This is a genomic window from Halorientalis litorea (genome assembly GCF_023028225.1).
Classification (GTDB): domain Archaea; phylum Halobacteriota; class Halobacteria; order Halobacteriales; family Haloarculaceae; genus Halorientalis; species Halorientalis litorea.
Genome location: NZ_CP095482.1, coordinates 109088 through 162466, shown reverse-complemented (window position 1 = coordinate 162466; position 53379 = coordinate 109088). Strand labels below are relative to the sequence as shown.

The 53379-nt window shown below is 66.0% G+C and carries 64 protein-coding genes and 2 tRNA genes (1 of these 66 running past the window's edge); 28 read left to right on the top strand and 38 right to left on the bottom strand.

What is annotated here, in order from left to right; all coding sequences use genetic code 11:
* Nucleotides 1–42 carry the 5' end (the start) of a YqcI/YcgG family protein gene (locus MUG95_RS00915; RefSeq protein ID WP_247009194.1) on the bottom strand. The gene continues 762 nt to the left of window position 1, outside the view, so only the first 42 of its 804 coding nucleotides appear in the window; its start codon is at nucleotides 40–42; its stop codon lies off the left edge, out of view.
* 189 nt (nucleotides 43–231) lie between these two features.
* On the opposite strand from MUG95_RS00915, the gene MUG95_RS00910 reads away from it, so the two are divergent.
* From MUG95_RS00910 to MUG95_RS00890, 5 genes are all read left to right on the top strand, one after another.
* On the top strand, nucleotides 232–1068 hold the full coding sequence (locus MUG95_RS00910) for an ABC transporter ATP-binding protein (RefSeq protein WP_247009193.1): 837 nt from the start codon (nucleotides 232–234) through the stop codon (nucleotides 1066–1068).
* Between the two features lie 94 nt (nucleotides 1069–1162).
* The gene (locus MUG95_RS00905; protein ID WP_247009192.1) at nucleotides 1163–2272 is read left to right on the top strand and encodes a FecCD family ABC transporter permease; all 1110 of its coding nucleotides are present in this window, start codon (nucleotides 1163–1165) and stop codon (nucleotides 2270–2272) included.
* A gap of 54 nt (nucleotides 2273–2326) precedes the next feature.
* The gene (locus MUG95_RS00900) at nucleotides 2327–3451 is read left to right on the top strand and encodes an ABC transporter substrate-binding protein (RefSeq protein ID WP_247009191.1); all 1125 of its coding nucleotides are present in this window, start codon (nucleotides 2327–2329) and stop codon (nucleotides 3449–3451) included.
* A gap of 46 nt (nucleotides 3452–3497) precedes the next feature.
* On the top strand, nucleotides 3498–4655 hold the full coding sequence (locus tag MUG95_RS00895) for a thiolase family protein (RefSeq protein WP_247009190.1): 1158 nt from the start codon (nucleotides 3498–3500) through the stop codon (nucleotides 4653–4655).
* Nucleotides 4655–5020, top strand: a complete 366-nt coding sequence (locus MUG95_RS00890) for a Zn-ribbon domain-containing OB-fold protein (protein ID WP_372608208.1) — start codon at nucleotides 4655–4657, stop codon at nucleotides 5018–5020. Before MUG95_RS00895 ends, MUG95_RS00890 begins: the two co-directional genes overlap by 1 nt.
* Before the next feature lie 82 nt (nucleotides 5021–5102).
* Here MUG95_RS00890 and MUG95_RS00885 read toward each other — a convergent pair whose 3' ends face one another.
* From MUG95_RS00885 to MUG95_RS00875, 3 genes are all read right to left on the bottom strand, one after another.
* Nucleotides 5103–5555, bottom strand: a complete 453-nt coding sequence (locus tag MUG95_RS00885) for an HTH domain-containing protein (protein WP_247009188.1) — start codon at nucleotides 5553–5555, stop codon at nucleotides 5103–5105.
* A gap of 94 nt (nucleotides 5556–5649) precedes the next feature.
* Nucleotides 5650–6129 (bottom strand): HTH domain-containing protein, encoded by a 480-nt coding sequence (locus MUG95_RS00880; RefSeq protein ID WP_247009187.1) that lies wholly within the window; start codon nucleotides 6127–6129, stop codon nucleotides 5650–5652.
* An 88-nt stretch (nucleotides 6130–6217) separates the two neighbouring features.
* Complete coding sequence (locus tag MUG95_RS00875) at nucleotides 6218–6778, bottom strand: DUF7547 family protein (RefSeq protein ID WP_247009186.1); 561 nt, start codon at nucleotides 6776–6778, stop codon at nucleotides 6218–6220.
* Between the two features lie 97 nt (nucleotides 6779–6875).
* Between MUG95_RS00875 and MUG95_RS00870 the strand changes: the two genes are divergently transcribed.
* A complete protein-coding gene (locus tag MUG95_RS00870) occupies nucleotides 6876–7037 on the top strand; it encodes a hypothetical protein (protein ID WP_247009185.1) in 162 nt (53 codons plus the stop codon).
* A 3-nt stretch (nucleotides 7038–7040) separates the two neighbouring features.
* Here the strand turns inward: MUG95_RS00870 and dpsA are convergent, their stop codons facing one another.
* Together dpsA and MUG95_RS00860 are read right to left on the bottom strand one after the other, a co-directional pair.
* Nucleotides 7041–7586 carry a DNA starvation/stationary phase protection protein DpsA gene (dpsA, locus tag MUG95_RS00865; RefSeq protein ID WP_247009184.1) on the bottom strand — a complete coding sequence of 182 codons (546 nt, stop codon included), beginning with the start codon at nucleotides 7584–7586 and terminating at the stop codon, nucleotides 7041–7043.
* 116 nt (nucleotides 7587–7702) lie between these two features.
* Nucleotides 7703–8080 (bottom strand): DUF8048 family protein, encoded by a 378-nt coding sequence (locus MUG95_RS00860; protein ID WP_247009183.1) that lies wholly within the window; start codon nucleotides 8078–8080, stop codon nucleotides 7703–7705.
* A gap of 84 nt (nucleotides 8081–8164) precedes the next feature.
* Here MUG95_RS00860 and MUG95_RS00855 point away from each other — a divergent pair, with 84 nt between their 5' ends.
* The 3 genes from MUG95_RS00855 to MUG95_RS00845 are packed head-to-tail and all read left to right on the top strand — an operon-like array spanning nucleotide 8165 to nucleotide 11969.
* A complete protein-coding gene (locus MUG95_RS00855) occupies nucleotides 8165–8770 on the top strand; it encodes a protein sorting system archaetidylserine decarboxylase (protein WP_247009182.1) in 606 nt (201 codons plus the stop codon).
* 26 nt (nucleotides 8771–8796) lie between these two features.
* Nucleotides 8797–10905 carry an acetate--CoA ligase alpha subunit gene (gene acs / locus MUG95_RS00850; RefSeq protein WP_247009181.1) on the top strand — a complete coding sequence of 703 codons (2109 nt, stop codon included), beginning with the start codon at nucleotides 8797–8799 and terminating at the stop codon, nucleotides 10903–10905.
* Nucleotides 10902–11969, top strand: a complete 1068-nt coding sequence (locus MUG95_RS00845) for a phosphotransacetylase family protein (protein ID WP_247009180.1) — start codon at nucleotides 10902–10904, stop codon at nucleotides 11967–11969. Before acs ends, MUG95_RS00845 begins: the two co-directional genes overlap by 4 nt.
* Nucleotides 11970–12136: 167 nt before the next feature.
* Here MUG95_RS00845 and bioD read toward each other — a convergent pair whose 3' ends face one another.
* The 8 genes from bioD to MUG95_RS00805 all read right to left on the bottom strand — a co-directional run bounded on the left by bioD (nucleotide 12137) and on the right by MUG95_RS00805 (nucleotide 18112).
* Nucleotides 12137–12805 carry a dethiobiotin synthase gene (gene bioD, locus MUG95_RS00840; RefSeq protein ID WP_247009179.1) on the bottom strand — a complete coding sequence of 223 codons (669 nt, stop codon included), beginning with the start codon at nucleotides 12803–12805 and terminating at the stop codon, nucleotides 12137–12139.
* Nucleotides 12802–14055: an aminotransferase class I/II-fold pyridoxal phosphate-dependent enzyme gene (locus tag MUG95_RS00835; RefSeq protein ID WP_247009178.1), complete on the bottom strand. Its 1254-nt coding sequence runs from the start codon at nucleotides 14053–14055 to the stop codon at nucleotides 12802–12804. The genes bioD and MUG95_RS00835 overlap by 4 nt, the downstream gene beginning before the upstream one ends.
* Nucleotides 14056–15102, bottom strand: a complete 1047-nt coding sequence (bioU, locus tag MUG95_RS00830; protein ID WP_247009177.1) for a (S)-8-amino-7-oxononanoate synthase BioU — start codon at nucleotides 15100–15102, stop codon at nucleotides 14056–14058.
* Between the two features lie 17 nt (nucleotides 15103–15119).
* Entirely contained in the window at nucleotides 15120–16247 is a 1128-nt protein-coding gene (gene bioB, locus MUG95_RS00825) for a biotin synthase BioB (RefSeq protein WP_247009176.1), read from the bottom strand.
* Between the two features lie 93 nt (nucleotides 16248–16340).
* The gene (locus tag MUG95_RS00820; protein WP_247009175.1) at nucleotides 16341–17081 is read right to left on the bottom strand and encodes a sensor domain-containing protein; all 741 of its coding nucleotides are present in this window, start codon (nucleotides 17079–17081) and stop codon (nucleotides 16341–16343) included.
* 85 nt (nucleotides 17082–17166) lie between these two features.
* A complete protein-coding gene (locus MUG95_RS00815; protein ID WP_247009174.1) occupies nucleotides 17167–17436 on the bottom strand; it encodes a DUF7521 family protein in 270 nt (89 codons plus the stop codon).
* On the bottom strand, nucleotides 17433–17762 hold the full coding sequence (locus MUG95_RS00810; RefSeq protein WP_247009173.1) for a DUF7521 family protein: 330 nt from the start codon (nucleotides 17760–17762) through the stop codon (nucleotides 17433–17435). The genes MUG95_RS00815 and MUG95_RS00810 overlap by 4 nt, the downstream gene beginning before the upstream one ends.
* Nucleotides 17759–18112, bottom strand: coding sequence for a winged helix-turn-helix domain-containing protein (locus tag MUG95_RS00805; RefSeq protein WP_247009172.1), 354 nt, complete (start codon nucleotides 18110–18112; stop codon nucleotides 17759–17761). Before MUG95_RS00805 ends, MUG95_RS00810 begins: the two co-directional genes overlap by 4 nt.
* A gap of 164 nt (nucleotides 18113–18276) precedes the next feature.
* On the opposite strand from MUG95_RS00805, the gene MUG95_RS00800 reads away from it, so the two are divergent.
* The gene (locus MUG95_RS00800; RefSeq protein WP_247009171.1) at nucleotides 18277–19035 is read left to right on the top strand and encodes a sensor domain-containing protein; all 759 of its coding nucleotides are present in this window, start codon (nucleotides 18277–18279) and stop codon (nucleotides 19033–19035) included.
* 39 nt (nucleotides 19036–19074) lie between these two features.
* Here the strand turns inward: MUG95_RS00800 and trxA are convergent, their stop codons facing one another.
* Nucleotides 19075–19476, bottom strand: coding sequence for a thioredoxin (gene trxA / locus MUG95_RS00795; RefSeq protein WP_247009170.1), 402 nt, complete (start codon nucleotides 19474–19476; stop codon nucleotides 19075–19077).
* Between the two features lie 127 nt (nucleotides 19477–19603).
* Between trxA and MUG95_RS00790 the strand changes: the two genes are divergently transcribed.
* Entirely contained in the window at nucleotides 19604–20038 is a 435-nt protein-coding gene (locus MUG95_RS00790; protein WP_247009169.1) for a DCC1-like thiol-disulfide oxidoreductase family protein, read from the top strand.
* 1 nt (nucleotide 20039) lies between these two features.
* Here MUG95_RS00790 and MUG95_RS00785 read toward each other — a convergent pair whose 3' ends face one another.
* Nucleotides 20040–20336: a HalOD1 output domain-containing protein gene (locus MUG95_RS00785; protein WP_247009168.1), complete on the bottom strand. Its 297-nt coding sequence runs from the start codon at nucleotides 20334–20336 to the stop codon at nucleotides 20040–20042.
* Between the two features lie 186 nt (nucleotides 20337–20522).
* Between MUG95_RS00785 and MUG95_RS00780 the strand changes: the two genes are divergently transcribed.
* Both MUG95_RS00780 and MUG95_RS00775 read left to right on the top strand, forming a co-directional pair.
* Entirely contained in the window at nucleotides 20523–21029 is a 507-nt protein-coding gene (locus tag MUG95_RS00780; protein ID WP_247009167.1) for an LUD domain-containing protein, read from the top strand.
* Nucleotides 21026–23212: an LUD domain-containing protein gene (locus tag MUG95_RS00775; protein ID WP_247009166.1), complete on the top strand. Its 2187-nt coding sequence runs from the start codon at nucleotides 21026–21028 to the stop codon at nucleotides 23210–23212. The genes MUG95_RS00780 and MUG95_RS00775 overlap by 4 nt, the downstream gene beginning before the upstream one ends.
* A 2-nt stretch (nucleotides 23213–23214) precedes the next feature.
* Here MUG95_RS00775 and MUG95_RS00770 read toward each other — a convergent pair whose 3' ends face one another.
* Nucleotides 23215–23730, bottom strand: a complete 516-nt coding sequence (locus MUG95_RS00770; RefSeq protein ID WP_247009165.1) for a metalloprotease family protein — start codon at nucleotides 23728–23730, stop codon at nucleotides 23215–23217.
* Between the two features lie 143 nt (nucleotides 23731–23873).
* On the opposite strand from MUG95_RS00770, the gene MUG95_RS00765 reads away from it, so the two are divergent.
* Nucleotides 23874–24167 (top strand): PRC-barrel domain-containing protein, encoded by a 294-nt coding sequence (locus MUG95_RS00765; RefSeq protein ID WP_247009164.1) that lies wholly within the window; start codon nucleotides 23874–23876, stop codon nucleotides 24165–24167.
* A gap of 16 nt (nucleotides 24168–24183) precedes the next feature.
* Here the strand turns inward: MUG95_RS00765 and MUG95_RS00760 are convergent, their stop codons facing one another.
* Nucleotides 24184–25641, bottom strand: coding sequence for a DHH family phosphoesterase (locus MUG95_RS00760; RefSeq protein ID WP_247009163.1), 1458 nt, complete (start codon nucleotides 25639–25641; stop codon nucleotides 24184–24186).
* Between the two features lie 69 nt (nucleotides 25642–25710).
* The gene (locus tag MUG95_RS00755) at nucleotides 25711–27042 is read right to left on the bottom strand and encodes a twin-arginine translocation signal domain-containing protein (RefSeq protein WP_247009162.1); all 1332 of its coding nucleotides are present in this window, start codon (nucleotides 27040–27042) and stop codon (nucleotides 25711–25713) included.
* A gap of 151 nt (nucleotides 27043–27193) precedes the next feature.
* On the opposite strand from MUG95_RS00755, the gene MUG95_RS00750 reads away from it, so the two are divergent.
* Nucleotides 27194–27267, top strand: a tRNA-Lys gene (locus MUG95_RS00750).
* Between the two features lie 188 nt (nucleotides 27268–27455).
* Nucleotides 27456–28127 carry a ferredoxin Fer gene (gene fer / locus MUG95_RS00745; protein ID WP_247009161.1) on the top strand — a complete coding sequence of 224 codons (672 nt, stop codon included), beginning with the start codon at nucleotides 27456–27458 and terminating at the stop codon, nucleotides 28125–28127.
* On the opposite strand, the gene guaB is transcribed toward fer, so the two are convergent.
* Entirely contained in the window at nucleotides 28128–29609 is a 1482-nt protein-coding gene (guaB, locus tag MUG95_RS00740; protein WP_247009160.1) for an IMP dehydrogenase, read from the bottom strand.
* A 411-nt stretch (nucleotides 29610–30020) separates the two neighbouring features.
* On the opposite strand from guaB, the gene MUG95_RS00735 reads away from it, so the two are divergent.
* The 3 genes from MUG95_RS00735 (at nucleotide 30021) to MUG95_RS00725 (ending at nucleotide 31399) form a co-directional block, all read left to right on the top strand.
* Entirely contained in the window at nucleotides 30021–30899 is an 879-nt protein-coding gene (locus MUG95_RS00735; RefSeq protein WP_247009159.1) for a DUF5794 domain-containing protein, read from the top strand.
* Between the two features lie 45 nt (nucleotides 30900–30944).
* Nucleotides 30945–31172, top strand: coding sequence for a DUF5795 family protein (locus MUG95_RS00730; RefSeq protein WP_247009158.1), 228 nt, complete (start codon nucleotides 30945–30947; stop codon nucleotides 31170–31172).
* A 45-nt stretch (nucleotides 31173–31217) separates the two neighbouring features.
* Nucleotides 31218–31399 (top strand) — tRNA-Trp (locus MUG95_RS00725).
* 95 nt (nucleotides 31400–31494) lie between these two features.
* Here MUG95_RS00725 and MUG95_RS00720 read toward each other — a convergent pair.
* Both MUG95_RS00720 and MUG95_RS00715 read right to left on the bottom strand, forming a co-directional pair.
* Nucleotides 31495–31725, bottom strand: coding sequence for a hypothetical protein (locus MUG95_RS00720; protein WP_247009157.1), 231 nt, complete (start codon nucleotides 31723–31725; stop codon nucleotides 31495–31497).
* Nucleotides 31726–31904: 179 nt separating this feature from the next.
* Entirely contained in the window at nucleotides 31905–32390 is a 486-nt protein-coding gene (locus MUG95_RS00715; protein WP_247009156.1) for a hypothetical protein, read from the bottom strand.
* A gap of 98 nt (nucleotides 32391–32488) precedes the next feature.
* On the opposite strand from MUG95_RS00715, the gene MUG95_RS00710 reads away from it, so the two are divergent.
* The 5 genes from MUG95_RS00710 to MUG95_RS00690 all read left to right on the top strand — a co-directional run bounded on the left by MUG95_RS00710 (nucleotide 32489) and on the right by MUG95_RS00690 (nucleotide 37402).
* On the top strand, nucleotides 32489–32782 hold the full coding sequence (locus MUG95_RS00710; RefSeq protein WP_247009155.1) for a hypothetical protein: 294 nt from the start codon (nucleotides 32489–32491) through the stop codon (nucleotides 32780–32782).
* 60 nt (nucleotides 32783–32842) lie between these two features.
* On the top strand, nucleotides 32843–33676 hold the full coding sequence (locus MUG95_RS00705; protein WP_247009154.1) for a rhomboid family protein: 834 nt from the start codon (nucleotides 32843–32845) through the stop codon (nucleotides 33674–33676).
* Between the two features lie 221 nt (nucleotides 33677–33897).
* Nucleotides 33898–35544, top strand: a complete 1647-nt coding sequence (locus MUG95_RS00700) for an FAD-binding oxidoreductase (RefSeq protein WP_247009153.1) — start codon at nucleotides 33898–33900, stop codon at nucleotides 35542–35544.
* Complete coding sequence (locus MUG95_RS00695; RefSeq protein ID WP_247009152.1) at nucleotides 35541–36071, top strand: hypothetical protein; 531 nt, start codon at nucleotides 35541–35543, stop codon at nucleotides 36069–36071. Before MUG95_RS00700 ends, MUG95_RS00695 begins: the two co-directional genes overlap by 4 nt.
* Before the next feature lie 53 nt (nucleotides 36072–36124).
* The gene (locus tag MUG95_RS00690; protein ID WP_247009151.1) at nucleotides 36125–37402 is read left to right on the top strand and encodes a DNA polymerase Y family protein; all 1278 of its coding nucleotides are present in this window, start codon (nucleotides 36125–36127) and stop codon (nucleotides 37400–37402) included.
* On the opposite strand, the gene MUG95_RS00685 is transcribed toward MUG95_RS00690, so the two are convergent.
* Nucleotides 37403–37753, bottom strand: coding sequence for a hypothetical protein (locus MUG95_RS00685; protein WP_247009150.1), 351 nt, complete (start codon nucleotides 37751–37753; stop codon nucleotides 37403–37405).
* 115 nt (nucleotides 37754–37868) lie between these two features.
* Between MUG95_RS00685 and MUG95_RS00680 the strand changes: the two genes are divergently transcribed.
* Nucleotides 37869–39524, top strand: coding sequence for a helicase HerA domain-containing protein (locus tag MUG95_RS00680; RefSeq protein ID WP_247009149.1), 1656 nt, complete (start codon nucleotides 37869–37871; stop codon nucleotides 39522–39524).
* 31 nt (nucleotides 39525–39555) lie between these two features.
* Here MUG95_RS00680 and tpiA read toward each other — a convergent pair whose 3' ends face one another.
* From tpiA to hisC, 5 genes are read right to left on the bottom strand one after another with little or no spacing between them, the layout of a single operon-like run.
* Nucleotides 39556–40203, bottom strand: a complete 648-nt coding sequence (gene tpiA / locus MUG95_RS00675; protein ID WP_247009148.1) for a triose-phosphate isomerase — start codon at nucleotides 40201–40203, stop codon at nucleotides 39556–39558.
* A 45-nt stretch (nucleotides 40204–40248) separates the two neighbouring features.
* On the bottom strand, nucleotides 40249–40794 hold the full coding sequence (locus MUG95_RS00670) for a multiprotein bridging factor aMBF1 (protein ID WP_247009147.1): 546 nt from the start codon (nucleotides 40792–40794) through the stop codon (nucleotides 40249–40251).
* A 47-nt stretch (nucleotides 40795–40841) separates the two neighbouring features.
* Nucleotides 40842–41450 carry a CDP-alcohol phosphatidyltransferase family protein gene (locus tag MUG95_RS00665; RefSeq protein ID WP_247009146.1) on the bottom strand — a complete coding sequence of 203 codons (609 nt, stop codon included), beginning with the start codon at nucleotides 41448–41450 and terminating at the stop codon, nucleotides 40842–40844.
* The gene (locus MUG95_RS00660) at nucleotides 41447–41953 is read right to left on the bottom strand and encodes an adenylate kinase family protein (protein WP_247009145.1); all 507 of its coding nucleotides are present in this window, start codon (nucleotides 41951–41953) and stop codon (nucleotides 41447–41449) included. Before MUG95_RS00660 ends, MUG95_RS00665 begins: the two co-directional genes overlap by 4 nt.
* Nucleotides 41950–43023, bottom strand: coding sequence for a histidinol-phosphate transaminase (gene hisC / locus MUG95_RS00655; RefSeq protein WP_247009144.1), 1074 nt, complete (start codon nucleotides 43021–43023; stop codon nucleotides 41950–41952). Before hisC ends, MUG95_RS00660 begins: the two co-directional genes overlap by 4 nt.
* 96 nt (nucleotides 43024–43119) lie before the next feature.
* Here hisC and MUG95_RS00650 point away from each other — a divergent pair, with 96 nt between their 5' ends.
* Nucleotides 43120–43575, top strand: coding sequence for a transporter (locus MUG95_RS00650; protein WP_247009143.1), 456 nt, complete (start codon nucleotides 43120–43122; stop codon nucleotides 43573–43575).
* Here the strand turns inward: MUG95_RS00650 and MUG95_RS00645 are convergent.
* Genes MUG95_RS00645 through MUG95_RS00635 form a run of 3 tightly spaced genes read right to left on the bottom strand, consistent with a single transcriptional unit; the run spans nucleotide 43572 to nucleotide 46562 of the window.
* Nucleotides 43572–45197 carry a GMC family oxidoreductase gene (locus tag MUG95_RS00645; protein WP_247009142.1) on the bottom strand — a complete coding sequence of 542 codons (1626 nt, stop codon included), beginning with the start codon at nucleotides 45195–45197 and terminating at the stop codon, nucleotides 43572–43574. The genes MUG95_RS00650 and MUG95_RS00645 overlap by 4 nt on opposite strands.
* Nucleotides 45194–45730 (bottom strand): gluconate 2-dehydrogenase subunit 3 family protein, encoded by a 537-nt coding sequence (locus MUG95_RS00640; RefSeq protein WP_247009141.1) that lies wholly within the window; start codon nucleotides 45728–45730, stop codon nucleotides 45194–45196. Before MUG95_RS00640 ends, MUG95_RS00645 begins: the two co-directional genes overlap by 4 nt.
* 58 nt (nucleotides 45731–45788) lie before the next feature.
* On the bottom strand, nucleotides 45789–46562 hold the full coding sequence (locus tag MUG95_RS00635; RefSeq protein ID WP_247009140.1) for a fumarylacetoacetate hydrolase family protein: 774 nt from the start codon (nucleotides 46560–46562) through the stop codon (nucleotides 45789–45791).
* A 144-nt stretch (nucleotides 46563–46706) separates the two neighbouring features.
* Between MUG95_RS00635 and MUG95_RS00630 the strand changes: the two genes are divergently transcribed.
* Both MUG95_RS00630 and MUG95_RS00625 read left to right on the top strand, forming a co-directional pair.
* Nucleotides 46707–47429, top strand: coding sequence for a metal-dependent hydrolase (locus tag MUG95_RS00630; RefSeq protein ID WP_247009139.1), 723 nt, complete (start codon nucleotides 46707–46709; stop codon nucleotides 47427–47429).
* A 314-nt stretch (nucleotides 47430–47743) separates the two neighbouring features.
* A complete protein-coding gene (locus MUG95_RS00625; RefSeq protein ID WP_247009138.1) occupies nucleotides 47744–48199 on the top strand; it encodes a DUF5799 family protein in 456 nt (151 codons plus the stop codon).
* Nucleotides 48200–48238: 39 nt separating this feature from the next.
* Here MUG95_RS00625 and MUG95_RS00620 read toward each other — a convergent pair whose 3' ends face one another.
* The 7 genes from MUG95_RS00620 to ilvN form a co-directional block, all read right to left on the bottom strand.
* Complete coding sequence (locus MUG95_RS00620; RefSeq protein ID WP_247009137.1) at nucleotides 48239–48391, bottom strand: DUF7557 family protein; 153 nt, start codon at nucleotides 48389–48391, stop codon at nucleotides 48239–48241.
* A gap of 63 nt (nucleotides 48392–48454) precedes the next feature.
* Entirely contained in the window at nucleotides 48455–49435 is a 981-nt protein-coding gene (locus MUG95_RS00615; RefSeq protein WP_247009136.1) for an isocitrate/isopropylmalate family dehydrogenase, read from the bottom strand.
* Nucleotides 49436–49588: 153 nt separating this feature from the next.
* Nucleotides 49589–50206 (bottom strand): 3-isopropylmalate dehydratase small subunit, encoded by a 618-nt coding sequence (leuD, locus tag MUG95_RS00610; protein WP_247009135.1) that lies wholly within the window; start codon nucleotides 50204–50206, stop codon nucleotides 49589–49591.
* On the bottom strand, nucleotides 50203–51624 hold the full coding sequence (gene leuC, locus MUG95_RS00605; protein ID WP_247009134.1) for a 3-isopropylmalate dehydratase large subunit: 1422 nt from the start codon (nucleotides 51622–51624) through the stop codon (nucleotides 50203–50205). Before leuC ends, leuD begins: the two co-directional genes overlap by 4 nt.
* Nucleotides 51621–51743: a DUF7989 family protein gene (locus MUG95_RS16825; protein ID WP_256463860.1), complete on the bottom strand. Its 123-nt coding sequence runs from the start codon at nucleotides 51741–51743 to the stop codon at nucleotides 51621–51623. The genes leuC and MUG95_RS16825 overlap by 4 nt, the downstream gene beginning before the upstream one ends.
* Entirely contained in the window at nucleotides 51740–52735 is a 996-nt protein-coding gene (gene ilvC / locus MUG95_RS00600; RefSeq protein ID WP_247009133.1) for a ketol-acid reductoisomerase, read from the bottom strand. Before ilvC ends, MUG95_RS16825 begins: the two co-directional genes overlap by 4 nt.
* On the bottom strand, nucleotides 52728–53378 hold the full coding sequence (gene ilvN, locus MUG95_RS00595; RefSeq protein WP_247009132.1) for an acetolactate synthase small subunit: 651 nt from the start codon (nucleotides 53376–53378) through the stop codon (nucleotides 52728–52730). Before ilvN ends, ilvC begins: the two co-directional genes overlap by 8 nt.
* Between the last annotated feature and the right edge of the window lies 1 nt (nucleotide 53379).

Here is a 53379-nt window from a genome sequence, read left to right as displayed (position 1 = left end):
CGTCGACTGGTCGTACAGGACCTGCAATCGGTCCTCGTTCATATCAACCGTGAAGGGACAGCGCGGCTTGAACGTTGAGGTTTCGACCGGAGCCGGGGCGTCGCTCGGCCTCTCCCACGGAGCCATTCGCCGGGGCGGCGCGCGGTCCGAAGGATTGAATTAGGGTTGCCTAAAACAAGGCGGTATGAACGGGCGGCGAGTGTGCCGACGACGTGTCGGGGTGTCGGCACCGTGAGGTCCGACAGCCCGGCGCGCCGGGACCGTCGGGACGCCGAGACGGCCCACGCCGAGAGCCACGTCCACGTCGAGGACGTGACGGTCAGTTACTCGGCCGCGGCCGACCCGGTGGTCGAGTGCGGCCGCTTCGACCTCCCGCGGGGCGAGATTACGGCCCTCGTCGGGCCGAACGGGAGCGGCAAGAGTACCCTGCTCAGGACAATCGCCCGGCACCTCGGCCCGGACGCGGGCCGCATCGTCCTCGACGGGCGCGAGGTGGGGACCTACGACGCCCGGGCGTTCGCGCGCGAACTGGGTCATCTTTCACAGGAGAACGAGTGTCCCGACGGGCTGACCGTCGAGGACTTGGTGTACCACGGCCGATATCCACACCGCGGCTACTTCGATTCCGTCACCGAGGAAGACAGTGCGGCCGTCGAGCGGGCCATCGACATGGCCGGTGTCGACCACATCAGAGATAGCGAAGTGGGGAGTCTGAGCGGCGGACAGAAGCAACTCGTCTGGATAGCGATGGCACTCGCACAGGAGACGGACGTGCTGTTGCTCGACGAACCGACGACGTTCCTCGACGTGCGTCACCAACTGCGGGTCCTCGACGTGGTGCGCACGCTGAACGAGGACGACGACGTGACCGTCGGCGTCGTCCTCCACGACATCGAACAGGCGGCCCGCTTCGCCGACTACGTCGTCGCGCTCCAGGACGGGTCGGTGTACGACTGGGGACCGCCGGACGCGGTCGTCACAGAGGACCTCCTCGCGGACGTGTTCGGTGTCGACGCGGCCGTCTCCACCGGCGACGAGATGCGAGTCGTCCCCAAACGACCGCTGTGACCGGCGAGCGGGCCAGTTCGGGGTCGAACGGCGACGCCGAACCCGGACCGGCGAACCGAAACACGTATCCGATATTTTAGGCCAACCTAAAACAATGGCACGCTCGTCGGATGTCGCGTCGCGGCCCGAGTCGGTGACGCGGTTCGAGTGGCTCTCCGGCTCGCTCGTCGCGTTCTGTCTCGCTTGTCTGCTGGTCACTGTCGTCGCCGGGCTCGTACAGGTCAGGTTCGGGTCCTACGAGATGACGCGGATGGAGGTACTCCGTGCGGTGTTCGACGCCGACGTACTCTTCGACCCGGCCGTGTGGTCCGCGTTCCTCCTCGGCGGGGACCTCCCGTCGCTCGACACGCGGACGCTCGTCGTCTGGACCGTTCGGATGCCGCGTGTCATCGTCGGCGTCGTCGCCGGGGCGGCACTCGCTATCTCCGGAGCCATCTTCCAAGCCGTCACCCGAAACGAACTGGCCAGCCCATTCATTCTCGGTGTGAGTCGCGGAGCAGGGTTCGCCGTCCTCGCCACGCTCGTCGTCTTTAGCGGCCTCACGCCGTTCCTCCCGTTTCTCGCCGCGCTCGGCGGAGCCGTCGCCTTCCTGATAACGTACCTCATCGCGTGGAAAGACGGCACGAGTCCGGTTCGGCTCGTCCTCGCGGGCGTCATCGTCAACATGGTGTTTCATTCCCTCCAGCGGGGCGTGTACTTCCTCGCGGACGACATCGGCGTCGTCCAGTCGGCCATCGCGTGGCTGACTGGCTCGCTGACCGGTGTCGGGTGGGAACAGGTCCGCATCGCGACGCCCGCCGCCGCCCTCGCAATCGTGTTGGCCCTCGTCGGCGCGCGGCAACTGAACGTCCTGTTGCTCGGCGAGACGACGGCCCGCTCGCTCGGGATGCGGGTGGAGCGGACCAGACTGCTGCTGTCGGGCGTCGGCATCCTCGCGGCCAGTGCCGCCATCGCCGTCGCGGGCATCGTCAGTTTCTTCGGCCTCGTCGTCCCCCACATCGTGCGCAACGTCGTCGGCACCGACTACCGGCGGCTGATGGTGGGGTGCCTGTTCGCCGGTCCGGCACTGATGGTCGCCGCGGACGTTGGCGCGCGCCTCGCGTTGCGGCCCGCACAGATTCCGGTCGGCATCGTCACGGGACTGCTCGGCGGTCCGTACTTCCTCTATCTGATGCGCAAACAGCAGTCGATGGGCGAACTGTGACCCCGTCACTGAGATTCGGAACGGTTTTATATTTTTAGGCTGGCCTAAAAATTGATGAGCGACGGAACACACACGAGACGGACGGTACTGAAGACGAGTGCGGCAGTCGCCGGACTGGGTGCGGTCGCTGGCTGTTCGGAGGGGTCCGAATCCGACGAGCCTACGACTGACGACGGCACAAACAGCTACTCGGTGACGATGGCACCGGTCGGCTCCGTCGAGTTCGACGACACCCCCCAGACGTGGGTCGCGAACAACGGGAGTTGGGCGGACATGGGTGCCGCGCTCGGCGTCGAACCGCCGGAGGGTCTGTACCTGACCTCGCGCTATCACACCCAGTACTACGACGAGATACCGGGCGTCAGCGTCGACAAGAGCGACATGGTGTCGCTGTGGGAGGGTGGTCTCGACCTCGAACAGTTCCTCGCGCTGGGCGAGGAGAGCGACGTGTTCGTGATGGACCCGAACTTCATCCCCAACCGGAGCGACAACTGGGACGCGGGGAAAATAGAGCAGGTCCGCGAGGCAGGGACGCCCTTCTTCGGCAACAGCATCTTCTCCCGTGGGTACGAGTGGCACGACTACGAGTACTACACGCTGTACGAGGCGTTCGAGAAACTGGCCGCCGTCTTCCAGCGCGAGGAGCGGTACGAAGCGTTCGCGGACCTCCACGAGACGTTTCAGTCGAACGTCGAGGCGGTTCGCCCGCCGGAGAGTGACCGCCCGTCAGTCGCGGTGCTGTGGCCGCAACCGGCGAACGAACCCGAGCAGTTCTCACCGTACCTCGTCGGCGACGGGACCAGTTTCAAGCAGTGGCGTGACCTCGGCGTACGGGACGCGCTGGCGCGAACGAACGTCCGCGACTTCCACGAGAACCGCGGGCGAATCGACTACGAGACGCTGCTGGATGTCGACCCCGACGTACTCATGATTCGTGGTCACGAGGCGAAGACGGCCGGAGAGTTCGAGGACACCGTCGTCTCGTTCATGGAGAGCGACGACACTGCGAGCGACCTGACGGCGGTCCAGAACGGCGACGTCTACCGCGGCGGCCCGCTGTATCAGGGGCCTATCACGAACCTCGTCGTCACGGAACGCGCGGCACGCCAACTGTACGGTGCCGAGGGGGACCTGTTCGAGCGACAGCGGGTCGCGGACATCGTCGCCGGGGACGTTTGACTGCCGCCACAGCCAGTTTTACGGTACCGCCCGTGGGACTCTGGGTATGGACAGGGACGTGGCAATCATCGGCGGGTCGATGACGAAGTTCGGCCAGCGCGACGCGTGGATACGCGAACTGCTCGCGCAGGCCGGCACGGAGTGTCTCGACGACGCCGGTGTCGCGCCAGACACAGTCGAACACGTCTACGTATCGAACATGGCAAGCGGCGAGTTCGAGGGACAGACGGGCATCATGAACGCCCTCGCCCACGACCTCGCACTGCTTCCCGCGTACAGCCAGCGGGTCGACCAGACCAGTTCCAGCGGCGGCGCGGGCATCTACGCCGCGTGGCAGTCGATTCGCTCCGGAGCCAGCGACATGACCCTCCTCGTCGGCGGCGAAAAGATGACCCACAAGGGGACCGGCGGCGCGACGGACATCATCGCGTCCATCACGCACCCCGCGGAGTACAAACACGGCGTCACACTCCCCTCCTTCGCGGGGATGACCGCCCGGCACTACCTCGAACGGTTCGATGCACCCCGGGAGAGTCTGGCGAAGGTGGCCGTCAAGAACCACCGCAACGGCGTCGACAACCCCAAGGCGCAGTTCCAGAAGGAGATAAGCGAGGAGAAAGCCCTCGAGAGTCCCATCATCGCGGACCCGCTCAGGCTGTACGACTTCTGTCCCATCACCGACGGGAGTTCCGCGCTCATGTTCTGTCCCGTCGAGGTGGCCGAGGAGTACACAGACGAGTACGTCGTCGTCTCGGGCGTCGGCGGCGCGACGGATACCCACGTCGTCCACGAACGCGAGGACCCGACGACGATGGGCGGCGTCGTCGACTCCGGTCAAGAGGCCTACGAGATGGCTGGACTCGGCCCAGACGACGTGGACGTGGCGGAACTCCACGACATGTTCACTATCCTCGAGTTCCTCCAGATGGAGGGGCTGGACTTTGCGGAGAAGGGGCGAGCGTGGGAACAGGTCGAAGACGGCCGGACGGAGCGGGACGGCGAACTGCCCATCAACACCTCGGGCGGCCTCAAGTCGAAGGGGCACCCGCTCGGGGCCAGCGGCGTCGCACAGGGCTACGAGATATACGAGCAGTTGACCGGCGAGGCCGGCGCGCGACAGGTCGACGCCGACACCGGACTGGCCTGTAACGTCGGTGGGTTCGGCAACTGCGTCATCACCACCATCATGGAGGCGGCACGATGATGGAGGCGGACCGCTGTCCGAACGGCCACGTCACGTATCCGACACACACGCTCTGCCCGGAATGTGGCGAGGAACCGACCGGCACCGTCGACCTCAGCGAGTACACCGCCGAAGTGGTTACGTGGACGGAGAGTACCGCGACCCCGCCCGGAGTCAGGGAGCCGAACACGCTCGCCATCGTCGAGTTCGAAGTCGAGGGCGAGACGGTCAGGGCCATCGGGCAAGTCGTCGCCGAGGACGACGTGGCGACCGGTGACGAGGTCCGGCCCGTCTACGCCGAGCAGCTCCGGGAACCGGGCGTCGGCCTCAAACCGGAAGATGCAGACCAAGCGTGGGACGGGTATCGCTTCGAACTGACACAGTGAGGGTGGCGGCACGAGCAGTCAGTTCGGAGCGAAGACGAGAACGGTGTGAGCAACAGTCTGGGGTCGGACACGTCCTCTCGGCTCAGGGAACCGTCGTCGTGTCGGTCGTGTGCGCGCCGTCGGGACACTCGAACATCGCCAGTCCGTCGAGGACGCTCACCGACCGACCGTTGCGGGAGTGGGGGTACACTTCCACTAGGTCGTCGTCCTCGTAGACGGCCACACACATCACGGGGTAGACTGTCGTGCGATAGTGGGAACCGGTGAACGCCGAGTGGCAGTCGTGGCTGTCGAAGGCGGGGCCGAGGGACACGCCGCCTTGGGACGCCCACTCCTCGAAGGCCTCGTGTGTGGTGCTGGCGGGACTCGGCACAGGTTCCGTGCTGTCGACTCTGTGTGCCCACGTCGTGACAGTCACCTCGTCGACGACCGCCGCCTCGGCCAACGCACGCAACCGCCCGAGGACGGTCAGTTGGGACTGGCGCGCGGCGTGCGGGGCGGACTCACGGAGATACAGCTCCACGCGTCGGGTCATTACGGTGTCCGGAACGCACCCGAACGGCTTAGCTGTTTGTGAACGTGTCACGCACTGGTCGGCTTCGACACCACGGACCGACCGGTCGGGACTGTCAGTCGCTCCCGGTTCGCGCGGAGTCGCGGTGGGCGGTGGAACCCCGGTGTGCAGACTCGATAGCCCGCAGGCCGTCCATCACCGACCGGGACCCGTCGTTCGTCGAGTGCGGGTAGACACACCCGAGGTCGCCGTCGCGGTAGACGGCGAGACAGAGTGCGGGGAGGACGAGGCGCGTCCCCGTCTCACCCGTTTCCGAGGCGTAACACTGGCGCGTCTCGAAGAATGGAGTGAGCGAAACCGCTCGCTCGTCGGCCCACGCCACGAACCGCTCGTAGCGGTCGGACTCCCGGTCACCGCTCCGCTCGGGGACTGTCTTCGGCCACGTGTGAGTGTCGACCGCGGCGACGTGGCCCGTGGCTGCGAGGTCACGGAGACGGTCGACGACCTGCTCGTACCGTCGTTCCGCCACCGACGGTAACTCTTCTCGCGCGTACAGTTCGACCCGTGTCTCCCCCGTCGTACCCTCTCCCGGCATGGATTCGTTCCTTCCACGAACTGTTAAAAAGAACTTGCCATCCCCGTGAAGGCGTCGCGGGGGCCTGGGGCCGCCGTTCGCTCGTAGCCTATCCGTCGTCGGCGTCGTCGAGGTCGTCTTTGAGCGACTGGAGTTCCGAGTCAACGTCGACGGGCACCGGGTCGCTGTCCGTCTCGGCCGGTGTCGCCGCGGCGGACGCCGTGTCCGACCGCTCCGCGGCGAGTCGGTCGTCTATCTCGGCGCGGAGGTCACGCGCTTCGTCCAACAGTTCCCGTGACTCCTCGTCCGGTGGTTGCCCCTCGATAGCGTCCTGTGCGTCCGCGAGGACACCGTCGAGGCGGTCGAGCGTCGTCTGACTCAGTGCTATCGCCCGGTCTTTGACCTCGCTCGACCCCCCAGACGGTCGCGTGTCTCGCCCCTCCGCGAACCGGAGTGCGCGCTGCAGGAGGCGGAGTGCCCGGATGTTCGTCTCCAACACGAGGATGAGCGCGGGAATCGCCACCTCGTCGGTGAACCTGAGCAGTTCCCGTGGGGTCGGCGGCCGCGGCCGTCCCGGGCCGTCGTCGAGTTCTCGCTGGAGGTCACGGAGCGAGTGTGCGAGGTCCGTCGCCAACCGAGCGAGCGATACCTCGCCCGAAGCGTCACTCATGTGGTCGGCTTGGGGCCGTCGGGTCAAAAGCACACTCCCGTCCGAACTCTAGGCCGACCGAAATCCTTTTAATTTTAGGGTGGCCTAAGTTCTATCGATGAGTCACGCCCCGACCACGGTGGGCCCCGACGCCGACGACGAGGAGGACACGCCGGTCATCAACTGTCACAGAGCGGCCGCTGACCGACGTGTGTTTACCGAAGAAGGGAATACTGATGGGTGGATTGCGACCGACCTGACGGTCGACTGCTACCGGTAACGCCTACTCGTTGCTGGTCTCTGCGACCAGCGTGTCGTCTTCGAGGTAGTGTTCGATGTGGTGGGCGTCTTCCTCTGTCTGGACGAGGATGTCACGGAGAATCTGGGCTGTCGCGTGGTCGCCCAGTTCCGTGGCGAGTTCGACGTGTTCGCGGAGGCTCTCGATGACGTCGCCGTACATCGCGAGGTCGTTGCGGAGGGATTCCCGGATGGCGTAGACGTTGCTGTCTTCGGGTTCGACCGTCGACCGCTCCGCGAGGTTCGGCATACTGGAGACCGGCGCGCCCCCGAGTGCCTGCAACCGTTCGGCTATCTCGTCGGCCGCGGCTTCGGTGTTCTCGGCTGCCTCGCCGAGGAAGATGTGGAGGTCACGGAACTCCGCACCTTCGACGTTCCAGTGGTGCTTCCGAAGCTGGTGGTACAGCGTGTACGAATCCGCGAGGTCGTCGTTGAGGGCCTCGACGATTTCCTTGGACTTCTCGCGGTCGAGTCGGAGTTCGTTGTCTTCTACCTCACCGGACTGCTTGCGGACGGTTTTCTCTGTGCTCATCTCGTCTCAACTATGGTTCCGTAGTGATATAAGCTTTTGCACTCAGAAATAAATTTTTAGGATAGCAAAAATATTGTGGTGTATTTAGCAGGTGTCCGTGGCAAGTGGTACCGAGGTCATTCCCGGCCGAGTATCATCAGTTGCTCACCGTCACGGGTTCCTGCCCCGGTATCCCGCCGCGTTTGGTCGGCGTGTACATCTAAGAGCGCGAACAGGGCCGTCTCGGGGATGTCGAGTGCGTCCGCGAACTCGTCCCACACGTGGTCACGCAGGCGGAGGTAGTACGCTTCCTCCGTCCGGTGGAGCAAGGGGTCGCCGTGGAACTGGGACCGCCACTCGTAGACGATGTCCTCGACGCCGGGGTTCTCGCGTGCTTGACGCTGGTGCCGACGGAGCAACTCCCGGAGTTCGTCGGCCGTCACGTCGTGTTTGCCAGCCACGCGCTCGATGGCCTCGTCGTCGAACGGGGCCAGTAGGTCCGCCTCGTCGGTCATAGGGACGGGATACGCGGCGGCCGGTCATAATCCCGGCGGCGGGTGAGCCGATAGGTTCATTCGCCACGCTCCGTACTCGCGGGTATGGACGTTCCCATCGCGCCCGGGACGTGGCGGTACGCGGCCCCAGCCGCACTCGTGGGTATCCTGCTCTTGCCGCTCTCGCTGCTCGCGGGAACGCTCGCGCTCCTCGGAAGCGTCGCCGTCGTCGGCTTCCACCGCGACCCCGACCGCAGTGTTCCCGAGAGCGGCCTGCTCGCGCCGGCCGACGGCAAAGTCTCCGTCGTGCGCGAGGAGGACGACGGACTCCGCGTCGGCGTGTTCATGGGCCTCTCGAACGTCCACGTCAACCGCGCACCGCTGGGCGGGACCGTCCAGTCGGTGACACACTCGCCCGGCGGCCACTGGCCCGCGTTCAGCAAGGCCGCGGACCGCAACGAGAAGTGTCACATCGAGTTCGAGGACCACACGGTGACACTCATCGCGGGGGCCGTCGCCCGACGCACCCATCCCTACGTTAGAGCGGGCGACACCCTCGCTCGCGGCGAGCGCGTCGGCCACATCTCCTTCAGCAGTCGCGTCGACGTGGTCCTCCCCCCGGGAATCGACCGAACCGACCTCGCCGTGGAAATGGGTGACCGCGTGCGGGCGGGCGAGACGCGACTCGTCGAGGCGAACCCCCAACTATAATCGGGCGGTCGTCGAACCATCGGACGATGGGACGGCTCGCTTCCCTGTTTGCCCCCGACCGCGTTGCGGTCATCGGTGCCACGGACCGGTCGGGGTCCGTCGGTCACGCTATTACGAGCAACCTCCGCGACGAGTTCTCGGGGTCGGTTGTCCCCGTCAACCCGAACGCCGGAACGGTCCTCGGATTGGACTGTTACGACGACGTGCAGTCCGTCCCCGGCACGGTGGACGTGGCCATCGTCGTCGTCCCGGCCGACATCGCCGTCGACGCCGTGACGGACTGTGGCGAGGCCGGTATCGACACCGTCGTCGTCATCACCGCCGGGTTCAGCGAGGCCGGCAGCGAGGGCGCGGCCCGCGAGCGTGAACTCCGGGCCGTCGCCGAGGAGTACGACCTCGACCTCGTCGGCCCGAACAGCCTCGGCGTGATGAGCACGGCCGTGGGGATGAACGCCACGTTCGGCCCCGAGAGTGCCCAACCCGGTCCGATTTCCTTCATGAGCCAGTCCGGCGCGTTCATCACGGCGGTGCTGGACTGGGCCAACGACCGCGACATCGGCTTCCGTGACGTGGTGTCGCTGGGCAACAAGGCCGTCTTGGACGAGAGTGATTTCGTCGCCGAGTGGGGCGACGACCCGGAGACGGACGTGATTCTGGGCTACCTCGAAGGTATCGCGGACGGCCCGTCGTTCATCGAGGCCGCACGCGAGGTGACCGACGACACGCCTATCGTGCTGGTCAAGTCCGGACGCACCGAGGCCGGAGCCTCGGCCGCCGCCTCCCACACGGGGACGATGGCCGGGAGCGAACGCGCCTACGAGGCCGGGTTCGACCAGGCGGGCGTCGTCCGTGTCGACACCGTCCAAGAGTTGTTCGACTACGCCGGCATCCTCTCCGGGCAACCGCTCCCCGAGAACGACTCGGTGGCCGTCGTCACGAACGCGGGCGGCCCGGGCGTGATGACCACCGACGCCATCGGCGACACGGCCCTCTCGATGGCGTCGTTCACCGACGGGACGCTCGACGCCCTCGGCGAGGCACTCCCCGACGGGGCGAACATCTACAACCCCATCGACGTCATCGGCGACGCCGACACGGAACGGTTCGCCGAGGCAATCGACATCGCGCTCGGGGACCCGAACGTCGGCGCGGCAGTCGTGCTGGCCTGTCCGACCGCGACCCTCTCCTTCGAGGAGTTGGCCGCCGCGACGGTCGAGTTACAGGATGAACACGGTCTTCCCGTCGCGGCGTCGCTGATGGGCGGGGACTCCACGCGGGCCGCGCGGGCGATGCTGAGCGAGGCCGGCATCCCGACGTACTTCGACCCCGCTCGCGCCGTCGACAGCCTCGACGTCCTGCGTGAGTACCGCGAGATACAGGCATGCGAGTACGCGGCACCCACGACGTTCGACGTGGACCGCGAACGCGCCCGAGAGATACTTCGGGCGGCGGCCGACCGCAACACGAACCGCCTCGGCGTCGAAGCGATGGACCTGCTGGACGCGTACGGGATTCCGACGCCCGACGGCGAGGTGGTCGACAGCCCCGATGCGGCACGCGAAGCCGCCGAGCGGGTCGCGGGCGACGCGGGTGAAGTCGTGATGAAAATCGTCAGCCCCGACATCCTGCACAAGTCCGACATCGGCGGCGTCGAAGTCGGCGTCACGCCCGAGGCGGTGCGCGATACGTACGAGGACCTCGTTGCGCGGGCGCGCAACTACCAGTCCGACGCGAGGGTGCTGGGCGTCCAAGTGCAGGAACAACTGCCCCTCGACGACGCTACGGAGACCATCGTCGGGACGAACCGCGACCCGCAGTTCGGCCCGCTGGTGTTGTTCGGACTCGGCGGCATCTTCGTCGAAGTCCTCGAAGACACCACCGTCCGCGTCGCGCCGGTCAGTGAGAGCGAGGCGGCGTCGATGGTCGACGACATCGAGTCCGCGCCGCTCCTTCGGGGGGCACGCGGCCGCGAACCGGTCGCCGAGGACGCCATCGTGGAGACGATTCAGCGACTCTCCCAACTCGTGACGGACTTTCCCGCGATACTGGAACTGGACATCAACCCGCTCGTGGCGACGCCCGACGGCGTTCGAGCAGTGGACGTGCGACTCACCATCGACAAGGAGGAGCTATGAACCCGATACTCGTCAGTTCGACCACCGAGAGTACAGGCAAGACGGCCGTCGCGCTCGCGCTGGCCCGTCACGCCGCCGACCGCGGCCGGTCGGTCGGCTACATGAAACCACGCGGCACCCAGCTCCAGAGCGCAGTCGGCAAGACGCTCGACCGCGACCCGCTGTTGGCGCGTGAGGTTCTCGACCTCGACACCGAGACCCACGAGATGGAACCGGTCGTCTACTCGCCGACGTTCGTGGAGGACGCCATCCGCGGCCGCGAGGACCCGACCGCACTGCGGGACCGCGTCGTCGAGAGTTACGGCGCGATAGCCGACGGCAACGACTTCGTGGTCGTCGAGGGTGCTGACGTGTACACGACGGGTGGCATCGTGGACCTGACCGACCCGGACGTGGCCGACGTATTGGACGCCTCGGTCCTCTTGGTGAGCGAGTACGACGACCCGCGGGACGTGGACGACGTGCTCGCGGCCGCCGACGCCTTCGGTGACCGCCTCGGTGGCGTCCTGTTCAACAGCGTCGCGGACGCTGACTTCGACCAACTCACCGAGGACGTGATTCCGTTCCTCGAAGGACGAGGGGTGCCCGTGTTCGGCGCGCTCCCGACGGTCAGGGAACTCGCCGGGGTAACCGTCGGCGAACTCGCCGCCGAACTCGGCGCGGAGGTGCTGACGACGGACGCCCCCACCGACGGGTTCGTCGAGCGGTTCCTCGTCGGCGCGATGGGACGGGACGCGGCACTCTCGGGATTCCGCCGGACCCGCGACGCCGCCGTCGTCACCGGTGGCGACCGCCCGGATATCCAGACTGCCGCCCTCGAAGCCAGCGGCGTGCGCTGTCTGGTCCTGAGCGGCGGCCACCGTCCCACGGGTGCGGTCATCGGCCGCGCCGAGGACGCCGGGAAGCCGGTCCTCCTCCTCGGTGCCAACACCCGGACCACCATCGACCGCGTCGAGTCCGTCATCGGCGGCGGCCGGACACAGGACGCCGACTCCGTCGCGCGGATGGGCGAGTTGCTCGCGGACGCCGCGGACCTCGACGCACTCGTCGCCCTCTCGGAGTGAGCCACACGGCTCTCAGAACAGACTTATCTTGGTTCGGCCCATAGTGATGATGGAGCCATTCGGCTCCGTAGTGTCACACGCCGGGGGCAACCCCCCGGTACCCCTTTGGAAGACCGGCCGGTGTCCCGTCGTTCTCCCGTGCAGAAACAGGTCTGTAGTGACGACACTCAACGGACCAGCGACCGTGGGAGGTGGTCCGCCACGGCATCGACGGCCGCACACGGGTCGGTGAGGTCTGTCTCGGGAAGCGTATGGACCGACAGGTCGGTCATCCGTTCCAGTACCGCCGGGTTCGTTCGCTCGGCGGTCGAGGCCCCCCCGTACCTGTTGAGGACGATGCCGCGGACGGGCACGTTCTGCCGTCGGAGCGCGTCGACGGTTAGTGTGGTGTGATTCAGCGTCCCCAGTCCCGAGCGCGCGACGACCACCGCGGACACGTCGAGGTCGGCCACCAAATCCAGAACCTCGTGGCCATCCGCGAGCGGTACCCGGAGACCGCCGATGCCCTCCACGAGACCCGTCTCGGCGGCGGCGAGTTGGCGCTCACAGCCGTCGCGGAGTCGCTGGTAGGAGAGGTCCGCACCGGCCTGCTCGGCGGCGACTGCCGGGGCAAGCGGCGGTTCTAACCGCGCCAGACAGGTCGCGGCCGCCTCCGTCCCACAGGCCGTGGCGACGAACGCCGCGTCGTCGTCGGGCGGGTGGCCGGTTTGACAGGGTTTCACCGCGCGGGCGTCGACGCCGTCCTCCCGGAGAACGCCGACGAGACCTGCGGTGACGACGGTCTTGCCGACACCCGTGCCGGTTCCCACAACGGCAATACCTCCGTCGTCGGTCATACGAGGTCCAACTCCTCACCCGCGGCGCGGAAGGCGTCGAGACACCGCTGTATGTCTTCCTCGGTGTGTGTCGCCATCGGAGCGACGCGGATTCGGCTGGTCCCCTCGGGAACCGTCGGCGGACGGATACCCGGTGCGACGATACCGTGGTCGTCGAGGGTGTCGCCGAGTGCCATCGTCCGCTCTCGGTCTCCGACGACGACGGGGAGAATCTGCGTCTCGCCCCACACGTCGTAGCCGATGGCTTCGAGGCCGTCGCGGAGACGGGCGACGTTCTCCCACAGTTGCTCGCGGCGACGCTCGTCCTCGCGGGCGACGCGAAGTGCCGCCCGCGCCGCGGCGGCCGACGGCGGTGCGAGTCCCGTCGAGAAGACGAACGAGCGTGCGGCGTTGAGGAGGTGTTCTATCAGCGTCGCACTTCCCGCGACGTAGCCACCCTGACTCCCGAGTGCCTTCGAGAGCGTCCCCATCTGGACGTGGACACGGTCGGCGAGGCCCTCACGCTGGACGACACCGCCGCCGTCTGCGTAGAGGCCCGTGGCGTGTGCCTCGTCGATCATCAACCACGCGCCGAACTCCTCGACGGCGTCACAGATTGCGGCGAGGGAGGCCACGTCGCCGTCCATACTGAACACCGAATCGGTGACGACGAGCCACGACTCCTCGCCCGTCGCCTCGCGTGACCGCTCTCGCATCGTCGCCCGCAGGTCTGTGGGGTCACAGTGGTCGTAGACGTACGTCTCCGCGTCCGTGAGTCGGCAGGCGTCGACGATACTCGCGTGGTTCAACTCGTCCGAGATAATCACGTCGGGGTCGAGTGCCGTGATAGTCCCGACGTTCGTCGCGTACCCCGAGGAAAACGCCAGCGCGCGCTCGGTTCCCTTGGCGTCGGCGAGTTCCCGCTCCAGTTCGCGGTGGGCCGGCGTATCGCCCGTAATCAGACGGCTCGCACCCGCACCGGTGCCCACGTCGCTGGCCGCTTCGGCGGCGGCCGCCCGGACGCGCTCTTCGCCCGCCAGCCCGAGGTAGTTGTTCGCGGCGAAGACGACGCGCTCGTCACCGTCGAAGGTAATAGGATCGCTACCCGGGTCTTCGGCCAGCCGACTCCGGGCTGCGACGCGTTCGACGGGTGTGAGGTCACGCCGCAAGTCGTCACGCGCTCGCGCCGCGAGCCGACCGGCCGGGTCGAAGCCGCGGTCCGGGGTCCGGTCCCGGGGCGTGTCTGCTCCCCCGTCGGCCTCGCCGGACATCTAAAAGCCCGGCATCAGGTCCGCGGGGCCGAACACGCCGTACTCTCCGGCGCGGTTTCGGCGGACGCCGGCCGTGAGATAGCCCAGTGCCGGGCCGTTGACGTTCGCCTCCATGCTCGTCGCGTCGTCCAACTGGAAGGTGTTCGTGCCCGTCTCGCCGTCGAAGGTTCGGCCCGTCACGCGGACGGTGGTCGTCGTCGGCTTCTCGTCGCTGGTTACGTCGAGAACGCCGCCCACGGTCACGTCCTCGGCGTCGCAGATACCTGCCCGCTCCAACAGCACGTCGTCGGCGTGTTCCATGTCCTCGAATTCGATGACCCCGTCGTGGTCGTCGATGACCGCCTCGATTTCGGCGTCGCTCATCTCCCGTGCGTCCTCGATATCGTACCCCGGGAGGTGGGCGATGTCCTCACGGACGGTGCCGCGGTTGTCCTCGTACCCCGACTTGAGGCCGACGCCCCAGTGAATCTCGACCTCCTCGACGTCGACGAACGACTGTGCGGCGAGTGCGGCCGCCCCGGTCAGGAATCCCGGGGTCGCACCCGCACCGCAGACGAAGGTGATTCCTTCCGACTCGAACCGTTCCGTCTTCTCGTCCAGCATCCCGATGACACGCGACCGCTTGAGTACGTCCACGAGGACGCCCTCGTAGCCCGCCTCGGCGAAGCGGTCGGCGACGCCGGGGATGAAGTCGTGCTCGAAGTTCGGGAGTGCGAGCAGTACCGCGTCGATACGGTCGCTCTCCTCGATAATCGCCTCGATGGGCGCGTCCGTCGGGTCGGCCTGTGCCGAGGCCGCGACGCCCGCGTCCTCGCCGGTCTGTTTGATGCCGTCGTCGGGGTCGACCGTCGCGGTGCCGCCGTCGCTCGCGATGTTGCCCTCCGTCGCGGCGAGCAGTTCGTCCACGTCGAGGCCACCGTGGTCGACGGCGACGCCGTGGCGGTCACACGCCGCGACGGGTGTGAGTGCCGCTTTGTCCTGTGAGACTTCGAGCGTCCGTCTGCCGATGCCACCGGTTCCCAGTACCGCGAAGTTGATGTCGTTCATGTATCGAAAGCGTTCGTTTAGTCGTCCAGTTCCGCGTTGCTCGTCGCGGTCCCCGCCGCCGTCTCGACGGTTCCGTCGCCGGTCGGGCCGTCCTCGGCCCGGGCCTTGACCGCCTCCTTGTCGAACTCGTTCGCGTCCATGTTCGGCTCCAGTCCGGCCTCCTCCATCGCCGCGATGTCGTCGCCGGGGTCCTGGCCCGACGTGGTGAGGTAGTCCCCGGTCAGGATGCCGTCGGCACCCGCCTCGAACGGCAGGTGTTGTTCGTCCGCGTCGAGGTTGACCTCGCGCCCGCCCGTCAGCCGCACCCGTGCCTCGGGGTGGAGCAGGCGGTACACCGCTATCGTCCCAATTATCTCCTCGGTGGAGATGTCCGCCGACTCGCCGAGTCGGTCCCCGAGGTCTGTCCCGGCGACGGGGTTCAAGATGTTCACCGGGAGCGATGAGACGCCGATGTCCTGGAGCGCGATGGCCGCGTCCACGCGGTCCGTCGGCGTCTCGCCCATCCCGAGGATGACGCCGGCACAGAGGTCCATCCCCGCGTTCTTGGCGACTTCGAGGGTCCGTACCCGGTCCTCGAAGGAGTGGGTCTCGACGATTTCCGGGAAGAACCGAGGCGAAGTCTCGATGTTGTGATTGTAGTGATTGATACCCTCGTCGGCGAGAATGCTCGCCTCCTCCTCGGTGAGAATACCGAGTGAAGCGTCGACTTCCACGTCTGTCTCGTCCCGGACGAGGCGGATGGCGCGGATGACGTCTGCCCACTCGTCGGGTCGTTGTTCTTTCGAGACGCCTTTTTCGGCGACGACGATGCCGAACCGCTGGGCACCGTCGCGCTCGGCCCGTTTCGCGGCGTCGAGTATCTCTTCCGGGTCGAGGAACCCGTACGTGTCGATGCCGGTGTCGAAGTGGACCGACTGCGCACAGAACCCACAGTCCTCGGCGCAGTTGCCCGCCTTCGCGTTCACGATGGAACAGGCGTCCACGGTGTCGTCGCCGAACTGCGAGCGCACGTAGTCGGCGGCGACGGCGAGTTCCTCGACCGGCTGTGCAACGAGCGCGAGTCCGTCGCGGCGGTCGAGCCGTTCGCCCGCCATCAACCGCTCGACGGCGTCGTCTATCGTCGTGTTGCCGGTCTCGTAAACCACAACGAAGTAGTTGGTTGACGAGATTATAAAGCTATGGGTAGTGGTGAAGAAAACGGTCGCGTCACTGTCGGAATTGGACGACCACAGTCGTGATTAGTCCGGCGTTCGGTCGGTACCGCTCACGTCGAGCAGCGCGGCCGTCGAGATGCCACCGAACTTCGCGAGTCCGTTGACGAGATGGAGCGTGACGAGTGCCGCGAACACGCCGGCGAGAGCAACACCGGCAGCCTCCGGGAGCGTGTTCACGACCCAGAGCGGTTCCCCGTTACTGACCGTGCCGATGACGAAACCGTCCGTCTCTGTATAGGTCTGAATCGGGAGGTCAGTGGCCACAGCGAGCGGGGCGGCCAGGAGGACCAGTGAGAGCGTCACTGCGACGGTCAGGACGGTAAACGCGGCGATGCCGAATGTAAATTTCACGCCGACGAGGACGAGTGCTGTCCACGTCGTCGGGGCAGTCAGCATCCGCCGCGTCCAGTCGAGGAGGGCGTCCACGCTGAGCGTGGTATCGTCAGAACTGTCCTCGTTAGACCTGAGCGACTCGGGTGCTGGCGCGTCGATCCCGAGCAGGTGCCGAGCGAGTGCTGCCTCGAACCCAGCAATCAGCGTCGCACCGTACAGCGTCACCACCAAGATTGGGAGGCCGACGAGTGTGACGAGCAACCCGAACCCGGTAGCGACGCCGGCAGTGACGGCGGCGAAGTATGCGATGCCGAGCGGGAACGCCAACAGCAGGTACGCGAGGCTCCGGTAGGTCTGTCCCCGGAAGGGAACCCCGAAGAAGCCTCGGAGACTGTCCGTAATCGGTCTGTCAGATGCGACGGTTCGTGCCATCGTTACAATTCGATATGGTGCCTACAGAGACGTATAACGGAATCCAGCGTCCATAGCCCGACAACACTGACCCAAGATATAAGTATTAGTTCTGGAACGTCCGGTAGATAGCAACCAGCCCAACCGTGTGTGCGAGGAGGAGCCCTACGATAGCCTGCGCGTCAGTCAGGGCGAACAGCGGAGCGAGCAGTTCTCTGACGACGAACGGAACGACCGTAATCGCTGCGATGGCGATAGCCAGCGCGAGCATGACACTGCTGTCGTTCTGCCGATACCCTCTGAAGGCGAGAACCGTGACGAACAGTCCGACGACGGCGTTGACCGTCCAAGCGATGTTTGCGAGTGTCTCTATCATGGGTCATACACGACGCAGAGTACGGTCAGCAGGCCACACAACTCGATCAGGGCGACGAGTAGCCGTCGTGCATCGCCCGTCATCACGTCGGCGTTGCCAGCCACGAACCTGACGAACATCGGTGCGGCGGTCAGCAAGAACAGCCCCACAGCGAGCCAGAGCATGGGTCGACGGCCGGTTCGACGGTACCCCTGCACGAAGTGGTAGGTCACGAGGACTGCGAGTACGAGCGACACGCCGAACAGGAGGATGGCGAGTAGCGTGACTGCAGTCGACCCACCGGTCGCGGTGACGTTACCGGCCGCGAGGACGCCGTTGCCGGTCATGATTCCCCCGTGAATTCCTCGTAAAGTCTCGTGAACCGACTTGCCGCGTCCTCCCGGGCACGGTCGATGGTCACGTCGTACCCGTCGTCGGTCAACTCGACCGTGACACGCTGGAGGCTCGTGGCGTACACCTCACGGTGATGGCCATCGGGGTCGATTTCTTGACGCGTTTCGAGCAGGTCGTGTGTCTGTAGCCGTTCGATGCGTCGGTAGATAGTCGACCGCGAGGCGTCACAGTGCTCGGCGAGCCGACGGGCTGAGCGAGGCTGGACGTACGTCTGGACAAGTATCTCCTTGGCGTAGTCGTCGTCGAGGACCGTCAGTACGTCCTCGCCGTCGCCCTCGCTCATCGTGCCGTTGCATTGCCCCGCGCGTCACAAAAAGCCGACCAGTTCGTAGCACACTGCATACCGTCTCGTCCCTGTCGAGGGAACAAGGCACCGTGGGTACTGTTGCAGAGGTTGAGACGCTGGGCCGCGTTTTTATTTCACGGCCGCGTGCAACTAGACGATAAATGACGGCGGACGTGCAATCGCGGGGAGTCGCCTCGAGATTTCCATCGGCCCGGTCCGTGGTAACCGCGCCACTTCGGCTCCAGACGTACGGAAATCTGGCGTATATCGCTCTGTCGTTTCCGCTCGGGCTTCTGTACTTCACCGTCTTCGTCACTGCATACTCGGTCAGTACCGGTTTGGTCGTCGTCGCCGTCGGTATCCCTTTGCTGATTGTAACCCACCTGCTAACACTTGTCGCTGGCCGCTTCGAACTCGCTGTTACCGCTCGGTTTCTGGACGTGGAAATCGAGGCCCCGTCTCACCCCTATCTCTACGACGGGCCGCCGCGCGACCGGATACTCGGTCTGGCGACCGACTTGACGGTCTGGAAGTCGCTCGTGTATCTTCTCAGCAAGTTCGCTTTCGGGACGCTGGTGTTCGTCCTCCTCGGTGTCCCGCTCATACTGTGTGCCGTCTTTCTCGCCACGCCGCTCTACTACGACGAACCCGGCGTAACCGTTGGGATTCAGCTTTCTGAACCAGTTCAGCTGACGCCGTCACTGTTGATTCCGTGGAACGAACTGGCGGTCGGTATCGATACAGTCGTCCAGATAACGTCGTGGCAGGTCGACACGCTCCCGGGCGCAGTTGCTGTCTCGCTCGCCGGACTCGTCGCGCTCGTGCTGGTGCTGAACGTCTCGAACGCACTCTCCGCTGTGTGGGGTCGATACAGCCGATACATGCTCGCAGGGAGCGAGCGGGAGAATACGGCGAACTGAACGAGCCGACACGATACCCCGACAACCCGTCCCTATCGTTCAGGTGTACTGGCCGACGAGGCCCGCGAGCGTGTCCTTGTCCTTGACACCGACGACGCGTTCGACTGGTTCACCGTCCGCGAACAGGAGTAGCGTCGGGACGCCCTGCACTTGGTACTGCCCGGCGAGTTGCTGGTGTTGGTCGACATCCACTTTCAGTACCGTCGCGTCCGTCTCGGCGGCGAGTGCCTCGACGGTCGGTTCGAGCATCTGGCACGGACCACACCAGTCGGCGTGGAAGTCGACGAGAACGACACCCTCGGCAGTCTCTCGGGCGAACTCGTCGGCACTCCCGACGTGAACTGGCTCGTCGGTAGAGTCGTCCGCGAGTTTCTGCTTCAGCTCCTCCTTTTTCTGCTCGCGTATCTCCTCTACGTCGTTTCCGTCGCTTGCGTCGCTCATACACCGGAATACGCTCCGTGGTATATTAATCTCGTCGGTGGTGTGACTGGTCTGCGCACGAGCGCGCTGGCAGCGGAGCCGTGTCAAGAGGCGTGCCTGTTTTTACCGCTGAGACCTTAGTCTGTATGTGTCCCGCCCCGAGTTCGACGCCGTGTTGATATACGACGGTGAGTGCCCGTACTGTTCCGTCGCGGCGACGGCCCTGAAGCGACTCGACGACATCGCCGCCATCTCGTGGTACGACGACAGCGTCCCGCCGTTCCTCGATGCGCAGTTCGACGCCGAACCCTTCGCCATGTTCCTCGTCGACCCGTCCGATGACGCCGTCTACGCCGGCCGGGAGGCGGCCCGAGAACTGAGCGACCGCGCCGGGATGCCCGGGACGCTGAGCGGTCTCGTCAGGGACAACTACGAGAAAATCGCGTCAGTCGTCGGACTCGCGAGCGGTCGGGGTCGTGACCCCGACCCGTACCACGACGTGTACGACCTCACCGAGACGGCCCGGGAGCGTTACAGCAACCTCTCGGCGGCGGCGAGTCGCGGGCCGCTCGCGGACGCCTGAGTCAGTCTGTCGACTCGTCGACGGCGACCGCTCCGGACTCGTGGACCGTCACCTCGTGGTCGTTCACGTCGAAGGTGACCGACTCCTCGTCGGTGTTCGTGTCGACGACGGCGGCGATGTCGTCGAGGTCCACGTACGCCGAGAGGTCGTCGAAGTCGTCTTCGTCGATGTCGACGCGCTCCTCGAGTTCCTGCCGGACGACATCGCTCGCCGGTCGCGGATTGACCCACGGTTCGTCGTCTTCGCTAGCGTCCTCGTCCGGTCTGAGGATGTACACGTCAGCACTTTCTGCTCCCATACGGGCGGATACACACCCTATCAATATAAACAGGGCCTAGCACTTTCAGGCACTGAATACGGCTCGCACCCCACTGAAACGCGAGCTAAGGGCGTTTTTTCGAAGCCAGTCGTAGCCGACAGAAACGTCAGACGGTTGCCAGCCGTGGAAAGAGAAATATGGTCGTGGTCCGTGGGACAGAGATACATGAGTACGGACCTGCTTTCTACGTTCGAGTCCTCGCTGGCTGGTGTCGCAACAGCCCACACGACGACAGCGGCGGCGTTCGCCGAGACACTTACCGGCATCGTCGAAGCCCCCGCTCTCGGGACGCCACTCCCGTACGACGGTGTGACGCTCGACGACACTGGCGTCGAAACGGAGTTCTCTCCCAGTGACCTCGAAGCCGCGTCGACGGGCGTGACGGCGGCCAGCGTCGGCATCGCCGACTACGGCACCGTGACGATTCCGTCCGGTTCCGCGGGCGAGGAACTCGTCTCGCTCTACACACCGACCCACGTCGCCGTCGTCGCGGCCAGCGACGTGGTGGCGGGCATGCCCGAGGCCTACGACCGCCTCGGCGAGGAGTTCGAGGCGGGCCGTGACACGCAGATTCTGGCGACCGGCGCGAGCGCGACGGCGGACATGGGCACGCTCGTGCAGGGCGTCCACGGCCCACACGAGACACACGTCGTGATTCTGGAGGACCGATGAGTTCCCGCCGCGAGAAGGCCGCCGAACTCCGGCGGCTGATGGAAACCGACGGCGAGGCGGTCGGCGAACACACTCGGACCGTCAACCAACTCTCGGACTACGCCATCACCCAGTTCGAGGACTACGAGGCGTGCCGCGAGGCCGCCCGTGGCATCAAAGAGCGAGCCATCGAGAACCTCCCCGAGTTGATCGACACTGTGCAGGAAGCCGTGGAGGCGAACGGCGGGCAGGTCCACATCGCACAGACAGCGGCCGACGCCAACCGTATCGTCGAGTCCATCATGGACGCACGGGACGCCGAGAAACTGGTCAAGTCGAAGTCGATGACCACCGAGGAAATCGAGGTCAACGACCACCTCGAAGACGCGGGCTACGAGGTCCGAGAGACGGACCTCGGGGAGTTCGTCATCCAAGTCGCCGACGAAGCCCCGTCCCACCTCATCGGTCCCGCGATGCACAAATCGCCCGAGGACATCGCCGCGTTGTTCAACCGCGAGTTCGACTTGGACGAGGAACTGACCGGGGACCCTCACCAGCTCACCGAGTTCGCCCGCGAGCGCGTCGGCGCGCACATCCGCGACGCCGACGTGGGCATGACCGGCGCGAACTTCGTCGTCGCGGAGTCGGGGACGCTGATGCTGGTCACCAACGAGGGGAACGCCCGGAAGACGGCGGTGACACCGGACACCCACATCGCCGTCACAGGCGTCGAGAAACTCGTCCCGAGTCTCGCGGACCTGCAACCGTTCACCGAACTCATCTCCCGGACCGGCACGGGACAGGACATCACGTCCTACGTCTCCCTGCTCACGCCACCCGTCGACACGCCCGTCCCGGACTTCGAGGCGGACGAGTTCGGCGACGCCGACGACAGGGAGTTCCACCTCGTCTTGCTCGACAACGGCCGGATGGGGATGCGTGAAGACGAGGACCTGCGCGAGACGCTGTACTGTATCCGCTGTGGGGCCTGCTCGAACACCTGCGCGAACTTCCAGTCCGTCGGCGGCCACGCCTTCGGTGGCGACACCTACACTGGCGGCATCGGCACCGGGTGGGAAGCCGGTGTTCACAGCCTCGACAGCGCGGGCGAGATGAACGACCTCTGTACCGGCTGTTCGCGCTGTGTGCCGAAGTGTCCCGTCAAGATAGACATCCCGTGGGTCAACACCGTCGTCCGGGACCGGGTGAACCGGAGCGGTGACGCCGACGACTTCGACTTCCTCGTTGAGGGGCTGACCCCGGACGAGGAACCCGCCGGACTCGACCTGCAGAAGCGGTTCTTCGGCAACGTCGAGACGTTCGCGAAGGTCGGAAGCCTCGCGCCGGAACTGGCCAACGCCGTCGCACAGTCCCGGCCCGGGGGGTGGCTGCTCGAACGCGTCGCGGGCGTGGACTCGCGGCGTGACCTGCCGGAACTGGCGACCGAGACGCTCCGGGAGTGGTACGGGGCACGCGGGTCGCAAGTGACCGACGCCGAACGCGACGTGGTGCTGTACCCGGACCTCTATACCGACTACTTCGACCCCGAGCGCGGCAAGGCCGCGGTTCGCGTCCTCGAAGCACTGGACGTGCGCGTCCACATTCCCGAGGTGCCCGAGAGCGGACGCGCACCGCTCTCCCAAGGGATGATAGAGACGGCCCGCGAGCAGGCCCGAGCAGTGCACGGCAGTCTGGTGGACCACATCGACCGCGGCCGAGACGTGGTTGTCGTCGAACCGAGCGACGCCGCGATGTTCCGGGAGGACTACAGCCACCTACTCCCCGAGCAGTCCCACGAGCGACTCGCCGAGCACAGTTACGAGATACTGGAGTACGTCTACGGCCTGCTGGACAACGGAGCCGACGCCGACGCGTTGGCCGCGGGCGACGGAGCGTCGGTGGCGTACCACAGCCACTGCCAACAGCGGACGCTCGGACTCGCGGAGTACACCGAGGAAGTCCTCGACGACGCGGGATTCGACGTGCGCACCTCCGACGTGGAGTGTTGCGGGATGGCGGGTAGTTTCGGCTACAAGAGCGAGTACTACGAGGTCAGCGTGGACGTCGGCGACCACCTCCGCGACGACCTCGGTGACGTGGACGGCGAGCGACTGGTCGCGAGTGGCACCTCCTGTCAGGAGCAACTCGGCGTCCTCTACGAACGCGACACGCCCCATCCCGTGGAGTTGCTCTCGCCCCGGTAAGGTCACGCCGCGACCGTTCGCCCGAGGGCGAACAGGACGAGCAGCCAGAAGAACCCGGCAACACCCGCCGACCCCGGGAGAACCGTGAACACTCGCAATGGGGCGGCGACGAGGTAGCCGACCGGCCGGAGCAGTCGGGGGAGGTTTCGGGCAGTCTCGTACAGCGTCTCGGTGTCGCCGGCACTCGGGAACGCGGTCAGCGCGAAACAGCACCCGAGCCAGTACGCGGGGACCGCCACGACGGGCGTTCCGACGGCGGGTGCGAGCGTGAACGCCGCGAGGGCGAGGACGGAGTTACACAGCAACGGTGCGAGTGCGACGAGGACGTCGGCCGGGAACGACTCGATACGCTCGTGGGAGAGTGCCACGTCCGGCGCGAACAGGTCCGGCATCGCCACGCCGGCCGTCTCGATACCGAGGACACGACAGGCGAGCAGGTGCGCGGCTTCGTGACTCGCGATACCCGGGGCGAGTACCACCGTCTCGACGAGATAGTACGCGTCGGCGAGGGAAGGCATCCGCGATGTCACTCTTCGTGAAGGGTGACGAACGCATCGTCCTATCTCCACCGGTCCGTCGTTGCGAATTGTGCCCGCAGAGCCGACAGACGCCCGTCAGACGACTGCCAAAAGTTAATGAGCACGGACGCTGAGATTGGTGTATGGACGGACCAACGCAGGAGATTACGGCTCTCGTGGGCCGGGAAGTGTACTCGAGTAACGGCGTCTTCGTCGGCGAAGTCGAGGACGTGCGACTGGACTTGGACGAGGTATCCGTGACGGGGCTGGCGATTCACCAGGTCAACCACGACCTGTTCGGCGAGCGCGCCCGCGGGTCACGCGGCGTCATCGTCCCGTACGACTGGGTACAGGCCGTGGGTGACGTGGTGCTTGTCAGCGACATCATCGAGCGCATGCACGAACCCGAAGAAGAGGAAGAAGAGGTCGCGGCCTGAGGACGCCGTTCCTCTCTTAACTCCCGTTACTGCCGCCGCTCTCGCTTCCTTCGACGCCCATCGCCGCGAACAGTTTCGTCTTGACGGCCTGCTCGGTCAGTTCGAGCAGTGTGTCGCGGTTGTCTCCGCCCGTCTCGATACCGGTGAAGATACCCAGCGGTATCTCGGCACTGGCGTCGGTCGAGTGGCCTGCCGCCTCGCCCATGTCGGCGAAGGCGTCTTCGAGGACGTTGCCGATGTCCATGCGGATGTCCTTCGAGCGGGCGGCGAGGTAGATGGTGTCGTCCGCGATGGCGAACACCGCCGTCGTCGTGATGCCCTCCAGATTCAGGAGGTGCTGGGCGGCCTGCGAGAGGGCATCCCGGTCGCGGATGAACCCGGCATTCGAGATGAGGTGTGACCCTTTCACCTCGCGGTTGCGGATGGCCTCCGCGAGCACGTCCAGCGTCTCCGGCGACATGGAGGGGGACTCGACTTGTTCGAGCGTGTCGTGGTCCGCGAAGGGGTAGAGATACGCGGCGGCAGTGAGGTCCGCGGGCGTCGTGTCCCGCTTGAAGTCGAGCGTCTCGGCACGGATACCGTAGAGTAGTGCCGTCGCCACGTTCTGGTCGAGTTTCAGGTCGAGTTCTTGGATGTACTTCGTGAGGATGGTCGAGGTAGCCGAGACGTTCGGGCGCACGTCCATGAACTGCGCGTCGCGTTCGGTGTCGGGTTCGTAGTGGTCGATGATGACGTCGACTTCCCGGTCGATTTCGGGTTCGCCGCCCTTCGCGTGGTCGACCATGGCGAACGTGTCGTACTCGGAGAAGTCGGCTTCGGCCGCGGAGACGAGTTCCAGTCCGAGGAGGTTGACGAACGCACGGTTCTCTTGGTGGCCGATTTCACCCTGATAGATGATGTCGGCGTCCACGTCACGGCTCGCGGCGATGAGGCGCAGGGCTGCCGCACTTGCGATGGAGTCGGGGTCGGGACTCCGGTGGATGAGAATCGCCATCCGGGTGTCCGTGTCGTCGATGACGTCCGCGAGTTGGGCCGCCTTGTACTCCAGTTCGCCCGTTTCCAGCGCGCGGAGTGCGGAGTTAGAGATGACCGCAGAGGGGTTGATGACGACGTCGGCACCGGCCTCGGTGAGTTCGTCGGCCGAGACGGGGTCGGATGCGCGCGCGACGATGAACTGCTCGTCACCCCGGTCTCGGATGTGTTCGACGGCCTCGAGGTTCGCGTCGACGTCCGAGGAGAGGATCAGGACGACATCGCGGTCGGCCACTTCTCCGGCCGTCTCGGCCTCCCGGATGTCCGCAGTCCGGGCGTCGAGGTCCTGGTCTCGGAGGGCTTCGACGCGCCCCTCGTCGCTGTCGAGAATGAGTACGTCTTTCCCCTCAGCTTCGAGTTCCTCGGCGACGGCGTGCCCCACGCTGCCACAACCGAGAATGGCGTACGTGGACATGGAGGCCATCGTGATGCCGCTGCTCATGTCTGTGAAACTCGTGTCCCACGACACTTATATCAACTTCTTTGCTCCCGAGTCGAAAAGCGCGGGCGGTCAGCCGCTCAGGTCGTCCGTGTCGATGGTCCCGGTGATGACCGCCGTGTTCTCGTTTTGGCTGATGTCGATGTCGTCCACGTCGTCGAACTGTGACCCCTCTTCGGTCCAGTCCTCGATGTTGCCCTCGTCGAAGTCGTCGGCCTCCTCGTAGACGACGACCGTCCGGAGTTCCGAGGTGTCGCCATCGATGGAGATTGCCGTCCCGCGACCCACCATGTGATCGAACCGGCCCCCCTCAGGGGCGTCGTCCTCGGCTGCCTCCAGCGTTCGCCCGTGGACGATGTCGCCGCCGCCGAGGCCGTCGAACAGCGTGCTGGCGGGGTCGACTTCGTCGTCGTAGCGGTCCGTCTCGTCGGACTGTGTCCCGATGGCGGTTTCGACAGCGTCGACCAGCTCCACGGGGCTGTACAGCAAGCGGAGTTCGAGCGTGTACTCGAAGGTGGCCGACCGGCTGTAACTCGTTGCGACGATGGTGTACTCACCGGAGGAATCGAGCGTGTGGGTGAGCTGGGAGTTGTACGTCCCCTCCACGTCGTAGTCGTCGTCGTTCTCGGCGACGACGCTTCCATCGGGGTCGACCAGCATCAGCCGCGGGTCGTCCTCGGACCGCATCGTGATCTCGATTTCGTCACCCGCGCCGCCCGAGAACGTCACCGGCTCGTAGTTGCCGTAGTAGTCGGTGCTCTCCGGGTCGCCCTCGTCCAATCGGCCACGAACGACTTCGCCGTACCCGATAGACCGGAGGTCCGCTGCGACCGGCATGTCCGGACGGGGCCCACTCTCTATTTCACCCTCGCCGTCCGCGTCGTCCGACGGCGCGCTGCTTGCACGGACGATGATACCCTCGCTGACACCGAATGCGACCCCGCGACTCCCGTTCAGGTAAACAGTGTAGCCGCTGTCAGTCTCTGTCTCCTCCTCGAACTCTTCATCTTCGAGTTCGTCCTGTACGTCCTCGGCGGTGAACGACCCTTCAGCGATAGTCACTCGCCGACTGTCGAGTGCGGTGTACCGGTCGATGTCCTCGAAGTCGACATCAGTGGCCTCGAATTGGCGTTCGACTTGCGATTCGAGGGCGTCGTAACCGTCGTCGTCGAAACTGTCCTCGTTCTCCGCGATAGCCGACGGCTGGAGTGCCCTGAACCGGTAATGCTCCTTGTCGTCGACGACTTCCCCCGGCTCGTACATCCAGTTCCGGTAGAAGTCGTTCCCGCCACTGCCACCGCCCCCGATGACTGGAACCTGACTGCACCCCGCCATCGCCGTCACTGCACCTGTCCCGACCAGCCCTGCACTTGTTTTCAGGAACTGTCGTCGTGATTCTTTCATACCGAGCGGATAGTATTGGCAACTAACGATATGCGTTGTGGTTCGTTCTACTGGCCTATTTCCCGAGATGTCGTGGACACCGAGCGACGAGGGGTTACGTGACCGACCGAAAGGAAACGTATTTGAGTGGGTCAACCAAATCCAGAAGTGCGGGCCGGTAGCTCAGTCCGGCAGAGCGACGGCCTCTTAAGCCGTCGGTCAAGGGTTCAAATCCCTTCCGGCCCGTTCTCCTGCGAACGAAGTGAACAGTGAAAACGCCACAGGATTTGAACGAGGGAAGCCGCAGCGTAAGCGAAGTGAGCGACCGTTTCGCGTGGTTCAAATCCCGTCCAGCCCGTTTTTCCGCGAGTCGCTGGCGTGTGAAATCGGGCCGAGAAAAGAGGATTTATAGCCGTCTCGCCGTACTATCAGGCGTGTCGTCGCCCTACGACGTACTCGGACTCGACCCGGACGCGGACGAGCGGGAGGTCGTTCGGGCGTACAGACGACAGGTGAAAGACGCTCATCCCGACCATGGGGGGTCGAAAGAGGAGTTCCAAGCCGTCAAACAGGCGTACGAGCGGATTCGGGAGGGGTACGAACCGGTGGACGCCGACGACGAGTCACCGCGCCGACAGACCCCGGACAGAGAGCGGCCCGCCACCGACGAGACGGCCGACGACCGGCCACACGTCGAGTACCTCAACTACGAAGTGCTCGACGACCACGGGTGGAATCTCGACGACGAGGACCTGTTCGACCGGGCGGCGGCCGCGGGCCTCGACGAGGTTGATTACGGCGAGTTTTCCGTCGACCCCAGCGACTCACTGCTCGAAGCCGCCGAGGACTGTGGCTACGCGTGGCCGTACGCCTGCCGTGGCGGCGCGTGTACGAACTGCGCGGTGGCGGTCATCGAGGGGGAGATGCCGACGCCGACGGACCACATCCTCCCGGACGATTTGCTCGAACGCGGCATTCGGCTGTCCTGTACCAGCACGCCGGTGACGGACGAGCTGAAAGTGGTCTATAACGTCAAACACCTGCCCGGTGTGGACGAACTCAGATTGCCCGCGAGTCGCTTCGAGAAGGCGCGCGCGAACGACTGATTACTGGTCGGGGCTGTAGTTGGGTGCTTCGTCGGTGATGACCACGTCGTGTGGGTGGCTCTCCTGTTGGCCCGCGCCGGAGACGCGGACGAACTCCGCGCGCTCCTTGAATTCGGGGATGGTTTCGGCTCCGACGTAGCCCATCCCGCTCTGCATTCCGCCGACGAGTTGGTGGAGTTCCGACTCCAGCGTGCCCTTGTACGGCGTCGCCGCTTCGACGCCTTCGGGGACGAACTCCTCTTCTTCGTCGTCAGTGTCCTTGAGGTATCGCTCGCCGCCGCCGGATTTCATCGCGCCGACGCTCCCCATGCCGCGGTACTGTTTGTACTTCTTGCCGTTCATCGTGACGACGCGGCCGGGGGCTTCGTCAGTGCCGGCGAAGTACGAGCCGAGCATGACGGCGTCGGCACCCGCGGCGATGGCCTTGATGGCGTCGCCGGAGTAGCGGATGCCGCCGTCGGCGATGACGGGGATATCGTGTTGCCGGGCCACGTCTGCGACCTGCGAGACGGCGGTAATCTGGGGCATCCCGGCACCCGTGACGACGCGGGTGGTACAGATGGACCCCGGGCCGATACCGACCTTCATGCCGTCCGCGAAGTCGGCGATTTCCTCGGCGGCCTCGCGCGTCCCGATGTTGCCGACGACCACGTCCGCGTCGACGCTCCCGGCGATGGCGCGCGCGCTCTCGATGACGTTGCGGTTGTGTGCGTGTGCGCAGTCGATGAACAACACGTCGGCACCGGCCTCGTCCGCGGTGACGGCTCGCTCTTCCTCGAAGGGGCCGACGGCCGCACCGGCGCGGAGTCGCCCGTTCTCGTCGCGGGCCGCGCTGTCGTACTCGCGACGCTGGAGGATGCCCTGCATCGTGACCAACCCGACGAGATGGTCGTCGTCGTCGACGACAGGGACGCGTTCGATTTTGTGGTCGTACATCAGTTCGAGTGCCTCGCGGGGCGTCACGTCCTCGGGGGCCGTGATGACCTCGTCGGTCATGGCCTCGCGCACCTCGTCGCGTTCGCCGACTTCCAGATAGGGGCGCACGTCGGTCGCGGAGATGATGCCGAGTACTCGGTCGTCCTCGTCGACGACGGGCGCGCCGCTGACGCCGCGGCGGTCCATCATCTCGTCGACTTCCCGAACAGTCTGGTCGGGTCGGGCGGTCACCACGTCGCGGATGATGAGTTCGTCGGCGCGTTTGACACGCTCGATTTCGGCCGCCATCTCCTCTTCCGTCATGTTGCGGTGGAGGACGCCGAGACCACCGTGACGGGCCATCGCGATGGCCATGTCGGACTCGGTGACCGTGTCCATCGCCGCCGAGAGAACCGGGACAGTGAGCGTGACGTTGCGGGAGACGCGTGTCTCCGTGTTCGCCTCGTCGGGTTCGATGTGACTCTCCTTCGGCCGTAGCAGTACGTCGTCGAACGTCAGGGCTTCCGGGACGCGGAGTTTCTCCGAGAAGAACTCGTCGTTCGCCATGTAAATCGTGGTAGGCCGGGCGACAAAAGCGTTGCGAGATTCCCCGATTCGACTACTTTCACGAACGCGCCCTCCGGAGTCTGGTTCGGGCGATATTCTGACGAAAGCAACACGGTGGCCGATTGAACCGACAGAACGTCCACGAATGATGCCTCGATGTGGATGGTTCCTGTCGTGTGTGGACGGCACCCACACAACGTTTATACTTCCGACAATATTTGTCACTAGTATGGACTCCGCCAGCCAACTGAGTGTGCGTGCCGCGAGCAAGCCGTCGCCGTCGGGTGACGAGACAAATCGCTTCGCGCGCACATTCACGGCGGCGGACCCGTTCGCGTTTGGACCCCACTGTTCTCACGGGTACCGAGTCGCGGACCACCCATCGGCCACGGGAGACGGCCACGCGCGCTGATGAGCCAGTCACAGCATCCGGTCGCACTCCGCATCGAGCAGCGGGTCGGTGGGTCGACCCGGCTTCTGGCGACGGTGATGTGCCTGCCGTTGCTCGACGGCATCTTTCCGGCACTGGTACTCGCCGGTGCCCTCTCGAGTCCGACCGGTATCGTCGAAGTCGGCCTCCTCATCTTCGGCGGGAGTGCCACCGTCGCGGTCATCCTCGCCGAGATGGACGGAACCGTCCGCGAGCAAGTGAAAGTCGTCCTCGCCGTCGGGGCTGTCGTCGTCACGGGGGCAGTCGCGGAGGCGGCACTCGCGCCGACGATACAGGGACTGGTGAACTTGGCCGTCTTCGAGCGGTTCGCCGCCCTCGTCATCCTCGCCGTCGCCGCACAGACTGCGAGCGCGCGCATCGGCGACGTGTTGCCCCGGCCGGCCGTCATCGTCAGCCTGGGCCTCGTCGCCAGTCTCGACCTCACCGGCGCGGAGTTCGTCGTGCGAGCCGACCCCGACCTGATGCTCCGGGCGGGTGCGGCCGCGCTGGTCGCCGTCGTGTTCGCCCTCCACTTGGCCGTGTTCGGGCCGTGGCTCCGGGAAATCGTCGACATCGACCGCTTCCGGTTCGGGAGTGCCGTCGCACTCGGTGTCCTCCCGCTGGGGTTGTTCGGCCTCGTCCCCGGTAACGCACCGCTCGCGCTGGCCGTCCTCGGCGTGTCGTTCCTGTTCGCCTTCGACCCGGAGGAGTCGTGGTTGGCACAGCGCGTGGACGACGCCGACCTCGGCCGGTCGAGTCGTACCGACGGCGGCGACGCCGGTACCGACGGTGAGGAGGACGACCCCGACCTCGAAATCGTCGGCCCGCCCTCCGAGGACGACCGCGCCCCGTGGCTCTGACCCCGGAGGGGAACACTTAGGCCGCTGAGTCCGTCAGTGAGTCGTATGGCCGACAACCGCGTGGTTCAGGGGCGGATGGTTACCCCCGGAAAGCTGGCCGAACTGATAGAGGGAGAGAGCGTGATGGACGCCGAAGCCATCGAGGACGCCGACCGGGAGTGCCCGGACTGCGGCGGCGACGTGCTGGCCGTCGGCTACATGCCCAGCGTCACGGAGTTCGTGACCGGCTTCAAGTGCCAAGACTGCGACTGGTCGGAGACCGACCGCGACTGAGGAACCGTAACTCCTTTAGGCGGTTTCGACTAACGAGCAGACGCAGGGGTCGTGGCCTAGTCCGGGAAGGCGACTGACTCCAGAGGCACTCGCGCTCGGTGACGACAGCTCCAGACTGATATACTGAGCGGCTGGCTGATCACCAGTCGTGTTGATGACCCTCTGGGGTACCGAGGCGCGACACCGGAGATATCAGTAGATCGGGGGTTCAAATCCCTCCGACCCCATAGCGATCTTCGTTTTTTCGGCGGTTCGCTTACACGAGCGGCGCGTTTTCGCAGAGTCGGACCAATAGCCGCACGCCCGCGTGTGGTGTCGGACGCTACTCTGTCTTATCGAGGTACGTCTCTTCGAGTCGGTCCAGTCCGAACGTCGTTACGAACAGTATGCCACCCAGATACAGGAGCGACTGGGGACTGGTGACGAGGGTGTTGCCGTAACCGATTACAATAGTCAAATAACCGAGTACCGATGCAGTCCATCCGAGGCCGGTGAATCCGGCCACTTGGTCGAGGACATCTTGGTTCGCCTCCAGTTTTTGTTTTACTGACATAGGTAGGTCTTACCCAACGTAAGAGAGGCTTACCGGGGTAGAGTCATGAATATGTTTTCGAGGTAGCAGTTGCGTTGTTGCCACTCACGAACGATTGTACGTCGAGAACCGTCCCGATAAAATCAGAGTCTTCGCCTCTTGGGTACGTCTGGTTTCGAGTGAATTCGCCCCGAAGCGTCTCAGCCCACCATCAACTGGTCGATTTGGTGACGCTCGTTCCCCCACCACGCGTACAGCGTCAGCATTTCACCGGTCTCGATGTAGGGGTGGTCGTCGGTAGTATGTATGACACGGTCACCGCTCTCGGTGAACGTGCCCACCGTGTAGTGGTTCGGTTCGTAGACGAAACTCACCTTGGAAGCACGGTTGAGTGTCACGCTCGCCACGATTTCGGCCGTCGGGCGGTCCTCGGCGGGCGTGGCGAACAGTAACACGTTGGGTGGTGCGGTGTTGTCGGACGCGCCACCGCCGGCGACCCCGGCGGCGTCGTCGACGGAACGGGATGTCCGCGTCGTCTCGGGCGTCGATGACGCGTCGGTGTTCCCGGTGTTCTCGCCGTCCCCTTCCGAACCCGCCGCGTCGGGAGTGTCGTCTCCCGTCCCGGTGCAGCCGGCGAGCGTCCCGACGGTCGCGAGCGTCGCGGCGAGAACCCGTCTCCGCTTCATACACGAGCTATCCGGGCCGATTCAAAAATACGTGGTGGTGACGTGGCCGCGATAGCGGCGGGAGTTTGAAGCCACAGCGACCGGTAGCACCGGGGGAGATGGACATCGACGAACCACGGGAAGACGCGATAGCGGAGTTAGAGGCACTCGAACCCGGCGAGAAGTTCGTACTGGTGACCCAACGGGAGGGGGCATTGGACGACGAGTTCGAGATGAACGTCCGGTCACACACGGCCGGCGACACGTCGAACCTGTCGCTCGTGAACATGGTTGGCGCGCTCGTGTTGACGATGCGGGACCACTTCGACGGCTACACGCTGCCCGAGGCCGCCGAGGACGTGTTGACGGCGGCGCGGTTGCAGGCACAGGGTGAGATGTTCAGCCGGGAGTGAGCGACGGCGACACACCCGCGACCGACGGATATTCGCCGCTGGGGCTAGAAATACTGGTTGATGGCCGACGTGTACGGGTACGCACGGGAGACGGTCGTTCGCGATTTGCTGGCGGTGGGGGCCGTGGCCGCGTTGCTCGTCGTCGTCCACGTCGGTGTCTCGCCCGCCGAACGAGCGACGTTGGCCTTCGACCACGGGACGCTCGACGTGGCCGCACTCTACACGAGTACCGTCGTCCACGTGGACGCGTCACACCTACTAAACAACACTTCGGGGTATCTCACCGCGGCGGTCGTAACCTACGGTCTCTGTCTCAGAGCGCGCAGTCGCGAGTGGTTCCTGCGGACGTTCGTCGGTCTGTTGGTCGCTCTGCCGCCGCTCGTGGGGCTGACGAGTTACACGATACTCGGCTGGCAGTTCACCGGGTTCGACCCGGTTACGCGTGGCTTCTCGGGCGTCGCCGCGGGATTCGTCGGCTTCCTGTTCGTCGCGCTCGTTGCCACGCTCCGGGTCGAGTACGGGCGACGTGCCGGCTGGTACCTCGGCGCGGCGGTCTGGTTGCTCCTTCTGGGTGAAGTCTCGGTTATCTACGGTGGTCGGTACACGGCACCGACCGTCGCTCTCGTCGCCGTCGGGTGGGCTGTCTGTGGGTGGGTCGTCGTCGGCGAGCGTGGTCGGCCGACTGTGGACACCGTCGTGCAGGCACTCGGCGGTGATGCGGTCCAGTTGTCCCTCGCTGTCCTCTTGTTGAGTTCGTTCGTCGTCGTCCTGTTCCCCGCCGATATCGTCGGCGACGGGAGCGTGACGAACGTCTTCGCCCACGCGGCGGGGCTCTGCTACGGCGTCCTCGGTGCGACGCTCTCGCTCGGGGTCGCCGGAACCGAAAGGGTTTAGTGTGGCACACAATAACACACATACGGAATCCCGGTTCGAGGGGTTCCCGACGGGAACGACCGTCGTAACCGCTCGGGAATTGGCATCGACCAAGAAACGTGCGATGCTCTCGGCACATGGCTGGCCAGCCACACTGTGTCCCGCCGAGAGCGGGTCCTTATTTCGATACACCAGTACTAGCGCGACAACAGTTTTGCCGCTGGTCGCCCCAGTAGGTCCGCATGGACGACGAGTTGAGCTTCTGGGGCTGGGGCTACGCCGACCGGTTCCCGGACGACGACGAGCGCAGAGAACTCAAGTCACAGGTGGAGACACTGCTTGGCTTCCCCGAGCGCGCGCTGATGGACCCGCCGACCATCGACGACGTGACGATACCCGAGTCACGGCTGACCGTCCCGGAATCACTTTCGGGCATCGTCTCGACGGACACGGTTGACCGGGTGCGGCACACCTACGGCCGGGGCTACCGCGACATCGTGCGCGGCTTCCACGGCGAGTTCGACGCCGCACCCGACGCGGTGGCCGAACCCGAGACCGAAGGCGAAATCGAGGACGTGCTCGCGTGGGCGACGGCCGAACGCGTCGCAGTCGTCCCCTACGGCGGCGGGACGAGCGTCGTCGGCGGCGTCGAGTGCGACCCGCGGGGCGACGGCGCGGCGTACTCGGGCGTCGTCTCGCTCTCGGTTCGTGCCCTCGACAGCGTGTTAGAGGTGGACGAGACGTCCCGCACGGCACTGATACAAGCCGGGGCGACGGGACCGGAACTCAACGACCAACTCGCTGAGTACGACCTGCAACTGCGCCACTACCCCCAGTCCTACGAGTTCTCGACGCTGGGCGGGTGGATTGTGACTCGGGCGGGCGGCCACTTCGCCACTCGGTACACGCACATCGACGACTTCGTCGAGAGCGTTCGGATGGTCACTCCGTCGGGTTCCTTCGAGACGCGCCGCCTCCCCGCCTCCGGCGCGGGACCGGACCCCAACCGGCTCGTGCTGGGGTCTGAGGGTGCTCTCGGCGTCGTCACGGAGGCGTGGATGCGCGTCCAGCCACGGCCGCCGTACCGCGCCCGCGCCAGCGTGAAATTCCGGGAGTTCGACGCCGCTGTCGCCGCGACGCGCGACATCGTACAGGCGCGACTCTCTCCAGCGAACTGTCGCCTGCTCGACCGCAACGAAGCGATGCTCAACGAGGTGGCGATGGACGGCAGTCACGTCCTCGTGTTGGGGTTCGAGTCCGTCGACCATCCGGTCGACGACGCCCTCTCGCGGGCAATCGAGATAACCGAAACCCACGGCGGCACTGTCGACGACGCGCCCAGTTCAGAGGGCCCGCATCTCTCCGACGAAGGCGACGAGGGCCGGGACGGAACGGAGGGCGACTGGCGGTCCGCCTTCTTCGAGGGGCCGTACAAGTTCGACGCACTCGTCAGCATGGGCGTCATCGTGGACACCTTCGAGACGGCGGTGACGTGGGACCAGTTCCCGACCCTCCACGCCGAAATACAATCGCAGGTGATGGACGAGATGGAGGACGTATGTGGGGCTGGCTTCCTCTCGACGCGGTTCACGCACGTCTACCCCGACGGTCCCGCGCCCTACTACACGCTCCTCGCGCCCGCCGACGTGGGCCGCGAACTGGAGCAGTGGCGCGACATCAAGCAGGTGGCCTCGGATGTCATCGAGGAGTACGGTGGTACCATCACCCACCACCACGCCGTCGGACGCCTCCACCGCGACCACTACGCGGACGAATCGCCCGCGGCGTTCCGGCGCGTCCTCGAATCCGCAAAGTCCTCGCTGGACCCGGCGGGCGTGATGAACCCCGGTGTGTTGCTCGACGCCGACGCCACGGGCGGCGAGCGATGAGTACCCTCACCGCGACGATACACGTCGGCTCCGAACCGCCGCTCGGGGGCGGCCTCGAACCCGCCGTCGTCGCCCACCTCTACGAGGGTGCCGTCCCCCGGATACTGGCTTACGAGGTTGCGACGGGTGCCGACGGGCCGCCGACTCTCGACGCCGTGCAGGGCGCGTACGCGCCCGAAATCGAGGCGGCCCAGTCCTATCCCGTGACGGACCTCCTGCTCGCGCTCCACCGCGACGGGTCCAGTATCGCCCAGCGGCTAGACACGCTCTCGGAGAAGGCCCGCGCCAACTACGGGCGAACGTTCCGGGAGATGGTCTTCGCGAGCGACGTGGCGTGGGGGTCGGACGGGTACGGTCGCCTGTTCGAGGCCCGGAGCCAACTGGAGGCCCATCCGTTCGAGTCCGTCGTCGCCGTCGGGTTCCACGACGGCGCGAGCGACGCCGTGCGGAACGCCATCGCCGACAACCTCGACCGAATCGACGGCCCGACTCGCTTCCTCTCGGGCGGCGGTACGCCGCCGCGGTGACAACGGGCCGTGTCGGAGGAACTTTGAGGTAGGGCGGCCGCGTAGCGACGCACATGGACAGTCGGCTCCCGGGCGTGACAGTCGACGGCCGCCAACAGGTCGTCTGTCACGTCGACGCGGACTGTTTCTACGCGGCCTGCGAACGCCTCCGGGAGCCGGCACTGCGGGGCGAACCCCTCGTCGTCGGAATGGGATACGAAGACGGCGAGACACACGGTGCGGTGGCGACGGCCAGTTACGAAGCCCGAGCGTACGGCGTCGAGAGCGCGATGGCTATCTCCGAGGCTCTCGACTTGCTTCCCCGGGCGGCCGGAACGGGAGACGCCACCGACGAGGCGACGGGGACGGCCGCCGACTCCGAGACCACGGACGCGGGCCACTACCGGCCCGTGGACATGGACTACTACGAGTCCGTCGCCGCCGAGGTGAAGGCGATTCTCCACGACACGGCCGACACCGTCCGCGAGGTGAGCGTGGACGAGGCGTATCTGGACGTGACGGACACTGTCGGGTGGGATGACCCCGAGTCATTCGCCGCGACGCTCAAAGACCGCATCCGTGCCGAGGTGGGCATCCCCGTCAGCGTCGGCGTCGCGCCGACGATGAGTGCGGCCAAGATAGCCAGCGACCACGACAAACCCGACGGCCTCGTGGTCGTCGAACCCGGCGACGTACGCGGTTTCCTCGCGCCGCTCGACGTGTCCGAGGTCCACAACGTCGGCCCGGTGACGGCCCGCGAACTCCGGGAGATGGACATCGAGACGGCCGGGGACCTCGCCGCGGCCGACCCCGAAACCCTCGAATCGCGGTTCGGCGAGCGTGGCCGCGAAATCTGGAACTACGCCCGCGGCGAGGACGACCGGTCGGTCGAACCGAAAGGGCAACCGAAGAGCCTCTCGCGGGAGTCGGCATTCACCGAGGCGACCGACGACCACGAGCGCAAGCGTGACCGAGTTCGGGCACTCGCCGCGGACGTGGCAGAGCGGGCCGAGCGCGAGGGCGCGATTTACCGCACCATCGGCGTCAAAGTCGTGACGCCGCCGTTCGACGTGAACACGCGCGCAGACTCCCTACCCGGCCCCGTCTCGGACCCTGCCCTCGTGCGGGAGGTGACGCTCGACTTGCTCGAAGAGTTCCGGGAGGCAGAGGTGCGGAAACTCGGCGTCCGCGTGTCGAACCTCTCGTTCCCGGCGGGCGAACAGACGGACCTCGACGGCTGGGGGCGCGACGAACCGCGGGAGAACCGCTCGCTCGGAGAGTTCGCGGACGGTGGGCAGGAACGGACGACCGACGAGCGGTCCGGTCAGACGGCCCTCACCGACTTCGAGTAGTCAGTCGAGACCGTTTTCGAGGTTCGACAGCAGTTTCCCCACGAACAGACCGAGTCGCGGCGAGAGCGTGTCCGTTCCCTCGGGTGCGTCCGCCGGGTGTGTCTCGAGTGCCTCGACGAACGCCTCGGTGTGGGTCATCGCCTCCATCATGTCCACCACGTCGACGGTCAGTCCGGCGTCGGAGGTGTCCATGTTCTCGTATCGCTCGCGTTCCCAGTCGGCATACGAGATGGTCCACGCGTGCCCGCCGACGGCGTCGATAACCGTGTCGAGGTCACCGACGGGGAGATGCCCGTCCGGCGCGTCGATGTAGATGGTGCCGTCCTCGACGACGGTTTCGTAGCGGCGCATTCCGCCTTCGACTTGGACGCCGACGGACAAATCGGTTCGGGCGAGTTCGTCACCGTTCGTCTGACAGGTGGCTGACTGACGATTATGTGTGCAGAGGTACCTCTTTGGGCCACGTATGGGAGACGAGACAGAGCGTATCACTGTGGCGAACCTGAGCGACGGGCCGCCGCTGGGGAGTCAACCCGACACGGCCGTCGACCTACCGGTGGTCGAGATACTGACGGGACGGGGCTTCATCACCGGAAAGTCCGGGTCGGGCAAGTCCAACTCCGCGAGCGTCGTCGCCGAGAAACTGCTCGATGCGGGCTTTGGCATCCTCATCGTCGACATCGACGGCGAGTACTACGGGCTCAAAGAGGAGTACGAGATACTCCACGTCGGCGGTGACGACGAGTGTGACATCCAGGTGACGGTGGAACACGCCGAGAAAATCGCCTCGCTCGCGCTCGAACAGAACGTCCCCATCATCCTCGACGTGTCCTCGTTCCTCGACGAGGACGTGGCTGGCGAACTCCTGACCGAAACCGCCAAACAACTGTTCGCCAAGGAGAAGAAACTGAAACAGCCGTTCCTCATGCTGGTCGAGGAGTGCCACGAGTGGATACCCGAGAAGGGCAGCGTCGGCGAGTGCGGGAAGATGCTCATCAAAATCGGGAAGCGCGGGCGCAAACACGGCCTCGGCATCGTCGGCATCAGCCAGCGACCCGCCGACGTGAAGAAGGACTTCATCACGCAGTGCGACTGGTTGGTGTGGCACAGACTGACGTGGAACAACGACACCAAGGTCGTCAGACGCATCCTCGACGGCACGTACGCCGACGCCGTCGAGGACTTGGACGACGGTGAGGCGTTCATGATGACCGACTGGTCCGAGAGCGTCCGGCGGGTCAAGTTCCAGCGCAAGCAGACGTTCGACGCCGGCGCGACACCCGGCCTCGAAGACGTGGACCGCCCGGACCTCAAGTCCGTCAGTTCCGACCTCGTCTCGGAACTGGAGGAGATAAGCGACGAGAAACAGCGGACCGAGGACCGGATTCAGGAACTCCGCGAACAGTTGGACGAGAAGAACTCCCGCATCGCGGAGTTGGAGACGGAACTGCAGGACGCCCGCGACATGAGTCGGATGGCCGACCAGTTCGTCGACGCCCTGCTCGATACCGTCGACGGCACGAACCCCGGCAAGACCGAACAGGAGCGGATGCGCGAGCGACGCCAGCGGACCCGTCGTGACGACGCGCCGGCCGAGACCGACGATGTAGCGGTCACCGGAGGCGAGACAGCACCGCCCCCGAACGCGGGCAACGGCACCGCTCCCGAGGACGACGCGGCGAGCGACGACGAGATGATGGCGGCGATGGCGACGGTCACCGCCGAGGGCGACGGCGTCGGCGAGGCGACGGTCGCCGAGGCGGTGGACCCGCCGACCGAACCCGCCATCCCGACCGAAGCACAGCGCGAGGTGGCCGAGCAACTCCGCAGTGTCGTCGAGTCGATGCAACCACGCGAGCAGGGGATGCTCCGGTACTACCGCTCGGAAGGGCCGGCGAAACCACTCGACGCCCACTTCGCCGGCGGCGGCAAGGGCGACCGGACGAAGGCCTACGCCCACAACCGGACGCTCCGCACGCACGGCTTCGTCGAACACGTGGGCCGCGGCCACTACGAGTACCGTCTCGCCGACCTCGTCGCCGAGGAGTGCGCGGAGACGCCCGACGACGCGGTGCTGGACGCGCTCGTCACCGACATCGAGACGGCGTTCGTCAAGGAGTAGCGTTCTCCGTCGCGCTCTCGTCGTCGTCTCCTCAGACGAGCGGTTCGACCAGATTCTCCAGTGCCGCCCGCGGGTCCTCGGCCTTCGCGACACCGCTGGCCAGGAGGACCCCGCCGGCACCCAACTCCTCTGCCGCTGTCACGTCCGCACCGGTCGAGATGCCCGCGCCGCAGAACACGTCGACGGACTCGTCGGCGGCCGCCGCCGCGTCGACGGCGTCTCGAACCACGTCCGGGTCCGCCTTGCTGACCGGCGTCCCGGTTCCGATGAGTTCGGGGGGTTCGACGGCGACGGCGTCGGGGCCGAGTGCCGCGGCGGCACCGACCTGTGCGGGGTTGTTCGCACACACGACCGTTTCGAGGCCGGCGCGGTCGGCGGCCGCCAGACTCCCGTCGATGTCGGCCAGTTTGAGTCGGTTCTCCGAGTGGTTCAGGAGCGTCCCGGTCGCACCGGCGTCGGCGGCCGCCTCTGCGAGGGTCGACCCGGTGTGGCTTCCGTGGTCGACGGGACTGACGTGTTGGGCCCACGTCTCGACGCCGGTCTCGGCGACGGCGGCGAGGTGGGCCGCCTGCGGGGCGATGGCGATGCGGACGCCCGTCGCTTCGCCGACGGCGTGGGCCGCTTTCGCGACGGCGACCGGGTCACACGGGTAGGCCTTCAGGTTGACGAGAACGAACATGCTGGAAGAGCGACGCCCGCGGGCAAAATAGATTGCGAGACGGAGTCAGGAGTCCTTGCGCTGGACCACGTCGCCGAGCGTGTACTCGCCGTCCGAGGAGCCGCCGCTCCACTCCGTGTCGTCCGCGGAGCCCCCACCCTCGGTGAGGGTGATGCCGAGTTCGCTCTCTAGCTTCTGCTGGACGCCGTCGCTCGGGAGGGTGTCTCCCTGTTCGAGTTTCCGGATGAGGCTCGCCTTCTCGTTGAGTTCCTTGGCGAGTTCCTCCTGACTCAGCCCGCGGCTCTCGCGGGCCGTCCGGATGCGCTGGTCGTAGTCTTGAGCGACTTCGTCCATCTCGTCGAACATGTCCCTGCGGCGGCCGCCGCCGGACCCCGAACTCGTCCCCCCACTCGCGGACCCGGACGACCCTGACCCCGAACTGCTCCCGGAGGAACTGCCCGTGGAGTACTTCGTCGAGGAACTCGAACTGCTCTCGGTGCGGACCTCCGTGCCGAAGTCGGCACAGTCGTCGCACACGTCGAGTTCGGCTCCCTCGACTTTCACGGTGTTCGGCGAGGCCGTATCGGCTCCGCACATCTCACACTGGACCATACCGTCGTTTGACCACGCCCGGGCATAAATCGTACGCCAGTCGGCCGTCAGGAGAGTGCCCGGAACGCGCCACGGAACCGCTGGAGCGCGGTGAGGTGCCCGACGACGGCGAACACGACGAGCAACCACCCGACGACGGTCAGTCCGTACACGCTGCCGGGGGCCGCCGCCGCGAGGACGGCCGCCAGCCCCGTGAGTGCCAGCCTGTCCGCACGGCCGAGTACCCCCCCGTACACGCGGTCCAGTCCAACGGCCTGTGACTGGGTGCCGAGATACGAGGTCATCAACACGCCCGTCACCGCCGCGAGGCCGAGGGGGTACCGACCGATACCGGCCGCGAGACCGACGATGATGGCGATGTCCGCGTAGCGGTCCAGCGCGTGGTCGAGGAGGTCACCGGCGTCGGACTCGATTTCCAACCGTCGGGCCAGCGCGCCGTCCACGAGGTCCAACCAGCCGTTACAGAACACGAGGAAGGCACCGACGGCGTAGTAGACGACGGCGTCGCCCGCGAACCCGAACGCGACGCCCGCGCCGACTGCCAACAGGAACGCGACGACGCTCACCGCGTTGGGCGTCAGACCGAGACGGGCCGCGGCGGTCACGAACGGCGCGAGCATCTTGTCGGCCAGCGGCCGCAACCGGTCGAGCGTCATAGGTAGTCGATGTAGGAAACGTCGCCGGCACTCGGTTCGCGCTCGCCCGCGACCACACGCGCTATCTCGGCGGCCACCTCGTCGGGCGTGCGGTCAGTCGCGTCCACTTCGTAGACGTGCTCCAGTCCGTGCCGGTCGACGGCCGCCGAGAGAATCACGTCCAAGGCCTCACTCTCGGCGTTCTCCGTGACCGTCGCCGCGGGTTCGTCGCGCTCTCGGAGGCGTCGCTCCAACTCCTCGGGGTGACAGCGCAGGACGACGACCCGGTCGACCGGGAGTTCGTGGGCGAGGTGTGACTCGACGAGGACGTCGGTCTGTCCCTCGAACCACTCCCGGAGGGCGTCCACGTCGACGACTTGGGTGTCGCGTTCCTCGTCGGTGCCGGTGACCAAGCCCTCGCGGTCGATGACGTCCGAGAGGTGAACCACGTTGAGGGCCGTCTCGACGCGGTCCGTGGCGGTGGTCTTGCCCGTGCCGGGCGTCCCGGTGACGGCGACTCTCACCCGTCGGTCACCTCGTTGAGGACTGACACCGCGCGTTCCATCTGTTCGTCGGTTCCGCAGGTAACCCGGATGCAGTCCGGCAGGCCGAAACTCCCGCAGTCGCGGACGATGACGCCCTCGCGTTGGGCGGCCTCGGCGACCGCACTCCCGTCCCCGACATCTGCGAGGACGAAGTTCCCGTGGCTCTCCCACGTCGGCGCGTCGAGTGCCTCGTAGAGGTACTCCCGAGCGCGCTCGACCATCTCGACGCTCCGTTCGAGGTGGTCGTCGTCCGCCAGTGCCGCCAGCCCCGCCCGACAGGCGAGTTCCCCCGTGTCGAACGGCGTGTGGACCCGGCCGTAGGCGTCGGCCCAGTCCGCGGGAATCAGGCCGTAGCCGAGCCGCATCCCTGCCAGCCCGTAGGCCTTCGAGAACGTTCGCAGGACGGCCACGTCGTCGCGTTCGCGGACGAGCGACACCGCGCTCGGCACGTCCGTGAACTCGCCGTACGCTTCGTCGACGAGGACGAGCGTCTCCTCGTCGGTGGCCTCGGCGAGGGCTTCTACCTCGTCGAGGGGCATCACGGACCCGGTGGGGTTGTGGGGGCTGGTGACGACGACGATTCGCTCACCGTCGTACTCGTCGAGGACGTTCGCGGCCGTCTGTGTGAACCCGTCCGCACGGTCGAGCGTGTACTCGCTGACCTCGCCGTGGTGGTAGCGGGCACTCATCCCGTAGTAGGCGAACCCCGGGTTCGGGATGAGGACGCGTTCCTCCGGGTGGAGGAGTGCGCGGGAGAGACAGTCGAGGACGCCGTCGCCGCCGTTGGCGGCCCAGACCTGCTCGGGCGCGAGGTCCCAACGGTCTGCGAGGCCTTCGATGAGGTCCGTGTGAGAGGCCTTCGGGTAGACGTGGACCGTGTCGGCGTGGTCGCGGATGGCGTCGACCGCCTTCGGACTCGGACCGAGGACGTTCTCGTTCGAGGAGAGTTTCACGAGGTCGTCGGGGTCGAGGTCGAGGTCGCGGGCGACCTCCTCGACGCCACGGCCTGCGCGATAGACGGTGTGGGCGGAGAGGTCCCGTGGTTGCATGTACGGGGAAAACCGCGCGCGCTTCTTAAGCGTGCCCACACGGTACGGCTACCACGAGTCGAACGTTTCAAGACCCGGACACCCGACCACTCGCCAATGGCTTCGGTCGACATCACCATCGGCTACGTCGTACACATGCTGTTCGCCGCCGTCTGGACCGGCGGCGTCCTGTTCGTGACCTACGGTGTCCTCCCCATCGCCCGGAGTGGCGACATCGATAACGAACCGTTCGCCCACATCGTGAGCCGATTCTTGACGCTCTCGCGGGTCAGCGCGCTCGTCCTCTTCCTGACCGGTGGGCACCTCGCGGGGAACCTCTACACCGTCGAGTCTCTCACCGGGTCGACACGCGGCTATCTGGTCATCGCGATGCTCGTCATCTGGTTCCTCCTCGCGGGCGTCATCGAGGTGGGCACCAGCAAAATCAGCGACGGCCTCGCCGAGCGGAAACTCCGCGAACCCGCACGGAAGGGCCGCCCGTTCTTCCTCGCCGCGTCCGGCCTCGCGCTCCTCCTGCTCGTGGACGCCGGTCTCCTGCTGTCGGGCGTCTAGAGGTCCGCACGGACGTGGTCGGCCGTTTTCAACGCAAGTGCCGCGATGGTCAGCGTCGGGTTCAGCGCGCCGCTCGTGACGAACACGCTGCTGGACGCGATGGAGAGGTTCGCCACGTCGTGGGTCCGGAGGCGCGCGTCCACGACGCTCTTCTCGGGGTCCTCGCCCATCCGCGTCGTCCCCATGTGGTGGTACGCCGGCCCTGTTTCGTCGGGACCGACGGTGCTGACCGCCCGCGCGCCCATCTCCGTCAAGACGCGCGTCTGTATCTCGTTGGCCCGCTCGATGCTCCGGCGGGTCCGGGCGTCGAGTGACCACTGCACGTCCGGGACGGGGTTCCCGTGGTCGTCGGTCGTCGAGGTATCGAGCGTGACGCGGTTCTCCGGTCGCGGCGTCTGCCCGACGAGGCCGCCCATCCCCACGTGGTCGCCGTAGGCCGCTTCTAACGTGTCCCGCAGGTCGTCGCCCCACTCCTCGCCCGACAGAGCCATTTCGACGGGCGAGGGACCGGCGTAGTTCAGGAACTCCAGTTTGATGGGCGAGAGGTCGGCGTCGCTTCTCGGCACCGACCCGTCGGTGCCCTGCGTGGCCCGGCCGGGGTCGTCGTAGAACTGGTGGCATTCGGTCGTGATGAACCCGACGTGGTTCTGCCGTGTCTCCTCGTCCAGTCGGCCGTCCGCACCCGCATAGCAGTGGTCCATGAAGTACCGGCCCACCGCACCCGAGGAGTTGGCGAGGCCGTCGGGGTGGTCCGACGACTGTGAGAGCAGGAGGAGCCGCGGCGTCTCGACGCCGCCACAGGCCAGCACGAACTGGCGTGCCGTCTGGCGGTGTTCGGCCCCGTCCGGCGTGGCGTAGACGGCCGTCTCGACGCGGCCGTCACCGTCGGTTTCGAGTCGCTGGACGGGCGCTCGGTCGACGACCCGGGCACCCTCGTTCTCGGCCTTCCGAACGTGGACGCTCGCGTCGTACTTCGCGCCGGAGGGACAGACCGGTTGGCAGGTGCCGTAGCCGACGCAGGCCGACCGGCCGTCGTAGCCCTCAGAGTTGCGGGCGTTGGGGACGGAGTGGGTCACGACCCCCAGTCGCTCGCAGGCCTCGGCGAACAGGGAGTCGCTGTACGACGGCTCGAACGGCGGGAGCGGGTACGGCTCCTCGCGGGGCGGCGCGAACGGGTTGTCGCTCGCCCCAGCGACGCCCAACGCCGCCTCCGCCTCGGCGTAGTACGGCCTGAGGTCGGCGTAGTCGATGGGCCACGTCGCGCCGTCGGGCGTCGTCCGCTCGAAGTCGGCCTCGTGGTACCGCATCACCATCCCCTGCCAGTGGAGCGTCGTCCCGCCGACGCCCTTGACGCGGGCGGCGTTCAGCGGGTAGAACCGACGGCCGGTCGACCTGTAGGCGTCGCGTTCGCCGCCGACGTCCCACACGTCGGGGTCGCCGTCGACCGGCCGGACGGCACGCTCCATCCGCTCCTCGCGGCTGTCACGGGAGAAGCGCGGCCCCGCTTCGAGGACCACCACGTCGTAGCCATCGCTGGCGAGTCGGTGGGCGACGAGCGCGCCCGCCGGTCCCGACCCGACCACGCAAGCGTCCGCGCGCTCGCTCGGCGTGCGGTCGGTCATTCCGGCCTCCTACTGTGGGTCCGCCCGCCGGGGTGGCCCTGTGGGTTCTCGATGCCGACGAGTTCGCCGCCGGTCGGCGAGGCGTAGAGCGCGAACAGCAAGTCGTTGACCAGATAGTAACGGACGCGACCGGAAATCGACCCCGCCCGCTCCGGGGCGGCCGAATCGACGCCGAGGCGGTGGAGGATGGCTTCTGCGGTGGCTGTGTCCAAGTCGGCGTACCGCTCGCTGTCGGTGTGGACGGCGACGTAGTCGTCGAGGTCCGAAACGGTCGCCCGTGCCCCTTCGCGGTACGCGGGACGGCGACGGAGCCGTTCGGCCGCGTAGGACTCGACGAACGTGTCCACGTTCGCGACAGCGGAGGGGTAGACGACGCCTGCGACCGTGGTGAGCGTCGAGAGAATCGCCTCGGCGTCGGGACCATCGTCCGCGACGGCAGGGGGGTCCCGGTCGGCCGACAGCGTGGCGATGCCACCGACGGCGATGCCCGCGCTGGCCAGCGCGACGAGCGCGTCCCGGCGGGACAACTCCATGGTTGTCCGGGATTAGGTGAACCTAAACTTATGTCTTGCTGTCCGGGGACGGAGCCAGTCAGGGAATCTCGACGGTGTGGCGGAGCGTGCCGATGCCTTCGATTTCGACTTCCACTTCGTCGCCGTCTGAGAGGGGGCTGACGCCGGCGGGTGTCCCCGTCGATACGATGTCGCCGGGTTCGAGGGTCATGTACGTCGTAATCTCTTCGATGAGTTCCGGCACCGAGAAGATGAATTGGTCGCGGGACGACGACTGGGTGGTCTCGCCGTTGACTCGGCACTCGATGGTCGCGTCCTCGGGGACGTGTTCCGGCGTGGCGATGAGCGGGCCGATGGGGGCGGCGTTGTCGAAGGCCTTGCCGCGGACCCAGTTTTGTTCGACGCGCTGGTCGTCGCGGTTCGAGAGGTCGTTGACACAGGTGTACCCCGAGATGACGTCGGTGGCGGCCGACGCGCTCACGTCCTTACACCGCTCGCCGATGACGACGCCCAGTTCCGCCTCGTGGTCGAGTCGCTCCTTGCCCGCAGGGAGGGTGACGTGTTGGCCGTGGCTGGCGACGGTGTTCGGCGGCTTCAGGAACAGGAGGGGGCGGTCCGGTATCTCCTTGCCTTGCTCGTCGGCGTGGTCCGCGTAGTTCAGGCCGACGCAGACGATTTTCGTGGGTTCACACGGTGGCAGAATCTCGACTTCCGCCGGTGAGAACGTCTCGTCACCGAAGGAGATGCGCCCGTAGGGACCTGCCGCCGCAGTGACGCGTTCCTCGCCGTCCTCGACGGTCCAGCGGCCGCCGCGGACGTTCCCGGCCGTGTCGCGGAACCGAACTCGCTTCATGACCTTCGGGACACGACGGATACGGATAAGCGTTTACACGTCTCCTATCATCTCCGTACGGCAGTTTGACAGACCTGACGGGTACCCATCGGGTCACGCTGTCCACGTATCATTAAGTGGTCCACGGACGAACCACGGGATGCTATGGAACTCACTTGGCACGGCCACTCGACGTGGTACGTCACAGTCGGCGACACGGACCTGCTCATCGACCCATTCTTCGACAACCCACACACGTCGCTGGACCCGAGTGACGTGGACGCCCCGGACTACGTGCTGTTGACACACGGGCACGCCGACCACATCGCCCACGCCGGCGAGTTCACCGACGCGACCATCGTCGGCACACCCGAGTTGACCGGATTCATCGAGGACGAACACGGTGCCGACGACACCATCGGGATGAACCTCGGCGGGACCATCGAGTGTGGCGACGCCTACGTGACGATGCATCAGGCCCAGCACACCAACGGCATCAACACGGGCTACGAACACGACGCCGGCGTCCCCGCTGGCTACGTCATCAGCGACACCAAGCCCACGCAGGTCAGCGACGAGGACTCGACGGCGTTCTACCACGCGGGCGACACGAGCCTGATGACCGAGATGCGCGACGTCATCGGCCCGTACCTCGAACCCGACGCCGTCGCCGTCCCCTGTGGTGACCACTTCACGATGGGGCCGATGCAGGCGGCTATCGCCGTCGACTGGGTCGACGCCGACCACGCGTTCCCGATGCACTACGACACGTTCCCGCCCATCGAAATCGACGTGCAGGACTTCGTGAACGAAGTCGCTGGAACCGGAAGCGACGCCGACGTACACGTGCTGGACGGCGACGAGTCCGTCGACCTCGGCGAACTGTAACCCGCCATCTGTTTTTTGTCGACCTGAAAACCCAGTTTCTCGCCGGTCCGTGTGTAAGCTCGTGACGGTCGACAGCAGTATCTGTCTTAAACAACCGTGAATGACCGGCGAAAACATCAGCCCCCTAGGGGTGATTACAACTATTCGCTACTTCGGTACTGGGGTGGGGCTCAGAACCGAGGTGCATTGCGGGCCGCGACGTGGGGACGCGACTATGGGTGGGGACCCATGCCACTGGGGGTGGCACGTCTCGCCGTCTATCGTCGTTTCGTTCTCGGACAACGCTGATACCGGAGGGGTACCTACGCCGACGTATGACCGACCGCTGGACCGACCGCATCGTCGGCGACCGAATGACCGTCGACCAAGAGTTCGCCGAGCGCGTCACACAGTCACGGTTCGACAACCAGCAGTGGGGCCTCGTCATGACGGCAGTCGAGTTCGAGATAGAACACCCGGACGACCCCGACAGGGCGACCCTGGTCGCAGACACTAGCGACCTCCCGAGCGTCCTCCCGGAACTGGAGAACCTCGGTCAGGGACCGGCGGGAATTGCGGGGGGGCCGGGCGGTGGGCGCAACGACAACGGGGGTATCGTGGACACGCTCACGAACGCCCTCGGCTTGGGCGGTGACGGCGGAGACAGCGTCGACGAGGAAAAACTCGACGCGGCCGAGCAACTGGTCGGAGAGTACGCCGACACGTTACAGACGCACCTCGAAGAGCGGGGGAAGTGGGCCGACGTTCGTGCCGCCGCGGCCGACCAGTAGGCCACGCGCCGCGCGAGACACCGCCACCGAACCGCCTGTTCAGTAATCCTCGTCGCCGCCGCGGAACAGCGTCAACTCCTCTGCTTGGTAGATGTTGATGAGTTCGTTGACGATTTCGTCGTAGCTCTCGTCTTCGATGCGCAGGCCGTCAAGACGTTCGACTGTCTCGTCGTCGAGTTCTATGGTTGCCATGTGAACAGCGTCACTGGGGGAGAACTTAAGTCCCGGGACTGGCGCGTTCCCGTGGTTCCCGGCTCAGAGCCGGTCGATAATTGCCTCGGTCACGTCGTCGGTAGTGGCGTCGCCACCGAGGTCCGGGGTCCGGGGACCGTCTGCGAGGACCGACTCCACCGCGTCGCGGACGCGTTCGGCCTCGGCCCCGTAGTCGAGATGTTCCAGTAACATGGCCGCGCTCAGAACCGTCGCCGCGGGGTTGGCGATTCCCTCGCCCGCGATGTCCGGTGCGGACCCGTGGACCGGTTCGAACAGGGCGTTGTCTGCCCCGACGTTCGCGCTCGGGAGCAGGCCGAGACCGCCGACGAGGCCCGCGGCGAGGTCCGAGAGCATGTCGCCCGCGAGGTTCGGGCAGATGACGACGCTGTACTCCTCGGGTCGCATGATGAGGTGCATCGCCAGCGCGTCCATCAGTGCCTCGTCGTGGTCGTACCCGCCGTCGTCGGCGACGGCGCGACACGCGTCGAGGAACTTGCCGTCCGTCGTCCGCATCACGTTCGCCTTGTGCGCGACTGTCACGTCGTCGTAGCCGTTCTCGGCGGCGTACTCGAAGCCGTACTCGGCGATACGTCGGGACGCGTCCTCCGTGATGACACGCGTCAGCGTGGTCACGTCGTCGGTTAGCTCGCTCTCGATGCCGGTGTAGACCCCCTCGGTGTTCTCGCGGACGAACACGAGGTCGGTGTCGGGTTTGACCGCGTCGACACCCGGATACGCCCGAGCAGGGCGGACGTTGGCGAAGGACCCGACGGCTTCCCGGAGCGGAAGAATTACGTCGGCGGCCGTCTCGCCCGCCGCGCCGAACAGCGTCGCGTCGGCCTCGGCCGCGAGGTCGTAGGTCTCTTCCGGGAGTGCCTCGCCACGTTCGTCGAGGACGTGGTCGCCCGCCTCGCCCTCCACGAACTCGAATCCGAGTTCGAGCGCGTCCAACACGTCGAGTGCTGCCGGAACGACTTCGGCACCGATGCCGTCGCCGGGGATAACCGCGATTCGTTCTGACATACCTCTGCAGGTGGCCCCGCGGGCGAATAGGGTTACGGTTTCTCTGGAGCGGCACGCTCGACCCACTCGCCACCACACGGTACGCGGGCCTGTCGCCAAGCCCCGAGCAGGACGCGTACGGAACAACGAAAACGAGCGTGAAACGCCGCGTGACTACACGTACGGCAGGGAGTCGGCCGTCTCCTGAATCGCCGTCTGGTTCGACTTCATCAGTGCCGTCGTGTCCCAAATCCCCTCGACGAGTGCCTTCCGCTGGCCCTCGTCGACGGTCACGTCGACAGTCGTGTCGTCGTAGGTGACGGTTTCCGCCGCGATGTCGATGTCGAGTTCGGCGTCGGGGTTCTCCTCGACGAAGTTCTGGATGTCCTCGACGGTCTCTCGGTCGGCCGTCACGGTCGGTAACCCGAGCGCGAGACAGTTGCCGGCGAAGATTTCGGCGAAGGACTCGCCGATGAACGCGTCGATGCCCCACCGCATCAGTGCCTGCGGGGCGTGTTCGCGCGAGGACCCACAGCCGAAGTTCTGGTTGACGACCATCACGTTGGCGTCCCGGAACCGGTCCTCGTTCATCGGGTGGTCCTTCTCGTTGTCGTCCTCGTCGAACCGGAGGTCGAAGAAGGAGAACTGCCCGAGGCCGTCGAAGGTAACGACCTTCATGAACCGCGCCGGGATTATCTGGTCGGTGTCGATGTCGTTCCCGCGAATCGGGATGCCGGTACCGGTGACCCGCTCGACTTCCGGAATTTCGGCGTCCTCGGAGTCGCCAGTCATACCGAGACCACCTCCTCCAGTTCGCGAACGTCAGTGACCTCGCCGTTGATGGCCGCCGCGGCGACCATCTGGGGGTTCATCAGGACGGTCCGCCCGTCCTTACTCCCCTGTCGACCGATGAAGTTCCGGTTCGAGGAGGAGGCGCACGCCTCGTCACCCTCTAGCTGGTCCTCGTTCATACCCAGACACATCGAACAGCCGGCGTTACGCCAGTCGAACCCGGCGGCCTCGAACACGTCCTTCAGACCCTCTTCCTCGGCGGCCCTCTGGACGCGCTGGCTCCCCGGCACGACGAACGCGCGCACGTCGTCGGGAACCTCGCGACCCTCGACAATCGTCGCCGCGCGGCGCAGGTCCGGCAGTCGGGCGTTCGTACAGGACCCGAGGAAGGCCACGTCGATGTCGTAGCCCTCCATCGTGTCGCCCGGTTCGACCTGCATGTGTTCCTGTGCGCGGCGGGCCGTGTCCTGTTTCTCCGCGGGCAGGTCCTCGGGCGCGGGAATCGGGTCAGTGATGCCGACGCCCTGTCCCGGGGTGGTACCCCACGTGACGACGGGCTCCAGTTCGCTCGCGTCGATGGTAACAACGTCGTCGTACTCCGCGTCCTCGTCGCTGCGGATGGACTCCCAGTAGGGCTTCAGTTTCTCGAACTCCTCGGGGTTCTCTTGGAAGTGGTCCGTCTCCTGCAACCAGTCGTAGGTGGTCTCGTCGGGGTTGACGTAGCCCGCACGGGCACCGCCCTCGATGGACATGTTGCAAATAGACATCCGGCCCTCCATGCCGAGGTCCTCGATGGCTTCGCCGGCGTACTCGTAGACGTAGCCGACGCCGCCCTCGGTTCCGAGCCGGCGGATGATTTCGAGGATGATGTCTTTCGCCTCGACACCCTCCTCGAGTTCACCGTCGACCTGAATCTTCCGGACCTTCTGTTTCTCCATCGCGATGGTCTGGGTCGCCAGCACGTCCCGAATCTGGCTGGTCCCGATACCGAACGCGAGCGCGCCGAAGGCCCCGTGGGTCGACGTGTGGCTGTCGCCACAGACGATTGTCTTGCCGGGTTGAGTCAGTCCCTGCTCCGGACCGATGACGTGGACGATGCCCTGGTCACCGGTCTCGGGCGAGAGGAACTCGATGTCCGCGTCGCGGACGTTCTCCTCCAGTTCGGACATCATCTCTTCGGCGGCGTCGTCGCTGTACGGCCGCGACTGGTCCGCCGTCGGCACGATGTGGTCGACCGTCGCCAGCGTCAGGTCCGGACGCGCGACGTCGAGGTCACGCTCTTTCAGCATCCCGAACGCCTGCGGACTCGTCACCTCGTGGATGAGGTGGAGACCGATGAACAGTTGGTCCTGCCCGTTCGGGAGTGTCGTCACCTTGTGCCTGTCCCAGACTTTGTCGTACAGTGTGTTCTCGCTCATGTCGTCTCGTTCTTCCCTTCGGTGCCCCGCTCGAAGGCGCGGTTGACGCCCTCGCCGTGGGGTGGTGTGTGGTCTACGTCCGCCATCTGCTCCGTCTCGTCGGTCGCGTCGTCGGTCATTCTGCCTCCCACGCGAACAACTCGCGCAGTCGCGACCCGACTGCCTCTATCTGGTGGTCCTGTTCGGCCTGCCGGTACTGCTTGTAGGATGGCCGGTGAGCCTGATTTTCGGAAATCCACTCGCGTGCGAACTCGCCGTTCTGCACGCCCTCCAGAATCTCCTCCATGCCCTCGCGGTCGATGACCTCCTCGCCGCGGGTCAGGCCGCCGTACTCGGCGGTGTCGGAGACGGAGTTCCACATCTCCATGTGGCCGCCCTCGTACATCAGGTCCACGATGAGTTTGAGTTCGTTCAGGCACTCGAAGTACGCCATCTCGGGGCTGTAGCCGGCGTCGACCAGCGTCTCGAAGCCGGTCTTGACCATCTCGGTCACGCCGCCACACAGCACCGCCTGCTCGCCGAACAGGTCCGTCTCGACTTCCTCGCGGAACGTCGTCTCGATGACGCCCGCCCGGGTACAGCCGATGGCCTTCGCGTAAGCGAGGCCTTCCTGTTTCACCTCGCCGGTCGTGTCCTGATAGACGGCGAGCAGGCCCGGCGTCCCCTCGCCCTTCTCGTAGTTCCGGCGGACGAGGTGGCCCGGGGACTTGGGGGCGACCATCGACACGTCCACGTCCTCGGGTGGTTCTATCTGGCCGTAGTGGATGTTGAACCCGTGGGCGAACATCAGCGTGTCACCCGCGTCGAGACCATCGCGGATGTCGTCGTAGACGGCTGGCTGGACCGTGTCCGGCACCAGCAGCATCACCACGTCCGCCTCGGCGGCGGCCTCCGCGGGCGTCGTGACGGTCAGCCCTTCGTCCTCGGCGGCCCCCCGGGAGGACGACGACTTGCGGAGGCCGACGAGCACGTCGACGCCGCTGTCGGAGAGGTTGAGGGCGTGTGCGTGGCCCTGACTCCCGTAGCCGAGCACGGCGACTGTCTTGTCTTCGATGTGCGATACGTCCGCGTTCTCGTCGTAGTAAATCTCGGTGGTAAATTCGTCAGTCATCGTCCGCTGGAACCTCCTTGCTGTCCGCAGTTAGCTTCACCGTCTCCTCTATCTCGGCCGTCGGCTGTTCGCCACGCGCCAGTGCCGCGTAGCCGGTTCGGACGATTTCCCGGATGCCGAACTGCTTGTACGCGTCGATGGCGTCGTCTATCTTCTGGTCGTCGCCGGTTATCTCGACGGTGATGGTGCGCGGTCCGGCGTCCAGAGTGTCACCGTCGTACATCTCAGTGATGGCTTGGACCTTGTCCGGGTCCTCGCCGTTCACCTTGAGGATGACCAGTTCGCGCTCGATGGCGTCGGGGTCGAGTTCCCGCACCGAGACGACCGGCACGAGCTTTCGGAGTTGCTTTTTCGCCTGCTCGATGCCGGGTTCCGGCTCCTCGATGACGATGGTCATCCGTGCCCGCTCGTCGTCGACAGTCGTGCCGACGGTGAGACTCTCGATGTTGAACTGCCGACGGCTGAACAGGCCGGACACCTCGGCGAGGACGCCGGGGCGGTGTTCGACGAGTGCCGACAGCACCGCCATGCGCGGTTCGTGTTCGGCTTCGGCTTCCGGGTCGATGCGAATCCCTTGGTCGTTGCGCCGCCCCTCCGGTCGTGCTCGCTCGTCGGGGGCCGGGCCGGGGAGTTTTCCTGTCATT

Coding starts and splice junctions, on each gene's coding strand:
- MUG95_RS00905 (WP_247009192.1), top strand. CDS start 1,163: ATGGCACGCTCGTCGGATGTCGCGTCGCGGCCCGAGTCGGTGACGCGG.
- bioU (WP_247009177.1), bottom strand. CDS start 15,102: ATGAACGACATCAACTTCGCGGTACTGGGAACCGGTGGCATCGGCAGA.
- guaB (WP_247009160.1), bottom strand. CDS start 29,609: ATGGCGAACGACGAGTTCTTCTCGGAGAAACTCCGCGTCCCGGAAGCC.
- MUG95_RS00615 (WP_247009136.1), bottom strand. CDS start 49,435: ATGTCAGAACGAATCGCGGTTATCCCCGGCGACGGCATCGGTGCCGAA.
- MUG95_RS00640 (WP_247009141.1), bottom strand. CDS start 45,730: ATGGAGTTGTCCCGCCGGGACGCGCTCGTCGCGCTGGCCAGCGCGGGC.
- MUG95_RS00820 (WP_247009175.1), bottom strand. CDS start 17,081: ATGGCACGAACCGTCGCATCTGACAGACCGATTACGGACAGTCTCCGA.
- MUG95_RS00855 (WP_247009182.1), top strand. CDS start 8,165: ATGGACGTTCCCATCGCGCCCGGGACGTGGCGGTACGCGGCCCCAGCC.
- bioD (WP_247009179.1), bottom strand. CDS start 12,805: ATGACCGACGACGGAGGTATTGCCGTTGTGGGAACCGGCACGGGTGTC.
- MUG95_RS00730 (WP_247009158.1), top strand. CDS start 30,945: ATGGCCGACAACCGCGTGGTTCAGGGGCGGATGGTTACCCCCGGAAAG.
- MUG95_RS00700 (WP_247009153.1), top strand. CDS start 33,898: ATGGACGACGAGTTGAGCTTCTGGGGCTGGGGCTACGCCGACCGGTTC.
- MUG95_RS00765 (WP_247009164.1), top strand. CDS start 23,874: ATGGACGGACCAACGCAGGAGATTACGGCTCTCGTGGGCCGGGAAGTG.
- MUG95_RS00760 (WP_247009163.1), bottom strand. CDS start 25,641: ATGAGCAGCGGCATCACGATGGCCTCCATGTCCACGTACGCCATTCTC.
- MUG95_RS00800 (WP_247009171.1), top strand. CDS start 18,277: ATGACGGCGGACGTGCAATCGCGGGGAGTCGCCTCGAGATTTCCATCG.
- MUG95_RS00635 (WP_247009140.1), bottom strand. CDS start 46,562: ATGAAGCGAGTTCGGTTCCGCGACACGGCCGGGAACGTCCGCGGCGGC.
- MUG95_RS00860 (WP_247009183.1), bottom strand. CDS start 8,080: ATGACCGACGAGGCGGACCTACTGGCCCCGTTCGACGACGAGGCCATC.
- dpsA (WP_247009184.1), bottom strand. CDS start 7,586: ATGAGCACAGAGAAAACCGTCCGCAAGCAGTCCGGTGAGGTAGAAGAC.
- MUG95_RS00620 (WP_247009137.1), bottom strand. CDS start 48,391: ATGGCAACCATAGAACTCGACGACGAGACAGTCGAACGTCTTGACGGC.
- MUG95_RS00625 (WP_247009138.1), top strand. CDS start 47,744: ATGACCGACCGCTGGACCGACCGCATCGTCGGCGACCGAATGACCGTC.
- tpiA (WP_247009148.1), bottom strand. CDS start 40,203: ATGTTCGTTCTCGTCAACCTGAAGGCCTACCCGTGTGACCCGGTCGCC.
- leuD (WP_247009135.1), bottom strand. CDS start 50,206: ATGACTGGCGACTCCGAGGACGCCGAAATTCCGGAAGTCGAGCGGGTC.
- leuC (WP_247009134.1), bottom strand. CDS start 51,624: ATGAGCGAGAACACACTGTACGACAAAGTCTGGGACAGGCACAAGGTG.
- MUG95_RS00875 (WP_247009186.1), bottom strand. CDS start 6,778: ATGAGTGACGCTTCGGGCGAGGTATCGCTCGCTCGGTTGGCGACGGAC.
- MUG95_RS00870 (WP_247009185.1), top strand. CDS start 6,876: ATGAGTCACGCCCCGACCACGGTGGGCCCCGACGCCGACGACGAGGAG.
- MUG95_RS00785 (WP_247009168.1), bottom strand. CDS start 20,336: ATGGGAGCAGAAAGTGCTGACGTGTACATCCTCAGACCGGACGAGGAC.
- MUG95_RS00780 (WP_247009167.1), top strand. CDS start 20,523: ATGAGTACGGACCTGCTTTCTACGTTCGAGTCCTCGCTGGCTGGTGTC.
- MUG95_RS00705 (WP_247009154.1), top strand. CDS start 32,843: ATGGCCGACGTGTACGGGTACGCACGGGAGACGGTCGTTCGCGATTTG.
- MUG95_RS00720 (WP_247009157.1), bottom strand. CDS start 31,725: ATGTCAGTAAAACAAAAACTGGAGGCGAACCAAGATGTCCTCGACCAA.
- MUG95_RS00715 (WP_247009156.1), bottom strand. CDS start 32,390: ATGAAGCGGAGACGGGTTCTCGCCGCGACGCTCGCGACCGTCGGGACG.
- MUG95_RS00680 (WP_247009149.1), top strand. CDS start 37,869: ATGGGAGACGAGACAGAGCGTATCACTGTGGCGAACCTGAGCGACGGG.
- MUG95_RS00810 (WP_247009173.1), bottom strand. CDS start 17,762: ATGACCGGCAACGGCGTCCTCGCGGCCGGTAACGTCACCGCGACCGGT.
- MUG95_RS16825 (WP_256463860.1), bottom strand. CDS start 51,743: ATGACCGACGACGCGACCGACGAGACGGAGCAGATGGCGGACGTAGAC.
- MUG95_RS00755 (WP_247009162.1), bottom strand. CDS start 27,042: ATGAAAGAATCACGACGACAGTTCCTGAAAACAAGTGCAGGGCTGGTC.
- ilvN (WP_247009132.1), bottom strand. CDS start 53,378: ATGACAGGAAAACTCCCCGGCCCGGCCCCCGACGAGCGAGCACGACCG.
- MUG95_RS00665 (WP_247009146.1), bottom strand. CDS start 41,450: ATGACGCTCGACCGGTTGCGGCCGCTGGCCGACAAGATGCTCGCGCCG.
- trxA (WP_247009170.1), bottom strand. CDS start 19,476: ATGAGCGACGCAAGCGACGGAAACGACGTAGAGGAGATACGCGAGCAG.
- MUG95_RS00685 (WP_247009150.1), bottom strand. CDS start 37,753: ATGCGCCGCTACGAAACCGTCGTCGAGGACGGCACCATCTACATCGAC.
- MUG95_RS00835 (WP_247009178.1), bottom strand. CDS start 14,055: ATGTCCGGCGAGGCCGACGGGGGAGCAGACACGCCCCGGGACCGGACC.
- MUG95_RS00775 (WP_247009166.1), top strand. CDS start 21,026: ATGAGTTCCCGCCGCGAGAAGGCCGCCGAACTCCGGCGGCTGATGGAA.
- MUG95_RS00630 (WP_247009139.1), top strand. CDS start 46,707: ATGGAACTCACTTGGCACGGCCACTCGACGTGGTACGTCACAGTCGGC.
- MUG95_RS00895 (WP_247009190.1), top strand. CDS start 3,498: ATGGACAGGGACGTGGCAATCATCGGCGGGTCGATGACGAAGTTCGGC.
- MUG95_RS00805 (WP_247009172.1), bottom strand. CDS start 18,112: ATGAGCGAGGGCGACGGCGAGGACGTACTGACGGTCCTCGACGACGAC.
- MUG95_RS00885 (WP_247009188.1), bottom strand. CDS start 5,555: ATGACCCGACGCGTGGAGCTGTATCTCCGTGAGTCCGCCCCGCACGCC.
- ilvC (WP_247009133.1), bottom strand. CDS start 52,735: ATGACTGACGAATTTACCACCGAGATTTACTACGACGAGAACGCGGAC.
- MUG95_RS00815 (WP_247009174.1), bottom strand. CDS start 17,436: ATGATAGAGACACTCGCAAACATCGCTTGGACGGTCAACGCCGTCGTC.
- MUG95_RS00900 (WP_247009191.1), top strand. CDS start 2,327: ATGAGCGACGGAACACACACGAGACGGACGGTACTGAAGACGAGTGCG.
- MUG95_RS00645 (WP_247009142.1), bottom strand. CDS start 45,197: ATGACCGACCGCACGCCGAGCGAGCGCGCGGACGCTTGCGTGGTCGGG.
- MUG95_RS00770 (WP_247009165.1), bottom strand. CDS start 23,730: ATGCCTTCCCTCGCCGACGCGTACTATCTCGTCGAGACGGTGGTACTC.
- MUG95_RS00650 (WP_247009143.1), top strand. CDS start 43,120: ATGGCTTCGGTCGACATCACCATCGGCTACGTCGTACACATGCTGTTC.
- MUG95_RS00735 (WP_247009159.1), top strand. CDS start 30,021: ATGAGCCAGTCACAGCATCCGGTCGCACTCCGCATCGAGCAGCGGGTC.
- MUG95_RS00670 (WP_247009147.1), bottom strand. CDS start 40,794: ATGGTCCAGTGTGAGATGTGCGGAGCCGATACGGCCTCGCCGAACACC.
- acs (WP_247009181.1), top strand. CDS start 8,797: ATGGGACGGCTCGCTTCCCTGTTTGCCCCCGACCGCGTTGCGGTCATC.
- MUG95_RS00845 (WP_247009180.1), top strand. CDS start 10,902: ATGAACCCGATACTCGTCAGTTCGACCACCGAGAGTACAGGCAAGACG.
- MUG95_RS00690 (WP_247009151.1), top strand. CDS start 36,125: ATGGACAGTCGGCTCCCGGGCGTGACAGTCGACGGCCGCCAACAGGTC.
- MUG95_RS00880 (WP_247009187.1), bottom strand. CDS start 6,129: ATGCCGGGAGAGGGTACGACGGGGGAGACACGGGTCGAACTGTACGCG.
- MUG95_RS00695 (WP_247009152.1), top strand. CDS start 35,541: ATGAGTACCCTCACCGCGACGATACACGTCGGCTCCGAACCGCCGCTC.
- MUG95_RS00890 (WP_372608208.1), top strand. CDS start 4,655: ATGGAGGCGGACCGCTGTCCGAACGGCCACGTCACGTATCCGACACAC.
- hisC (WP_247009144.1), bottom strand. CDS start 43,023: ATGCAACCACGGGACCTCTCCGCCCACACCGTCTATCGCGCAGGCCGT.
- MUG95_RS00710 (WP_247009155.1), top strand. CDS start 32,489: ATGGACATCGACGAACCACGGGAAGACGCGATAGCGGAGTTAGAGGCA.